The 57,671-nt window shown below is 53.2% G+C and carries 49 protein-coding genes (1 of these 49 running past the window's edge); 12 read left to right on the forward strand and 37 right to left on the reverse strand.

What is annotated here, in order from left to right; translation table 11 throughout:
- Positions 1-486 precede the first annotated feature (486 nt).
- From OKC31_RS02185 to OKC31_RS02300, 24 genes are all read right to left on the reverse strand, one after another.
- The gene (locus OKC31_RS02185) at positions 487-897 is read right to left on the reverse strand and encodes an H-NS family histone-like protein (protein ID WP_005344269.1); all 411 of its coding nucleotides are present in this window, start codon (positions 895-897) and stop codon (positions 487-489) included.
- Positions 898-1,505: 608 nt separating this feature from the next.
- A complete protein-coding gene (locus OKC31_RS02190) occupies positions 1,506-3,245 on the reverse strand; it encodes a PglL family O-oligosaccharyltransferase (protein WP_270656319.1) in 1,740 nt (579 codons plus the stop codon).
- A gap of 123 nt (positions 3,246-3,368) precedes the next feature.
- Positions 3,369-5,447 carry a YjbH domain-containing protein gene (locus OKC31_RS02195; protein WP_270656124.1) on the reverse strand — a complete coding sequence of 693 codons (2,079 nt, stop codon included), beginning with the start codon at positions 5,445-5,447 and terminating at the stop codon, positions 3,369-3,371.
- Complete coding sequence (locus OKC31_RS02200; protein WP_255912521.1) at positions 5,444-6,190, reverse strand: capsule biosynthesis GfcC family protein; 747 nt, start codon at positions 6,188-6,190, stop codon at positions 5,444-5,446. Before OKC31_RS02200 ends, OKC31_RS02195 begins: the two co-directional genes overlap by 4 nt.
- Positions 6,187-6,858, reverse strand: coding sequence for a YjbF family lipoprotein (locus OKC31_RS02205; protein ID WP_255912523.1), 672 nt, complete (start codon positions 6,856-6,858; stop codon positions 6,187-6,189). Before OKC31_RS02205 ends, OKC31_RS02200 begins: the two co-directional genes overlap by 4 nt.
- Positions 6,859-6,948: 90 nt before the next feature.
- Positions 6,949-7,182, reverse strand: coding sequence for an exopolysaccharide production protein YjbE (yjbE, locus tag OKC31_RS02210; protein WP_236563270.1), 234 nt, complete (start codon positions 7,180-7,182; stop codon positions 6,949-6,951).
- Between the two features lie 99 nt (positions 7,183-7,281).
- On the reverse strand, positions 7,282-8,241 hold the full coding sequence (locus OKC31_RS02215) for a Wzz/FepE/Etk N-terminal domain-containing protein (protein WP_270656126.1): 960 nt from the start codon (positions 8,239-8,241) through the stop codon (positions 7,282-7,284).
- Between the two features lie 72 nt (positions 8,242-8,313).
- Positions 8,314-10,938, reverse strand: coding sequence for an SLBB domain-containing protein (locus tag OKC31_RS02220; protein ID WP_270656129.1), 2,625 nt, complete (start codon positions 10,936-10,938; stop codon positions 8,314-8,316).
- A 185-nt stretch (positions 10,939-11,123) separates the two neighbouring features.
- A complete protein-coding gene (locus tag OKC31_RS02225; protein ID WP_270656131.1) occupies positions 11,124-13,085 on the reverse strand; it encodes a polysaccharide biosynthesis protein in 1,962 nt (653 codons plus the stop codon).
- A 59-nt stretch (positions 13,086-13,144) separates the two neighbouring features.
- Positions 13,145-13,702: a sugar transferase gene (locus OKC31_RS02230; protein ID WP_270656133.1), complete on the reverse strand. Its 558-nt coding sequence runs from the start codon at positions 13,700-13,702 to the stop codon at positions 13,145-13,147.
- Positions 13,696-14,673 (reverse strand): UDP-glucose 4-epimerase family protein, encoded by a 978-nt coding sequence (locus OKC31_RS02235; RefSeq protein ID WP_270656134.1) that lies wholly within the window; start codon positions 14,671-14,673, stop codon positions 13,696-13,698. Before OKC31_RS02235 ends, OKC31_RS02230 begins: the two co-directional genes overlap by 7 nt.
- A gap of 16 nt (positions 14,674-14,689) precedes the next feature.
- Positions 14,690-15,586 carry a glycosyltransferase gene (locus OKC31_RS02240; RefSeq protein ID WP_270656136.1) on the reverse strand — a complete coding sequence of 299 codons (897 nt, stop codon included), beginning with the start codon at positions 15,584-15,586 and terminating at the stop codon, positions 14,690-14,692.
- Between the two features lie 22 nt (positions 15,587-15,608).
- The gene (locus tag OKC31_RS02245; RefSeq protein ID WP_270656137.1) at positions 15,609-16,664 is read right to left on the reverse strand and encodes an EpsG family protein; all 1,056 of its coding nucleotides are present in this window, start codon (positions 16,662-16,664) and stop codon (positions 15,609-15,611) included.
- Between the two features lie 92 nt (positions 16,665-16,756).
- Positions 16,757-17,662 carry a glycosyltransferase family 2 protein gene (locus OKC31_RS02250; protein ID WP_270656139.1) on the reverse strand — a complete coding sequence of 302 codons (906 nt, stop codon included), beginning with the start codon at positions 17,660-17,662 and terminating at the stop codon, positions 16,757-16,759.
- Between the two features lie 157 nt (positions 17,663-17,819).
- Positions 17,820-18,722, reverse strand: coding sequence for a glycosyltransferase family 2 protein (locus OKC31_RS02255; protein WP_270656140.1), 903 nt, complete (start codon positions 18,720-18,722; stop codon positions 17,820-17,822).
- A 44-nt stretch (positions 18,723-18,766) separates the two neighbouring features.
- Positions 18,767-19,933 (reverse strand): nucleotide sugar dehydrogenase, encoded by a 1,167-nt coding sequence (locus tag OKC31_RS02260; protein ID WP_270656141.1) that lies wholly within the window; start codon positions 19,931-19,933, stop codon positions 18,767-18,769.
- A 27-nt stretch (positions 19,934-19,960) separates the two neighbouring features.
- Complete coding sequence (locus tag OKC31_RS02265; protein WP_270656144.1) at positions 19,961-20,794, reverse strand: glycosyltransferase family 2 protein; 834 nt, start codon at positions 20,792-20,794, stop codon at positions 19,961-19,963.
- Positions 20,795-20,837: 43 nt separating this feature from the next.
- Positions 20,838-22,277 (reverse strand): MOP flippase family protein, encoded by a 1,440-nt coding sequence (locus OKC31_RS02270; protein ID WP_270656146.1) that lies wholly within the window; start codon positions 22,275-22,277, stop codon positions 20,838-20,840.
- A gap of 61 nt (positions 22,278-22,338) precedes the next feature.
- On the reverse strand, positions 22,339-22,884 hold the full coding sequence (gene rfbC / locus OKC31_RS02275) for a dTDP-4-dehydrorhamnose 3,5-epimerase (RefSeq protein ID WP_270656148.1): 546 nt from the start codon (positions 22,882-22,884) through the stop codon (positions 22,339-22,341).
- A gap of 127 nt (positions 22,885-23,011) precedes the next feature.
- A complete protein-coding gene (rfbD, locus tag OKC31_RS02280; protein WP_270656150.1) occupies positions 23,012-23,944 on the reverse strand; it encodes a dTDP-4-dehydrorhamnose reductase in 933 nt (310 codons plus the stop codon).
- Positions 23,941-24,840, reverse strand: a complete 900-nt coding sequence (gene rfbA, locus OKC31_RS02285) for a glucose-1-phosphate thymidylyltransferase RfbA (protein WP_270656153.1) — start codon at positions 24,838-24,840, stop codon at positions 23,941-23,943. The genes rfbD and rfbA overlap by 4 nt, the downstream gene beginning before the upstream one ends.
- Positions 24,840-25,925 (reverse strand): dTDP-glucose 4,6-dehydratase, encoded by a 1,086-nt coding sequence (gene rfbB / locus OKC31_RS02290; protein WP_270656156.1) that lies wholly within the window; start codon positions 25,923-25,925, stop codon positions 24,840-24,842. Before rfbB ends, rfbA begins: the two co-directional genes overlap by 1 nt.
- Before the next feature lie 590 nt (positions 25,926-26,515).
- Positions 26,516-29,665 (reverse strand): efflux RND transporter permease subunit, encoded by a 3,150-nt coding sequence (locus OKC31_RS02295; RefSeq protein WP_270656159.1) that lies wholly within the window; start codon positions 29,663-29,665, stop codon positions 26,516-26,518.
- 17 nt (positions 29,666-29,682) lie between these two features.
- A complete protein-coding gene (locus OKC31_RS02300; protein ID WP_270656162.1) occupies positions 29,683-30,876 on the reverse strand; it encodes an efflux RND transporter periplasmic adaptor subunit in 1,194 nt (397 codons plus the stop codon).
- A 140-nt stretch (positions 30,877-31,016) separates the two neighbouring features.
- Between OKC31_RS02300 and OKC31_RS02305 the strand changes: the two genes are divergently transcribed.
- From OKC31_RS02305 to OKC31_RS02330, 6 genes are all read left to right on the forward strand, one after another.
- The gene (locus OKC31_RS02305; RefSeq protein ID WP_005359187.1) at positions 31,017-31,655 is read left to right on the forward strand and encodes a TetR family transcriptional regulator; all 639 of its coding nucleotides are present in this window, start codon (positions 31,017-31,019) and stop codon (positions 31,653-31,655) included.
- Between the two features lie 177 nt (positions 31,656-31,832).
- Positions 31,833-32,312, forward strand: coding sequence for a hypothetical protein (locus OKC31_RS02310; protein WP_270656164.1), 480 nt, complete (start codon positions 31,833-31,835; stop codon positions 32,310-32,312).
- A gap of 192 nt (positions 32,313-32,504) precedes the next feature.
- Positions 32,505-33,686, forward strand: a complete 1,182-nt coding sequence (locus tag OKC31_RS02315; protein WP_270656165.1) for a dicarboxylate/amino acid:cation symporter — start codon at positions 32,505-32,507, stop codon at positions 33,684-33,686.
- Positions 33,687-33,911: 225 nt separating this feature from the next.
- A complete protein-coding gene (locus OKC31_RS02320; RefSeq protein ID WP_005338107.1) occupies positions 33,912-34,226 on the forward strand; it encodes a DUF134 domain-containing protein in 315 nt (104 codons plus the stop codon).
- On the forward strand, positions 34,223-34,804 hold the full coding sequence (locus OKC31_RS02325) for a NifB/NifX family molybdenum-iron cluster-binding protein (protein WP_270656166.1): 582 nt from the start codon (positions 34,223-34,225) through the stop codon (positions 34,802-34,804). Before OKC31_RS02320 ends, OKC31_RS02325 begins: the two co-directional genes overlap by 4 nt.
- A 42-nt stretch (positions 34,805-34,846) precedes the next feature.
- Complete coding sequence (locus OKC31_RS02330) at positions 34,847-35,032, forward strand: hypothetical protein (RefSeq protein ID WP_005338109.1); 186 nt, start codon at positions 34,847-34,849, stop codon at positions 35,030-35,032.
- Between the two features lie 164 nt (positions 35,033-35,196).
- On the opposite strand, the gene OKC31_RS02335 is transcribed toward OKC31_RS02330, so the two are convergent.
- Positions 35,197-36,321 (reverse strand): HD-GYP domain-containing protein, encoded by a 1,125-nt coding sequence (locus tag OKC31_RS02335; protein ID WP_270656167.1) that lies wholly within the window; start codon positions 36,319-36,321, stop codon positions 35,197-35,199.
- 292 nt (positions 36,322-36,613) lie between these two features.
- Here OKC31_RS02335 and rimO point away from each other — a divergent pair, with 292 nt between their 5' ends.
- A complete protein-coding gene (gene rimO, locus OKC31_RS02340) occupies positions 36,614-37,942 on the forward strand; it encodes a 30S ribosomal protein S12 methylthiotransferase RimO (protein WP_257690715.1) in 1,329 nt (442 codons plus the stop codon).
- Positions 37,943-38,022: 80 nt separating this feature from the next.
- On the opposite strand, the gene OKC31_RS02345 is transcribed toward rimO, so the two are convergent.
- Together OKC31_RS02345 and OKC31_RS02350 are read right to left on the reverse strand one after the other, a co-directional pair.
- Entirely contained in the window at positions 38,023-38,604 is a 582-nt protein-coding gene (locus tag OKC31_RS02345) for a DUF1349 domain-containing protein (protein WP_270656168.1), read from the reverse strand.
- A 225-nt stretch (positions 38,605-38,829) separates the two neighbouring features.
- Positions 38,830-39,207, reverse strand: a complete 378-nt coding sequence (locus tag OKC31_RS02350) for a hypothetical protein (protein WP_181363641.1) — start codon at positions 39,205-39,207, stop codon at positions 38,830-38,832.
- A gap of 982 nt (positions 39,208-40,189) precedes the next feature.
- On the opposite strand from OKC31_RS02350, the gene OKC31_RS02355 reads away from it, so the two are divergent.
- Entirely contained in the window at positions 40,190-40,957 is a 768-nt protein-coding gene (locus OKC31_RS02355) for an FRG domain-containing protein (protein ID WP_162895390.1), read from the forward strand.
- Positions 40,958-41,296: 339 nt separating this feature from the next.
- On the opposite strand, the gene thrC is transcribed toward OKC31_RS02355, so the two are convergent.
- The 4 genes from thrC to OKC31_RS02375 all read right to left on the reverse strand — a co-directional run bounded on the left by thrC (position 41,297) and on the right by OKC31_RS02375 (position 47,023).
- Positions 41,297-42,586 carry a threonine synthase gene (gene thrC / locus OKC31_RS02360; RefSeq protein WP_268012183.1) on the reverse strand — a complete coding sequence of 430 codons (1,290 nt, stop codon included), beginning with the start codon at positions 42,584-42,586 and terminating at the stop codon, positions 41,297-41,299.
- Positions 42,583-43,593: a homoserine kinase gene (gene thrB / locus OKC31_RS02365; RefSeq protein ID WP_270656169.1), complete on the reverse strand. Its 1,011-nt coding sequence runs from the start codon at positions 43,591-43,593 to the stop codon at positions 42,583-42,585. Before thrB ends, thrC begins: the two co-directional genes overlap by 4 nt.
- A gap of 2 nt (positions 43,594-43,595) precedes the next feature.
- Entirely contained in the window at positions 43,596-46,055 is a 2,460-nt protein-coding gene (gene thrA, locus OKC31_RS02370; protein WP_270656171.1) for a bifunctional aspartate kinase/homoserine dehydrogenase I, read from the reverse strand.
- A 263-nt stretch (positions 46,056-46,318) separates the two neighbouring features.
- Complete coding sequence (locus OKC31_RS02375) at positions 46,319-47,023, reverse strand: tRNA/rRNA methyltransferase (RefSeq protein ID WP_064341568.1); 705 nt, start codon at positions 47,021-47,023, stop codon at positions 46,319-46,321.
- Between the two features lie 206 nt (positions 47,024-47,229).
- Here OKC31_RS02375 and aceK point away from each other — a divergent pair, with 206 nt between their 5' ends.
- Positions 47,230-48,957: a bifunctional isocitrate dehydrogenase kinase/phosphatase gene (aceK, locus tag OKC31_RS02380; RefSeq protein WP_058059117.1), complete on the forward strand. Its 1,728-nt coding sequence runs from the start codon at positions 47,230-47,232 to the stop codon at positions 48,955-48,957.
- A gap of 78 nt (positions 48,958-49,035) precedes the next feature.
- On the opposite strand, the gene tesB is transcribed toward aceK, so the two are convergent.
- The 6 genes from tesB to rnm form a co-directional block, all read right to left on the reverse strand.
- Positions 49,036-49,902 carry an acyl-CoA thioesterase II gene (gene tesB / locus OKC31_RS02385; RefSeq protein WP_005338122.1) on the reverse strand — a complete coding sequence of 289 codons (867 nt, stop codon included), beginning with the start codon at positions 49,900-49,902 and terminating at the stop codon, positions 49,036-49,038.
- 233 nt (positions 49,903-50,135) lie between these two features.
- Positions 50,136-51,059 carry a 23S rRNA pseudouridine(2605) synthase RluB gene (gene rluB / locus OKC31_RS02390; RefSeq protein WP_005347347.1) on the reverse strand — a complete coding sequence of 308 codons (924 nt, stop codon included), beginning with the start codon at positions 51,057-51,059 and terminating at the stop codon, positions 50,136-50,138.
- Between the two features lie 134 nt (positions 51,060-51,193).
- Positions 51,194-51,766 carry an SMC-Scp complex subunit ScpB gene (gene scpB / locus OKC31_RS02395; protein WP_270656173.1) on the reverse strand — a complete coding sequence of 191 codons (573 nt, stop codon included), beginning with the start codon at positions 51,764-51,766 and terminating at the stop codon, positions 51,194-51,196.
- Complete coding sequence (locus tag OKC31_RS02400; RefSeq protein WP_270656176.1) at positions 51,750-52,619, reverse strand: segregation and condensation protein A; 870 nt, start codon at positions 52,617-52,619, stop codon at positions 51,750-51,752. The genes scpB and OKC31_RS02400 overlap by 17 nt, the downstream gene beginning before the upstream one ends.
- Positions 52,612-53,232 carry an L-threonylcarbamoyladenylate synthase gene (locus OKC31_RS02405; RefSeq protein WP_005338129.1) on the reverse strand — a complete coding sequence of 207 codons (621 nt, stop codon included), beginning with the start codon at positions 53,230-53,232 and terminating at the stop codon, positions 52,612-52,614. The genes OKC31_RS02400 and OKC31_RS02405 overlap by 8 nt, the downstream gene beginning before the upstream one ends.
- Before the next feature lie 225 nt (positions 53,233-53,457).
- Positions 53,458-54,339 carry an RNase RNM gene (gene rnm / locus OKC31_RS02410; protein WP_270656179.1) on the reverse strand — a complete coding sequence of 294 codons (882 nt, stop codon included), beginning with the start codon at positions 54,337-54,339 and terminating at the stop codon, positions 53,458-53,460.
- Between the two features lie 436 nt (positions 54,340-54,775).
- Between rnm and OKC31_RS02415 the strand changes: the two genes are divergently transcribed.
- The 3 genes in view from OKC31_RS02415 to trpD are tightly spaced (at most 10 nt apart) and all read left to right on the forward strand, a layout consistent with a single transcriptional unit that may run on beyond the window.
- The gene (locus OKC31_RS02415; protein ID WP_270656181.1) at positions 54,776-56,410 is read left to right on the forward strand and encodes an anthranilate synthase component 1; all 1,635 of its coding nucleotides are present in this window, start codon (positions 54,776-54,778) and stop codon (positions 56,408-56,410) included.
- Positions 56,403-57,002 carry an aminodeoxychorismate/anthranilate synthase component II gene (locus OKC31_RS02420; RefSeq protein ID WP_005359135.1) on the forward strand — a complete coding sequence of 200 codons (600 nt, stop codon included), beginning with the start codon at positions 56,403-56,405 and terminating at the stop codon, positions 57,000-57,002. Before OKC31_RS02415 ends, OKC31_RS02420 begins: the two co-directional genes overlap by 8 nt.
- A 10-nt stretch (positions 57,003-57,012) precedes the next feature.
- Positions 57,013-57,671, forward strand: the 5' portion of a protein-coding gene (gene trpD, locus OKC31_RS02425; protein ID WP_113738847.1) for an anthranilate phosphoribosyltransferase. Its footprint extends 370 nt past the window's final position; the window shows 659 of its 1,029 coding nt (coding positions 1-659); its start codon is at positions 57,013-57,015; its stop codon lies beyond the right edge, outside the window.

The raw sequence follows: 57,671 nt of genomic DNA on the forward strand, positions 1-57,671 counted from the left end.
GAAGCGTACCCTAACTGGTAGTTGACCGCCTCTCTCCTATGCACCATGGGCATTGCACTTATTATCTGAATTCACGGCGCAGCCAATTACATGCATCGGCGACCCAGAATATCCCGGCCATACCTTGCGGCTATCTCTATCCCTCACGCCCCCTGATCGGAGATAACGGTTACCGGATATTCCATCAGCAGAGAGCTCGGATCTTACCAAGCGGCGCCCTGTGAATCGTGAGAGACATATCCGAAGCGCATATCTGCGCGACGCATACAAATAGCGATATCACGCAGTTAATCCTGCACGACAAAATTAATCGAAAACAACGAGTGATATTGAGCAAAGTAACAGTGAAGTGAAACGATGGTAAAAAGGATACAAGCGAGGATGTAGATAACAATGGGGCGAAGGGGCAGATTGGATAACCACGAGTAAAACGGCAAAAATAATGCCGCTCAAAGGCGGCATTATTCAATCTCTGAACCTGACGAATTAGATCAGGAAATCGTTCAGGTCTTTACCCAGTGCTACTTGAGCAGCAATGGCTTTCGGCATACGGCCTTGACCGGTCCAGGTTTTTTCCTGGCCATCTTCTTCGTACTTGTATTTAGCCGGACGCGGAGCACGCTTGCTCTTGGCAGCGCCAGTCGCAGCAGCCGGAGCAGCGGCAGTCGCCAACAGCTCGCGAGGATCAATACCAGCCTGCTGCAGCATTTCGGTGAATTCATTCAGCTTGCGCTGACGCTCTTCTTGTTCAGCACGCTCCTGTTCAACAGAATCGGCGCGCTCTTGGTAAACCAGGTCAAACTTCTCTTTAGCTTCCAGCAGTTGCTCAAACGGCAGCTCACGAATAGCCGCACGCAGACTGCGAATGTTCAGCAGAACTTTCAGAAACTCGTTCATTATTTCCTCACAAAAAAGTCGGTTACAGGGATAACTGTTTCAGAATAGCATGGACAATTCGCGAGAACATACAGTTTTTCTATATTAACGTTCTTTTTTTCTTAAATTTCACCATCAAGATCGAATGCTTGCCACTATCAATAACAAACTGGCTGGAATGCAGATCTTCTGGGTAGAGAGGTGATTACCATCTTGTGTTCAAGAAACATAGGTATTTCAAGACTCATTAATTTCCAGTTCAACATCCAACAAAACTAACTCGGTAACCTGCTTTATAAGCCTGAGCGCACATTTCTACCATACGTTCAACATCATGTGACAAAACTACGCCTATCTGTTTAGCAATGAACACATCTAGACCCTGTCCCTTTACCCGATGATGAGGGTGATATCCCAATTGACTATCAACCCATTCAACACCCTCAATAAAATCATATATCAATCAATTAGTTGTAATCATCACATGACATTTCAAATATGTCGTTCATAGCCCGTTTGACAGACGCATGCGTCCGAAAACAGACTGTTCAGATACTGGTAGTCCAGAAGGTAAAAAATAAAAAAGCCAGGTGTTTTTAACGGCTGGCTTTCTATGTATCCAAATAGCACTATTTATTTTTGGTTATATTCTTGCCTGATTGGTCAACACCGGTAATCACAGCCTGTGAAGCAGATCCAGTTAAAAGGGGCTCGGTTGGATAGAGCTTAAGTGCTTCAGCTCGCATCGCATTGGCCTCCTCTGTACGACCCAATGCCTTAAGCGCGATCACCATATTAGCGTATATGTTGGCACGCGGTGTATGGCGTACGAATGCCTGCCCCCACTCCAGATAAGCTTCCAGTTCGGTCTTGTTATTTGTCTGCAAACCCACCATCAGACGAACTGAGTTCACATCAAATTCCACTCGGGTCAACCAAGCAATGGGATTGACGATATCAAGTAGCAAAGTCGGCTCTTTATACCCACCTCTTTCGTACTTGGTGACTACCCATGCGGTGTGAATTGCTGTGAGCATAAAGGGAACAACCAGCAGCGGGATAGCGATCGCCATAAATCGCAGTAACAGCCATGGGCGGCATTCCATATCCCACCATGATGAGAAACCCTGACTCGCCAGGTTGGTCTCCTCAATTTCGGTATCGATGATATAAATCAGCGTCAGCAACAGCCACCACAACACGATCGCATGGTAGAGCGGGTATTCCGTCTGGGTATGAAGCAATATCGGTGTAACCAAAGCAAGTAGTCCCATGGCATTTACCCAACGCACACTCGCCAGACGCCATAATAATGCGCCCCCCATGATCACCATGCCGACCATGGGTGCAATACCGCCCTCAACAGCCCAATAGAGAAACTCGTTGTGGGGGTGGTCGAGATTGTACTCAATCTGCACCATGGACGGATTCAGTGCTTTATCAGCCATGTAGTGATGAAGAAAAACAGATTCAAAACTGCCGTATCCCCAACCACTCCAGGGAGCCTGTGCAATCAGTTTTGCCGCGTAAGGCCAGTAAATAGAGCGCATACCACCGGACTGATAGATCTCTAATCCGCGTTTTGCTCCAGCCAGCCAATATTGTGATAACAGGCCAATCGCTACAGCCAAAATAACCAGACCCAATATCCGCCATAGCAGCCGCTGTCGATAAAGCTGAGGCATCAGTAAAAACAGTGCTAGCAGACCGCCTAACTGCCCCACTCGGGATTGCAAAACAACGAGCAGCAGTGCTGCAGATAGAATGACGCCATAGCGCAACGCCATCAGCAATCGCCCCCCCTCTCGGCGTAATTCCAGCCAGATAGCAAGGGCAAGGCCAGTTGCCATAAATGTCGCCATCACATTTGGCTGTTGAAAGATCCCGTAAGGGCGATTGGCTTTGGTGTCATAGCCAATCCAGTTTCCTGGCGTTAAGAGGTAGAATTGCACCAGCCCCAGCAATGCCTCTATCGCGATCGCAATCAGGATGAGATAGAGCAAGCGATCACGCTGCGCCTTATCAAAGCGCCATTGATAGAGTCCAAACAAAAACAGCAGTCCAGCAAAAAGTCCCAGCAATCGGGGAATGGCATAATCCTTGAGTGCAAAACCTGGATAGAGCATCGGGAGCAGTAGCAAGAGTGCCCCTATCCATAAGCCCGTTTGCAATGGAGAAAAGAGCAGACGCTGGCGTAACGTTACTTGCCACAATCCCAATCCAATAGCCAACGAGGCAAACACCCATCCCCATGCGTTAAAGGGCAAATACAGCCCCGCACCACCAGGATTGTGCATAAAAAAGTGCATGCCCAACAACCAATAAGCGATAAAAAGTACGCCAAACAAACCACCTAGGTATTTAATCATCATGCATTCCTAGCATAATTCCCTCAGATTGCCATATATCTTAGGCAGGTAATAAAAGGGCGAGCAGTGTACAACTGCTCGCCCTGTTTGATGAAGAAAGATCAGTCCTATGGCAACTTTCGATTACTGCAGCTCAGTCAAGCCGTAAAGACCATTCTTGCGACTCAACATTTGGCCTCCATCCCGTGTCAAAGGAACCCATCCAATGCTTCCTTTCGCGGTTGTTGGCTTGAGCAGCATCAAATCAAACGGTATCGTGACATAAATTCCTTTGGTAAAGCTACCTTCACCATACTCGTCTGCAGAGACATTGGTAAATGTTGCATACCCTCCCAAGACAACGCCCGAATCAAACCGTTTGGAGAAGTCGAATGTAGCGCCTTTGTCACCAGCCAGATACTGACCTACGGAGACTTTAGCAGTGACATTACTCACGAATGGTAACTGCCAATACGCAGTAACATGTCCAGTCATTACATCATAATCAGCCATTTTCAGGGTATTGTTCCAGTCTCGCTGTTTCACCCAGTTTGCATCAACACCAATGGCCCAAGTCTTACCGTATGGGCGATAGAGCACCTCACTCCCAACGCCGGCATACATCATCTCCAAATATCCACCATAAGCTTGCCCGTACCAATCTTGAGCAAGTGGTTGCATATGGGTTAACTGCAAGTTGTTGAGTAATACATTTGAAGAATCTACATACTCACGAACCCACGTACGAACTCGTGGTAAAGCTGCGCCATCTGGAGGAGGAGCCTTATAATTGAACTCATCGTAGTTATTCACCAGATTAACAAACAGCGTACCTTGCAAACAGTTGTTTACATTTATACGCCAATCGGCATTTGCGTTAATGCCTAACTGATACATATAGAAAGACTCAGCACCACCAAATGATTGCGTCAGATCTGGATCAAAAGAGTATGAAAAGGCTTTGCGCTCAGCGGCATAGGTGGGTTTCCCCTGAATTTTTCCTGGTGCCTGTATTGTTGATTTTTCATGCTGTTCCTCTCCCAACACCTGTACCACATTTGCACGACGAACAGATGGAAGATCGATGCTGGTCTCTTGTAACTGGAAGTTCGCCTTACGTTCAACAACATTCAGCTCATGAACTGTACTAGGCAGATAATTTGCTGCTAACAAAGAGGTTCTCTTTATCGCCTCACTCTTATTACGATACTTGCTCTGCTTACCGATGACAGTCACAGAATTAGTGGTTGTGTAAAACTCTGTATCCTGCCAACCAGCATTCTCTTTCAAATCGGCAGTTAGCGCCTTCCACTTCACATCTGTCATGGTGACAGGAACTTGGTCAGGCTGATAAATGGGTCTCGGCTGATCAATATGAGCGGGTTTCATATCATTAAAGTTAGTCCGAAAAGTCACCCCCCACATCAAGGTGTTTCCTCTCTGCCAGCTTAGATGGCTATCCAGATTATCGAACACACGGTACACCGCACCTACATTCCAAGGTGAATCTTGATGAATATGGCCAGCGAACTCCTTGCTATAATCATTACCATCATATTCCAGCTTCAACCTGAGTGGTTGCCATGGCGTCTGATACTCAATACCACCGAAGAGTGCCGCTGATCCATGAAACAAGCTATCAACTTCAAACTTACCACCGCTACCAGAATAGCCAGAATTTCTTTGACACCAGCTATCTTTATACTCACAAAATGGGTTGTTAATATTACCACTTTCGGCCATATTTCCCCAGCCGATACCGATCGTAAAATCAAATGGACCATAGCGTTTGCTAGCCGTCATAAACTCACTATCAAAGAGACCGGTCCCCATTAAATCTCTAAAGCCCACGGAAACCTGTGGCAGATAGTTAGATTCTTTCCAGAGACGGAACTTGAAATCCATCGCTTTGTCTTTATAGGTTTGATCACCACTAAAATCTTCGTTCGGACTATATTTTCTTGTTCTTACATCAGTGTATCTTAGTGTCGCCTCAAACCAATCAAATGGCTGTGCAGAAATGGACCATCGACGATACTGGTCATTATCAACATAGTTGGCACTGAATTCACCTGTTTTGGCCATTCGTGCAGTAGGCATTTGAAGCAGCCCCACCCCACCGAAGTCACCTTGTGAGGGACCATAAGGATCAATAACAGACTCTGCAGCACAAACCGCCCCTGAAACAAAGATTGCAATATATTTCAATTTAGGCAGCATCATTCTGGCACTCGATTAGCAATCAGATTGGCAATACGAATATTGATATCCTTATATTGCTCTGGAAGGATTTGGGAATCAAAACCGACAAACAGCGTAGCTCCCGCCATAGGTTCACGATGCAGTTTGTTCCAATTAGCGACAGGAACGCGGCTGATAAAACCGTCAGGCTGGATCAGGAATGCTTCATGCTGCGCAGCGCCAGCCAACAAGCGGTAATCCTGCCAATAGGTTGCCAAACTGGCACCAGGCTGAAGCAGCTGCTTACTGCGACCGTTAATCAGTCCGACGAAGTAGATAAAATCGGGCCTTGAAGCAAGAAAAAGTGTGTACTGCCCTTTCAACAGTGGATTACCATGCGGGTCAACTCTGGATTTAGCAGGGTCTAATGCGATTGACAAACGACCACTGACAGGAACTTTGTCCAGCTCTTGTAGTAACTGCTGAGTTGACTGGATCAATGCACCTTTGTCACCCTCTTGCATCCAAAATACCTGAAGAGATTTAAGATCTTTGAGCAATTGTTCTTTAGTCGCCTGAAATTCCGCTATGGTTTTTTCATTCGCTATTTGTGCAGTACGCCAATATATATCATCTGGCAATTGAACATTAAATAACAGGTCTGCAAGTCTGGCTCCATCATGCAACTCAATCTTCGCTGTAGCATGACGTTCAAAAATCACGTTTACATCAGCTTGAGCCAAAGCAAAAAATGGTATGAGACCGATCGTCAGGTATCTTTTCATAATGCGTACGGCTTTAATATTGTCATTTCAATCACCGGCAAGTCCGGCCCCAATTGCTGCTGGCTTTTTAATACTCTGCCTGTACTAGGTTCAAACCAATAGTAATTATGCCAGGAGTTCTGGTCATGTCCGAGACTGACCAACTCGTCAATCAACATAACATCATGTGATTTATCAAGGATTAACAACATTTCTGGAACAGCAGATATAAACTTAGCCCGCATGTTATATCCACTCACATAATCCTTTTCCCATTCAGCAGTATACTGCCAAGACATGGAATCTAGGTTCAAAGATATATCGGGTACATTTACCATTTTTTGTAATGGATCAGGCCAAGTCGATGCCACTAAATAGAGATCATTTTCCAAACCCACCGTCTTGTATAGTCGACCTGATTTGGTAACAAAAAGCTTATTATCAGAACTCACCCAGCTCAATGAACCATCAGGATCTGCAAACGCAAGTACTACCAATGCTTGCGGGTTATCACCAACTCGCAGATAAGCACTGGCATAAGGTAATTCTCGCACCTTTTCAGCAGTTACCTGCACATCATCCACCCCCAAAAGGGCATAACGGAGCGTTGCATAGGTATCAGAACTGGTGGCAGAACAACCACTCAAGAGTAACAATCCCAAAGGTACAAACAAACGAAGATAAAACATAGACGGGTCACTCAGTGGAATTGGAAAATGATTGCAAAGTGACAAAAATAAGGCTGCCAATATGGCAGCCTTATTACAATACCAAACAACTTACTTGGTAGCAGTAGTTGTGTTAGTGCTGGTACTGGTCGAGTCGTCGTTTGCCTCTGAAATAACAACCGCTGCCAGTACGGCAGCACCAACACCGACAGCAACCAAAGAGGTGGTACCAACAGCCGCAGTGCCCGCTGTGGAACCCGCTGCAGTCCCTGTGGTTTCTTCAGCAGCAAAAGCATTTGAAGAAAGAACCAACAGAGCAGCCAGAGTCAACGCTGATTTTTTCATTACTAGTTTCCTTGTGTAAACATTATTTAAAGTACTAACAGGATATCGTGAAACAAACCAATAAGCCAGAGTAAGTCGCTCAGATGAGCCCTTAATCAATTACGATAGTGTACGTCCCATTGCATGCCGTACCAGCACGATCATAACGCCTAACATGCCACCAAGCAAAGTCCCCAATACGGCTATCAACGCTCGCTTAGGTTTCGCTTTCTCTTCAGCTACCACAGCAGGATCAAGGGTTTTGAACACGTACTCTTGATTCACTTCTGTCAACATCAAGGTTTTCGTCTGATCCTCGATCAGTTGATAGAATACCTTCTGCATATCTGCGACCGGTGTTTTCTCGAGCTGTGCTTTGAGATAGGTAATGTTACGTGTCGCATCGCTTTGATCACGCAGCTTCATGGCCTCATTGAGATCGGCTACCAACCAGTCAACCCACTGCTTAGCGCACTCCGGCGAGTAGTAATCCACCGTAACCGTGACCAGCCCCGATTTGGCATCCTGACTGATACTGGCAACATCGCGAAATGCCTTGACCAACTCCCAGTCCGTTGGTTCAACCGACTTGCCAGGGGGCACTTCGCGCACCCACTTTTTGCTGGCCACATCATAGATCTCTTCATCAATCACCAATTCGCCAGTCGTCTTGTCCGCTTTGACTACGGCCATCAACGGCACTTCCAACTGATGTTGGCGAATAAAATGGCTAAGAAACTGGCGAGATTTCCCAATCTCGACCGCGATAGCCGTCTTGTCCGGTCCTCCGCTACTGAGGTTGACCCCCGCCAAGCTGGCAAGCCCGCCAAACTGGGCTGCCATAGCAGCAAGGCCGCCACCTTGTTGTTCAGCAGAAGGCGCAAGCAGAGCCTCGGAGCGATAAATATTTGGCAGTGAAAGGGCAACCAGCACGGCAATGACCGCCCCAATCAGGGTACTGCCGGCAACCCACCACTTACCGCGCCAAAGCGCCGCAAACAATTCACGCAAATCGATCTCATCTTCCCCACCACCGCTCATCGCAACAGGCAAGGGAGGGTGTTCTTTTATCTGTGTCATAACTAGCCAAATCTCAAAAGAGCCAGGTGGCCTTTCCACCTGACTAAATGGACTATCAAATGAGGTGTGGAATTACTTGATGGCACTCCACGCGACACCCAGTTGATAAAGGATCTGGGTAGCAGAAGTCATGATGCTCAGGTTATCCAGATAATCGGAATCAACAGGCACCACGATTGTATCGCCAGGCTCCAGGTGCTTACGGCCACCAAACCAGCTATCACCTGGCAACATCACACTGCCATTCGCCTTGATCACATAAATGCGGTCGGTATCTGCCTGCTTCTTGGTGCCACCAGCCCGACTCAGGTAATCGTTGACGCTCAGGCTACCATCGTAGACGTGGGAAGATGGGAACTGCACCATCCCCTGAATTGAGACCACATTTTGCAATGCGGGCACATAGAGCTTGTCGCCATCTTGCAGCATTACATCAGCCTGCTTGTCACCAGACAATATCGCCGGCATGTCGATAGTCATGCGACCGACCGCCTTGCTGTTTTCCAGCTGGTTGACGACCGTCATCGCCTCTGCAGGCGAGCTGGTGTAGTTGGCAATGCTGGATTGACGGCGCAACGTCATCGTGGCGATCTCTTGCTTAAGCTCATCACGCAACAACGCAATACGTTCAGCTTCCTGCTTGCGCAGCGCCTCGCGAGCAAACACTGCGCCATTCGGATTCGCATAAGGGGTTATACCGCCGACTCGCTGGATCAAGTCCTGTAGGCTTTCGCCACGACGAACTGTATAGGTCCCAGGATACTTCACCTCGCCAAACACCTGTACGGTTGCTTCTTCACGCCACTGAGGATGAGGCAATACGTTTAAGCTGTCTTTTGATTGCACCAAAGGTGACCCAGTGACACGATTCGCTGTTGCCAAATCAAGGCGCTGATTATCAATCACAATATCGTTGCCCCTTTCGCTGACCCGTGATAGCTCGATCACATTCGCCTGTTCGTTGAAACCACCGGCAGCCATGATCAAATCATGGGTACGGCTAAAGGGCGTCAAAGGATAGATCCCTGGGTATTTAACCTCGCCGCGCACTTCAGCAATCTGTACCGGCTTGCCTTGTGCCGCTTGCGCTTTCAAACGTTCAAGAACGGGAGCAAGAAGATCCTGACGGGAAGCCCCAACAATAGCCTCAGTTGTTGTTGTGCCAGACACCTCCGCCAACGTCATCTTCTCTTCTTTGGCAAGCTGCGCACGGCTGACATCAGCACCAGTGCCGATATCTACCGCATCCGCTTGTTGAGCAATACGTTGTTGGGCCTGTTTGTTGATAGTTGCTGAAGAGGTTCGTGTATTCGCCAGCTGCTTCAATCGGTCGGTCGCATCATTGCTAAAAATCAGCACCTGATCACGTGGCTGCAAACGAATGTCATCTTCGCCACCAGGCATTTGCAGTGCACGCCCCAGATTAAATTGCAGCACCTCGATGTTGCGCTGCGCATCCACTTCACGGACAACCAGGGCGTAATTCAAATCTGTGACAGAGGTCAGATCACGATCGGCACTTTGTAGAACCCGACTGATCCGCATTCCAGGTTGGAAGCTGAATACACCTTCACGAACCACGGCACCTTTTACCACAATCGCCTGGCTATATTCGGTACTGCTCGGCTTGACCGTGATCTTGTCACCATCGCGCACAACAAACTGGCGATCATGCTGACTGGCCAGATTCAAGTTGAATACCCGCATCCCGGTTTCACCATATCGGGTCACCGACACCTCTTTCAATGCAGCGGCTTTCATCCCCCCCGCAAGTCCCAGTACATTGACCAAGGCCGCAGGGCTACTCAATTCATAAATAGCTGGGCGTTTCACCAGACCATCGATACTGATCTCACTCCCTTTAGCAGGGATAAACACCGTATCACCAGAGCGCAGACGGATATCCTGGCTGGTATCACCCCATACCAACATCTTGTAGAGATCAACATCGATAACTTTCTGACCTGCACGCTTGACCTGGATCTTTCGCAGTGACCCAACGGTATCGATACCACCCGCGGCCTGCAAAGCCTGGGTTACGGTAGCCATACCATTGACGTTATAGGCACCGGGGCGATAGGCATCGCCCATCACAAAGACCTGCATGGTGCGCAAAGCGCCAAAACTGATAAACGCCTCTACACCAATCTTTTGCTCTTTGATCCGGTTTTCCAGTTCAGTGCGCAGTTGCTGAAAGGTTTGACCGCTGGCAGCAATAGGGCCAAGGGAAGGGAAATCGATAAAACCTTCACGGCCAATGGCCAGCGTATAATTTGCATTCTCTTTGCCATAGAGTTGCACCCGGATCTCGTCACCCGGCCCCATCACATAGTCATCAGCAACAGGCATATCAACAACTGGAGCATCAGTTAAAGGTTCACCGGCAAACACGTTATAGCCAAAGGGTTGTAACTCCCCCTCTTGTGCTACACCCGCCAAGAGAGGACGCTGGGATGCCTGGCTATAATCGACTTCACGCGGCGCAGCAACAGGTGCTGTATTGACAGGGGTAACATTAGCTTTTGCCGATGAGGCCCCCAACTGAGATGGGTCAATACCATATTGTGCTGCCAGCGCCTGCTGCTGGGCAGGGGACAACTGTTTAAATTTTGCCATCATCTCAGGCGTCACTTGCGGTGCGGCCAACACTGAGCCGCCGACCAACGCCAGTGAGAGCATCAATCCCTTTTCTATCATTTTTATCAAATCCACCAAATGTAACTAAAGAAAGTAATGCAACTGACATTCAAAATGTCCTTCATCATAACATAGTGAACGCACAATAATATTTGATGTGGTGAGCTAGGCACCTACAAGTCCAACTACATCTTTTGTCACCTAAAAATCGAGCAAATCATACTGAATACCGTCAAGCCTGCTGCTTAATGAATGGGTTGAGGGCTCTCTGAATTAAGAAAATCAATGTCCTCGACCACACTCAGACAGGGTTCATGCGTCAAAGTTTTTTTGGCCTGCCACACCAGATCGCAGATACCATCTGTGGGGTTAAAACCGGTCGGCATACTCAACAACAAGTGGCGAATCTGTTCATGATCAAAGCGGAAACAAGCGCTATCAAGCTCGGCCAAAAACTCCCGCAGTTGTGGCCATGGCAGCATTAACTCAGATGCTTTCATGATCCGGGGATGGGCAGTGCCCTCAACCTGCTCACCAATTAGTAGCTCCTCAAACAGCTTCTCACCGGGGCGCAAGCCGGTGATCTTAACCTCGATATCACCAGTGGGGTATTTGTCGCTCTTGAGCTTCAGGCCACTCAAACGGATCATCCGGTGGGCCAAATCAATGATTTTGACTGGCTCGCCCATGTCCAACACAAATACATCCCCACCTTGCCCCATTGCCCCTGCTTGGATCACCAATTGTGATGCCTCAGGAATAGTCATGAAATAACGAATGATGTCTGGGTGGGTCAAGGTCAAAGGGCCACCATCGCGGATCTGCTTGCGAAAGAGCGGCACAACAGAACCCGAAGAGCCTAGAACATTACCAAAACGCACCATGCAAAAACGGGTTTTCCGCTGTTCAGCAGCCAACGATTGCAACACCAGTTCGGCCAATCGCTTGGTGGTCCCCATGGTGTTAGTAGGGCGTACCGCCTTATCAGTCGAAATCAATACAAAAGTTTCCACCTTTGCTCTGATGGCTGCCTGGGCGCAGTAAAGGGTACCAAAGACGTTATTACGCACCCCTTCAACTACGTTGTATTCAACCAGAGGGACATGCTTGTAAGCCGCAGCATGGTAAACCGTTTGGACCTGGAAAGTGCTCATCACTGCTTGCAAACGATGTTGTCGCTGTACCGACCCCAGCAGTGGCACTATCTCAACTTGCAATCCTTCTTGCCGGCTGATTTCTTGCAATTCTTTATCAATGGCATACAAGCCATATTCAGACAGCTCAAACAACACTAATTGCGCGGGTTTACAACGGATGATCTGGCGACACAATTCAGAGCCGATAGAACCGCCCGCCCCCGTCACCATCACCCGCTTTCCAGAGATATTGGCATTGATCAACTCTGGGATCGGGACAACCGAATCACGCCCCAACAGGTCCTCAATACTGACCTCTTTAAGCTCATCGATATGGGCCTTCCCCTCAACCAGATCTGCCATACCAGGGATGGAGAGCACCTCACATGGGCACTGTTCTAGTCGATTGATCACCGCTTGCCTGACACTACGCGAGGCACTAGGCATAGCCAGCAAGATTTTTTTAATATCAAAGCGCTCAATCAATGCCTCGATAGAGTCAGTACTGTAAACGTTCACCCCCTGAATCACGGTCTTAACCAATGCGGAGTCATCGTCAACAAACGCCACAGGCAGGTACTCCTGCCCTTGATTCAACGCAAGTTGCAACTGTCGCCCGGAAGATCCAGCACCATAAATCAGCACCGCGACCCGTTGCTGACCAGTGCGCTGAACCAGCGCCCGAAAAAACAGCCGCACACCACCGACCAGCAACACTGAAAACGCAAAATAGATAACAGATACCGTTCTAGGAAGTGGAACTTCCATAAAGAATGCCAGCATGACTAGAGACATGGTAGACAGAAGAACGCCGAGTGATACCGTCCACAACACCTTGAAACCAACATATCGTAATACCGCGCGATAAAGCCCTAACCGCATAAATACGAGGATGGTAATTGGCAGCAAGAATGTAAGCATTTGCCAATGTGATAAGCTTTGCAATGGAATATTGGCATCCAGCCTTACCCAATAACCTCCCCAAAACGCCAAGCAGAGCAACAATAAATCTACAAAAATACTAACAGCTTGCTTATAAACTCGGGGAATAGCCAAGAAGTAATCCAACATAATGGGACCATTTAGTTAACAACGGTGAAGAAGATCAAACAGAATAATTCATGGTAACACTACTTAGACCCAACAGCATCACCAGCACCGCTACCGGTTGCCGTCATAATGATGTAACGGAAGTAGCGTGCTAATGTCAGGGTATCTATCATCTGCCGATCTGTTTTGGCAAGCAATCCCGGAGTTGACATATCGATGTTTTGAACCTGTGCCAAACCGGTAATACCAGGTAGAACCTCATACACCCCCAATGCATCGCGCTCTTTGATCAGTTCCTCCTGATTAAAGAGATTAGGACGTGGCCCAACCAAGCTCATCTCCCCTTTAAGCACATTGATAAGCTGCGGTAGTTCATCAATTTTCGTTTTGCGTAAAAACGCACCAAGCTTGGTGATGGAACTAGTGCTAGCCAAGTGACTCGCCACCGACTGGGTATCGATCGACATGGTGCGAAATTTAATCAGCTTAAATGGCTTCTTGTAACGCCCCACCCGCTCTTGCACAAAAATGGGCGAACCAGTATCAAGCAGCCCTATCAGAGTAACGACCAGTAAAATAGGCCAAAGAAATAACAACCCAAAAAATGCTGCACAAAAATCAAGCATTCGAATTAACATTTTTCTTCATCCTCAATAAAACAGCGTTTAATCCCTTCCTCCACAGATATCGGTGGTTGCCAACCCAATATCTCTTTGGTATAGCTGATATCAACCAATAGATTACCACACAATCGCTCAATCACAGCCGGTTTGCCGGTCACCCGTCCCAACAACCTTAACCAACTCATTGGCACTGACAATAACCTTGGTGACTTACCAGCTGCTAGAGTCATCATCACAAGCAATTGCGTGGTTGAAATATCATCTCCATCACTGACTAAAAATGTTCGATTCACCGCTTGTGGATGACGGATACAGATAATAATAAGATCGACCAGATTATCCAGGGCAACCATACTGCGTTGATTATGAATAGCCCCCAATGGCAACGGTAGATTTTTTTTAGCTAGAGCCAGTAAGGAAGAGAAATTGCCTTTCACCCCAGGGCCATAAACGAGAGGTGGACGAATAATTACTAGCTCCATGCCAGAATTGGCAGCCAGGTGTCGCAACCCATCCTCTGCTGCTTGCTTTGAACATCCATAGGCATCCTCAGGGGCAGTATCACAATTATGCGTAAATGGGCGACCATGACTGGTTGATTCACCATTCACTTTAATAGAACTGATAAAGATAAAGCGCTTCACACCCGCCGTAATCGACTGCCGAGCTAAATGCAACGTCCCATCAACATTAACATCCCGATAAATATCTATTCCATTATTATCTGAATAATTCATCACATGCGCTTGCGCAGCACAATGAATGACCACATCAACATCAACCAAGGCCGGGGCATAATCCGCAGCTGCACTAATCTCACCCGTCACATGACTCATCATTTGAGGACTGGCATCGGCAGCACGGTCATACCTCACCCCAGCCGGTGCACGGCGACCATAAGTTCGGACTGCCACTTCCGGTTGTTGCATTAGCTGCTTTAACACTGCATTACCCACAAACCCGGTGGCACCTGTTAGTAGAATCATTAATGTTCTCTAGCACTCAAAACAGATTAAACAATAAGGCAATAGACAGTGCAACTCGATCACGCCGCCTACGTCTTAGTTGATTGACATGAAAAAGCAAATATAAGTTACCAACATACCCTTTATTTAAACCATACTTAACAATAGGAAAATGATGCAACGCCAAATGCTCAGAAATCTTGGCACATTGTTTACGGTACCACTTACTTTTTATCATGTGCAGTCGTTTTTTAGCCGCCCTAAAGCTGTTATTTGTTCCGACCTGATTATTAGCGTGTTGCCGATACAACATCATTGGCTCGGGGTCAATAAACCAGTTATAACCCCGGCTACGAGCAAACGCGTAAAGCAACCAGTCATGTAATGCAATATCTTCGCCGACTTGTTCATAGCGCTCTAATAACCACGCCTTAAATTGAATCGCTACGTCACGTTTGAACACATAGGTGCAGCCAGGCCCTGCCGCCTCAAACAGATAATCCCAATCACGTTGTGGCTGAGCTTTGTCGATCAACACTTCACGACCATCTTCCCAAAAGGCCGTGACATTGGCAGAATAGCAATCATACTGCTGCAACTTTTCAATTGCTTTTGCTATTTTATTTTCTGGCCAGATATCATCTTGGTCGCTAAAGGCAATATAGTCATAGCCACTTAAATCTGTATCTTTTAACAAACGATAAAAGTTCTTACCTGCACCACCGAAACGTTCACCATAAGATAATACGGAAATATTATTATTTTCCTTAGCTGAATTTAAACAAATATAAAGTGTATTGTCTGTACTTACATCGACACTAACATCAATATCAACAACGCTGTCTTTTTGTTGCAAAATAGTCTTCAATTGTTCTAAAATTGAATTTTCACCATTATATGCAGCAAGTAAAATCAAAACTTTTCTACTTACCATAAAACGCGAACCTAAGCTTTAATCACGCTAAAAAAACCATTGAAAACGTCACTAATGAATAATATGTCAACACCGAGACTGATAAGTGCAACACGCAAAAAATAAAACTAATATATTTTAAATCTTTTGTATTTAGTTTGTATACACTCAAAACGTGGCAAATTAAGAAAGGCAGTAATAGCAGTAACCAATAATAATTCCTATAACTATAAGCGATTTCTATGAAAACAACACAATATACATTCACAAGCACAATAAATCTCGTTAATTGCCGTGGGATCCTTTCGTAAAAAATTTGTGTAAAAATTAAAAATAAAAACGGCATAATTAAATTATTTACTCTACCAAAAACATTTAAATCGTATAGCGAGCTATTGTCACTGTCTAAATAAAATCGTAGCTTAGCAACTAAAAACTCGCTCAACGACAACATTGAAATAAGATCAATCAATAAAGTTAATATCTTAGGCTCAACCATAAAGACAAAAACGACTACACATGTCAAAACAGTAATACTATGTTTTAGTCCATAATTGTAGTTAATATTTGAAATGATGAATAAACCAATAATCAAGCCAGCAGACCAATGAAAGCCTACCGACACAAATGCAAAGATAAAAAAATATAATATTTTCTTTTCAAGGAAGCTAAAGATAGCTAAAAGCAGCACCCACAAGGCAAGGCCTTGTCGATAAATATTAAACATAAGGTCCAATGATACATAGTTGAATACTAAAAAAACCATGCATAAGGATCGATACGGTGATTTTATGTGCCTGACTATAATCAAAGATATTAAAAATAAATGCAGCATACCTATCGCGTTATTGAAATATTCACTTTTTACACCAAAAAACTTAAATATTTCAAACAAAAATCGAAATGAATATTCAAAATCAAAATTACTTGATGAATTTAAATAATCATTGTATGCCGCTCTATATACCAATTCATCAGTACCGTAACCTGCTCTTGTTAAGATTAAAAGCACATAGAACAAGATCACAAAACAAAAAGTAACATAGTCAACCCTTCTGTCATTGAGATAAATAGCACAATATGAAAAAAACAAGAACATTATGTGTATACTAAAAATCAGAAATGTTTCTATGCTTGCGAATATAAACACAAACTGCCCTTATTATAGCTATGTCATTACGGTATGAACCATCAATTAAAATAACCTTTATCCATCTTACCAATAGCACCATCACCAATAGCTCTTAAAAGAAGGAAAAATGAATAACACTTTCTCTTTGAAAAAAGTGAGTAAAAAAATACATATTGTGGAATTTTAATGAATAGTGATAATTTCAAATTTGATTTGATTTTTTTTAATTTCAGTAAATAGACTGCATTTCTTACTATAAAATAATTTCTAAAATCTGAGTGTAAATTAATTTTACGCCCTAAATAGTTAACATATTCATCTCCAATGCTATGATTCATCACTATAGATGGTATCATATAGGAGTTAAAACCATCATGTGCACAGCGTTCACCCCACTCAATATCTACCCAGTCAATAAACAATTCGTCTAACATCAACCCAACTTCGTTGAAAACTGATGTTCTTATTAAAGATCCGGATGCAATTATGTAATCACAATGAATCGGATTTTTGGTGTTTATATCAATTTGTGTGGGTTTTGTTTGCTGAATAGCCGCAGCGATTTCATTCGTTTTTTCATCTTTAAATGCAGGGCCAACAGCAGCAACTTTATGCCCATTATTGAGCAAAATTGCTTCATGCTTTTTCATATTAGAGATGAATTCACAAGGCAACTGGCTATCTTGATCTAATAATAAAACATGTGAATAGTTTTTTTCTATTGCATATCGAATCCCAACATTCTGGGCATAGGCAATCCCTTTATTTTCGTTTAAATCAAAATAAACTGCCTCAAGTGACATTTTATTACAAATTGCCAATACCTTTTCCTTAACAGTAACTGGCGTGTTATCTATAATACAGATAGTATTGACTTGACCCACAAGACTAAACAACAATCTATATAATAATTCCTCATTAGGATGAAATAACACTATTATTGGCAACACTGTACTATTTTTCATAGAAATCCAACTTAAATATATATGAATCTACAATATCAATTTGTACATACACAAACAACATCTACAAATTAATCACAAAATTAATTCTCACAACGTTTAAATGTATTATCACCCTGCAATATATTAAAAAGCCACCTCAACCGTCAAAAAAAATTATTCACTTAATGCTACACCTCAAGAGCCTTATTCTTCTATTTAAATAAATCAAAGAACCAGCCATGTTCATAAAGTCAATGAATATATATATAATAATTTTTATTGATTTATTTTTTTCATATGCAGAGTATAAGAGTTTTTTTCCATTTTTTTTTGCTAGTACTGCAGCTTTATATGCCGTGATACTTATAGCTTCATACTTTAATGCTTCATACTTGTATAAGTCATGATGCTTTTCTAATAACATTTTATAAGCTTCAAAAAGTTTTTCTGGATTTGAGGATATGCTATCCGCCTGTAAATAAACATCTACCAACGGTTTATTTAAATAACCACACTTATACCGAGAGGTCAATCTAATCGCCAATTCCCAATCTTGTAATCTTGGAAAGCTAATATCAAAAGGCTCGTTTAAAAAGCACTGTCTTTTGCCTAAAATTGTCTGGGTACTCATCACATTTTGTGTCAACTCAATCGTTGCTAAATCCTTTGAGTCAACCATCATCGGCGGAATAATCGCATTGAAGTTATCATGAATATACTGATTATACCTAGATGCTACGATATCAAGATCGTGATTTATCAAAAAATCAATTTGAGTCTCAAGCTTATTACGATGCCAAATATCATCACTATCTTGAAATGCAACTAAATTATACTTCGCATGTTGCACACCGATATTTCTAGCTACATTAGCACCAGAGTTATTCTGAAGCTGTATGTATATTATGCGATCGTCACTGATGCTATTAACTACATCAGCAGTGTTATCGATTGAACAATCATCAACAACGATAACTTCTAATGAAGTAACAGTTTGTGCTAATACACTTTTAATAGCACGCTCTATTAGGTGAGCTCTATTATAAGTAGGAATAACAACAGATACAGATTGCTCAAACACACATACTCCTTGGCTAGAATAATTCTCAAAAAATTTAATTGAAATCAATCACACCCAAACAAATCACGGGTATACACTTTATCGGCAACATCTCGAATATCATCAACCATACGGTTCGCAATGATGACGTCACAGTCAGCTTTAAATTGCTCAAGGTCGGTGATGACGCGCGAGTGGTAGAATGTGGTCTCTTTTAAGGTGGGTTCATACACCACCACCTCAATGCCCTTGGCTTTGAGGCGCTTCATAATGCCTTGAATAGCGCTGGCGCGGAAGTTGTCAGAGCCGGCTTTCATCACCAGGCGGTAAACCCCTACCCGCTTGGGGTTACGGCGCAAAATAGATTCGGCAATAAAATCTTTGCGGGTGGTGTTGGCATCAACGATGGCGCGGATCAGGTTATTCGGCACTTCAGAATAGTTGGCCAATAACTGTTTGGTGTCTTTCGGCAGGCAGTAACCGCCATAACCGAAAGAGGGGTTATTGTAATGGTTGCCAATGCGTGGGTCTAGGCCGACCCCTTCAATGATTTGCCGTGAATCGAGGCCGTGTGATTGGGCATAGGTATCCAGCTCATTGAAATAGGCCACCCGCATCGCCAGATAGGTATTGGCAAACAGCTTAATGGCTTCAGCTTCCGTGCTGTCGGTGAGCAGCACCGGCACTTCATCTTTAATCGCCCCTTCGAGCAGCAAATTGGCAAAGGCTTGTGCGCGCTCGGAACGCTCACCGACCACAATACGGGAGGGGTGCAGGTTGTCATACAGGGCGCGCCCTTCACGCAAAAATTCTGGCGAGAACAGCAGATTGTCACAGCCCAGTTCTTCACGCAGTTTGGCAGTAAAACCGACCGGCACCGTTGATTTAATCACCATGACCGCTGCCGGGTTGATGGCCATCACGTCACGCACCACGGCTTCTACCGTGCGGGTGTTGAAATAGTTGGTGCTGGGGTCGTAATCGGTTGGAGTGGCGATGATCACAAAGTCAGCACCCTGATAAGCCTGCTGCTTATCAACCGTTGCGGTTAAATTAAGCACTTTGGTTTGCAGGTAGTGCTCAATTTCAATATCAACAATCGGCGACTGGCGCGCGTTAATCAGTGCCACCTTCTCTGGCAGCACATCAAGGGCAACCACTTCATGGTGCTGGGCAAGCAGCACCGCATTGGATAAACCGACATACCCGGTTCCGGCAACGGCAATTTTCATAATAAGTCCAGAATGGTAGTTGTATATTTAGTAGTTAACACACTTGGGGTGACGGCCAGTTTTAAATGCCTTACATAAAGCAACAAACTGCAACCACGTTAATTTACCTAATGCTAACTTAACGGCTTGTTTAACAATAACGAATATTGCTTGTCTCCAAGGGGTGTAATGGCGCATTGTCAAACCAAGATCATAAGCTCGCTCAACCTGACGAAATCGGCTCATGGCTTGTGACTCGCTTTCAAGCCGAGAGAGGCTGTGTTCAAAACCATCAATCATCTCAACTTGATCAGATAAACCCAACTGATGTAACCGCAAAAAAAAGGTTGTATCAACGCCATATAAAGCAAAGCGACTATCAAAAACATCACCGTAATGATTTTTTATTTTTTGTGCGATATCGTGGCGCACACCAATACCACTGCCTATCGCGATAACCTTATCAGTTACTTGATATGGCCCAGGATTAAACTTACCACTGACCGTCGGACTGCGATGCTCGCTATGAGAATATATCGCAGGTACGGCAACACCCGCTTGGCTACTTGACACAGCAGCCAGGTATTCTGCTGTTAATTGTGAGTCATCATCGAGAAACACATATCTATCACCAGGGTAGCGTTCTATCACTTGGTTATAGATATAACTTAATGGTTTGTTATCCAGCGTTTGGATTAGCTCAATATGCTGCCATTTATATTTTGTCGCATCATCAATATCTAACGTAATTTCCGAAGGGCCGTTGTTCCAAACGATTAGACTAGCCGATTTAGTATCAATTTCTGGATGCAAAAGAGAGTGTGCTGTTTGAGAATTCAGAATATCTTTATTGTAGATTATGATTAAATAAATACATTTCATGATGACAAACCTACTTCCATTATTTATTTTTCCTGATTTTATATTAAGATAGCAAAAGCCACCTGTTTATTTTTTCAGGTAAAATCACCCTCAATTGTCTTGAAAAAAACAAACGATAGCAGAATATATATATAGAACAACCAAACCCTATACAGATAAAAAAATTAACTTCACGATTAAAACTAAGCAATTCAATGTGAGTTAGCAAAAACATGCCAACAGCCATAATTGAAGCGCATATTATAGGTGCAGCCAAGCGAATAAATAGTTCTCTTAAACTGCAATTAATCGTTTTCATGCAGTAATACATAACAGGTAGAGCATTAAGTATATTTGCGACTAGATAAAACATAGCTAGTGCTTGTACATTGTACTGAGAACCAATAACAAACGCACTTACTTGCAAAATTGCACCAAGTAATCCTAATTTCATTAATAACTTTGTTTTACCATGTGCCATGAACACGCTGCCGGTAGTGCTAAGCAAGGACTGAATAAAACCTGTGGGTGCTAACCACAACAAAATGGAGGGCACTAAGGACCATTGTGCACCAAATGTTATGACCACGAAGGGATCACGCAACATCGCCAAACCCGCCATCATAGGTGCGGTAATGCTGGCAATAAAAGTCAGCACCTTTAGATACATAGCTTTTATTTGCGCAGGGTCATCCTGCTTGCGGCTCATTAATGGGTAGAGCGAACGCGATACTACCGAGGTTAAACTTTGTAACGGGAATAGCATCACCCGATAGGCAAGCGAATAGGCACCCAACACAGCCGCCGTAAAATAATGGCCAATTATCATTGCATCGCTGTTGCGTGAAAAATAGTTGATCAAATTAAAGGCGGTTAAGTTGCCACTAAAACCCAATAACTGACGCAATTGCGATTTGGCAAATATCAAGCTAGGTCGCCAATGAGCGCTGCGCCATAGCAAGAAGGTGGATATGCTGCAAGTGACCAGCGTTTGTCCCACCAAGCTATAGACACCAAAACCTTGATAGGCCATGCCCAAGGCAACAATTAAGGCAACTGCTGAAGCGCAAATCTCAATACCTGCCACCGTTCTAAAATGAGATTCACGCTCTAACAATGCTTGTTGGGCAGTGCCCAAACTAGCTATCGGGAAGCTTAACGCTAGCCATAACAATACCTGCATCAAAGCAGGTTCATTAAACAAATGAGCAATTAACGGCGAGGCAAAAAAGATCATCAAGGCAATACTGGAGCCCATGATCACATTGAGCCAAAACACCGTGGATTTAATGGTTTGATCAAGCTCTTTGCGCTGAATAATGGCGGCTGCAGTCCCTAAGTCACGCAGAATGAGGGTGAAGTTAGTCACTACTGTTGCCATTGCCATCAGACCATATTCGCTCGGGTCTAATAAACGAGTTAACACCGTTAAGCTGATTAATTGCAAGCCAATTTGAATTACCTTGGCTAGAGCAACCCATTTTAGATTTGATTTTAAAGTCATCAATTACTCAGTGTTTAATCAACTTGCGGCGCATAAGGATTCAATATGAATGTATTTTTAATTAAAATACTATTGCGAATTGCAAGCTAACCGCCTCTTGATCTTTCTTCGATAGACTGACTTCACCTTCAATTGGCCACTCAATTCCTACTTGCGGATCATCCCAACGAATAGTGCCTTCAGATTGTGGTGCATAGTAATTGGTTGTTTTATATAAGAACTCAGCAGTCTCGCTCAGCGTTACAAACCCATGGGCAAACCCTTCCGGGATCCACAGTTGGCGTTTGTTGTCGGCAGAGAGGTGTACCCCCACCCATTGCCCGAAGGTCGGTGAGCTTTTGCGAATATCTACTGCTACATCAAATACTTCACCCACTACACAGCGCACCAGTTTGCCCTGGGCATGGGGGGGCAACTGGTAGTGCAAGCCGCGCAATACTCCTTTGCTTGATTTTGAGTGGTTATCCTGCACGAAATTGACCGGATAACCGACTGCGGCTTCAAATTGCTGCTGGTTAAAACTTTCAAAGAAAAAGCCGCGTTCATCGCCAAATACTTTCGGCTCAATGATTTTTACGTCGGGGATCTTGGTGTCGATGATTTGCATAATGTTGAATGCTTAATGTTGAGTGCTGAATGGTGGATGCTGAATGCTGAATGCTGAGTAGTGAGTGGTGGATGCTGAGTGTTGAATGTTGTTGAGTGGGGCAACACATCAGCAACCACGTTCATATTCACATGGGCATATAACGATTCAAATGGTGTAACGCGGCTTGCCAATCGCTGGGCTTGATACCAAAGGCCTGCTCAATTTTTTGGCAATTCAGTTTGGAGTTTGCCGGGCGTTTGGCCGGGGTCGGGTATTGATCGCTGGTGATGGCGTTGACTCGCATCACTTTGCTGATAATGCCCTGCGCGTTGGCCTGGTTGAAAATCTCGCTGGCAAACTGGTGCCAGTTCACATGGGGCTGCCCGGCAAAGTGATAAATGCCGTAATACGGCTCGCCTTGTTGTTGATCTCGCTGTTGATCATGTGGCTGATCAGATTGTTGATCACGGGTGTGCAGTGTGGTGGCGATGGTGATCAGCGCCTTGGCAATGTCACCGGCATAGGTGGGGCCACCGAATTGATCGGCTACCACGCCGAGTTCGTCGCGGTTTTGTGCCAGCCGCAGCATGGTTTTAACAAAGTTGTTGCCCGTTTCGCAAAACACCCAGGCGGTGCGCAAAATAATGTGGCGCGGGCAGGCGGCGGCCACCGCTTGCTCGCCAGCCAGCTTGCTCATGCCATATACCCCTTGCGGGTCGGTGGCATCGCTTTCTGCATATTCACCCTGCTTGTCACCGGCAAACACATAATCGGTGGATATATGCAGCATGGCCGCCCCCACGGCATTGGCGGCCTTGGCTAAATAGTGCGGGCCATCGCGGTTAATGGCATAAGAGAGCTCCACTTCTTGCTCGGCTTTATCCACGGCGGTGTGTGCGGCAGCATTGATGATGGCATCGGGGCAAAATGCATGCACCATCTGCTCCACGGCGGTCGCATCGGTAATATCGAGCTGGTCGCGGTCAACCGCCAAATATTCAATGTCAGCTCGCCCGTTTAATTGCTGAACCAGGCAACTGCCCACTTGGCCATCACAGCCGGTGATCATGATTTTCATGCGTTCACCTCTGCATTCGTTTTGCGGGTTGCCTCTGCCACCAGCCGTTGCAAATATTGGCCGTAGTCGTTTTTGAGCATGGGTTTGGCCAGCTCCGCCAGTCGGGCGGTGGTTAACCAGCCATTGCGCCAGGCAATCTCTTCGAGGCAGGCGACCTTCAAGCCCTGCACATGTTCGATGGTTTGCACAAAGGATGATGCCTCATGCAGGCTTTGGTGGGTGCCGGTATCGAGCCAGGCAAACCCGCGACCGAGCAATTCCACACTCAGTTCACCGGCATTCAGGTACATCTCATTGAGGGTGGTGATTTCCAGCTCGCCACGGTGTGAGGGTTGCACCTGTTTGGCCAGCTCCACCACCTTGTTGTCATAGAAATAGAGACCAGTGACGGCGTAGTTGGATTTGGGGTTAGCCGGTTTTTCTTCAATCGAGATGGCCTTCATGGTGTGATCAAATTCGACCACCCCGAAGCGCTCAGGGTCTTTGACCTGATAACCAAATACCGTTGCACCACTTTGGCGACTGGCAGCCTGTTTCAGGGTTTTGCTAAACGATTGGCCGTAGAAAATGTTATCGCCCAGCACCAGGCAGACCGCATCATCGCCAATAAATTGTTCACCAATGATAAAGGCTTGCGCCAAGCCATCGGGGCTTGGTTGCACTGCATATTGCAGGCGAATGCCCAGATCGCTGCCATCCCCCAGCAGGCGTTTGAAGCTGTCACTGTCTTCCGGGGTGGTGATGATCAAAATATCCTGGATGCCGGCCAGCATCAGGGTGCTGAGCGGGTAATAGATCATCGGTTTGTCATACACCGGCAGCAGTTGCTTGGAGACCCCCCGGGTGATGGGGTAAAGCCGGGTGCCGGAGCCACCTGCCAGAATAATACCTTTCATTATTTCTTCTCCCCATACTGCTGGGCGATCCAGCTCTGGTAGGCACCGCTTTTGACGTTGTTGACCCACTGCTGGTTATCCAGATACCACTGCACGGTTTTGCGAATGCCCGACTCGAAAGTTTCTTGCGGCTGCCAATCCAGTTCTGCGCTCATCTTGCTGGCATCGATGGCATAGCGGCGATCGTGGCCGGGGCGGTCGGCAACATAGGTGATTTGATCGCGGTAAGAGCCCGCCTTGGGCACCAGTTCGTCGAGCAGATCGCAGATGGTGTGCACCACGTCGAGGTTCTGCTTCTCGTTGTGACCGCCGATGTTGTAGGTCTCCCCCACTACGCCCGTGGTTACTACCTTGTAGAGGGCGCGGGCGTGATCTTCCACATAGAGCCAGTCACGGATCTGGTCGCCCTTGCCATAGACCGGCAGCGGCTTGCCATCCAGCGCATTGAGGATCACCAGCGGGATCAGCTTCTCGGGGAAGTGGTAAGGGCCGTAGTTGTTGGAGCAGTTGGTGACGATGGTCGGCAGGCCATAAGTGCGGCGCCAGGCACGCACCAGATGATCGCTGGAAGCCTTGGAGGCAGAATAGGGGCTGCTGGGGGCGTAAGGAGTGGTTTCGGTAAAGAGTGGCAATGGTTCGTCACCACTCACTTCATCGGGATGAGGCAGGTCACCATACACCTCGTCGGTGGAGATATGGTGGAAGCGGAAGGCTGCTTTGCGCGGATCAGGAAGACCATTCCAGTAAGCGCGAGCCGCTTCCAGCAACATATAGGTGCCGACGATATTGGTTTCGATAAAATCCGCCGGGCCAGTGATGGAGCGATCAACGTGGCTCTCGGCGGCCAGGTGCATCACGGCATCCGGCTGGTGCAGGGCAAACACTCGATCCAGTTCGGCACGGTTGCAGATATCCACTTGCTCAAACGCATAACGTTCGCTTGTCGATACATCGGCCAACGATTCCAGATTGCCCGCATAGGTGAGTTTATCGAGATTGATAACGGAATCCTGAGTATCACGGATGATATGGCGCACCACGGCAGAGCCGATAAAGCCTGCGCCACCGGTCACTAAAATTTTCATAGAAAGGATGCTCTTATAACAGGGGTAAGGTTCATTTGAGATCAAGATTGTTGCTCGGGGGAGATACGACGCAGGAACTCAAAGAAGTGCATGGATATTTGCAATCTAATACATATCACCGGATGGGCAGGTGCTCATTACTTGAGCTTAAATCGACAAGAGACATGGCTACCGCACTGAGTTGCAGCCCCCAGTTCGCTGATTTTAACCACATTGCTCAAGCTGTTGGTCATCATGTCCTCCAGCATTTAATTGTATTTTTGGCGGTATGCATCGCTAGACGCTATCACAGCTCTCTCGTGAGATTGCACACCACACAGACCCGATTTAATGCCGGATTCTATCTCGTATTGCCCCCATATGAACAGCAAAAAATACCTCGTTGGGGGTCAATTTGAAGCTGAACACGAGGCTGATCACAACCAGCTTGAACGCCCTGCTACTTATTTCAACAATCGGTAACACGAACCTCTCGGCAAGCCCAGAAAAAACAGGGCAACCCATGGGGTTGCCCTGTTTGATTGTCAGCCGGACCACACCAGGCTGGCGATTTATTGAACTGTGTTCAAATTAACTCAACCTGCATGCCATCAGTCATGTTTTGACTCATGGGCATGGGTCAGGCGCTCTTCTTTGCTGCTGTGTTTGGTGAAGTAGCGCATCACCAGCACGAAGAAGAGCGGCACGAAGAAGATGGCCAGCACTGTGGCGCTGATCATCCCCCCCATCACGCCGGTACCGATGGCGTTACGGCTGCTGGCGCCGGCACCGGAGCTGATCACCAGCGGCAGCACCCCGAGGATAAAGGCGAGCGAGGTCATCAGGATCGGGCGCAGACGCAGGCGCGCCGCCTCCACCACGGCTTCACCCAGCCCCATCCCCTTATCATAGAGCTCTTTGGCAAATTCCACGATCAAAATCGCGTTCTTAGCCGACAGGCCTATGGTGGTCAGCAGGCCAACCTGGAAGTAGACATCGTTCTCCAGCCCGCGCAAGGTGGCTGCCACAATGGCTCCCAACACCCCGAGCGGCACCACCAGCATCACCGAGAACGGAATGCTCCAGCTCTCGTAGAGGGCCGCCAGACAGAGGAACACCACCAGCAAGGAGATGGCGTAGAGCGCTGGCGCCTGTGAACCGGCCTGCCGCTCCTGGAAGGAGAGTCCGGTCCACTCGATACCCACCCCTTCCGGTAGCTGTTTCACCATCTGCTCGATGGCGGCCATCGCATCACCGGTACTCTTGCCGGGCGCTGCTTCACCGACGATCTCCATCGCCGGCACGCCGTTGTAGCGCTCCAGACGGGGCGAACCGAAGCTCCACTCGGTGCTGGCAAAGGCGGAGAAGGGCACCATCTGACCGGCACTGTTGCGCACATACCAGAGTTTCAGATCTTCCGGGTTCATCCGGAAGGGGGCATCCGCCTGCATGTAGACCTTCTTGATCCGGCCACGGTCAACGAAGTCATTAACGTAGGACGAACCCCAGGCTGTGGCCAGGGTGTTGTTGATATCCGCGATGGAGAGCCCCTGCGCCAGCGCCTTCTCGTAGTCGATCTTGATATCGAGCTGGGGGGTGTCTTCCATCCCGTTCGGGCGTACCCGCACCAGAGTGGGATCCTGCGCCGCCATGCCGAGCAGCTGGTTACGCGCCGCCATCAGCTTGTCGTGACCGATACCACCGCGATCCTGCAGGAAGAAGTCAAAACCGGTCGCCGTACCCAGCTCCGGGATCGGAGGCAGGTTAAAGGCGAACACTTGCGCCTCCTTGATGCTGAAGAGATAGCCCATGGCACGACCGATAATGGCATTGGCGCTGCGATCCGGGCTCTTGCGCTCGCTCCAGTCCTTGAGCTTGATAAAGGCCATACCCACGTTCTGGCCACTACCGGCGAAGCTGAAGCCGGATACGGTCAGTACAGAATCGACATTATCCTTCTCGTTTTTCAGGAAGTAGTCGCGCATGTCCGCCAGCACCACCTCGGTGCGCTGCTTGGTGGCCCCCACCGGCAGTTGCACCATGGACATGATGACCCCCTGATCCTCTTCCGGCAGGAAGGAGGTGGGCATCCGCATAAAGAGCACTGCCAGTACCGCCAGCATGGCACCGTAGATCAGGCTGTAGCGCACGCCCTGCTTGATCACCTTGCGCACACCGCTCTGATAGCGGTTGGTACCGGCATCAAAGGCGCGGTTGAACCAGCCAAAGAAGCCGCGCTTGGCACCAAACTCGCCATGTTTCATCGGCTTGAGCAGGGTGGCACAAAGGGCCGGTGTCAGGATCAACGCCACCAGCACCGACAGCACCATGGCCGAGACGATGGTCAGCGAGAACTGGCGATAGATGGCGCCGGTCGAGCCGCCGAAGAAGGCCATCGGCACGAACACGGCTGAGAGCACCAACGCGATCCCCACCAGCGCGCCGGTGATCTGGGTCATCGACTTGCGGGTCGCTTCCAGCGGGGAGAGATCCTCCTCGCTCATCAGACGCTCCACGTTCTCCACCACCACGATGGCGTCATCCACCAGCAGGCCGATGGCCAGCACCATACCGAACATGGTGAGGGTGTTGATGGAGAAGCCGAACGCCGCCATCACCCCGAAGGTACCGAGCAGCACCACAGGCACCGCGATGGTCGGGATCAGGGTGGCGCGGAAGTTCTGCAAGAACAGATACATGACGCAGAACACCAGGAAGATCGCCTCGATCAGGGTCTGCACCACCTCCTCGATGGAGATCTTCACAAACGGCGTAGTGTCGTAGGGGTAGACGATCTCCATGTTGGCCGGGAAGTAATCCGACAGCTCATTGAGCTTGGCACGCACCTTCTCGGCGGTATCCAACGCGTTGGCACCGGTCGCCAGCTTGATGGCAACCGCGGCGGTAGACTGGCCGTTGTAGAGCGCATCAGCGTCATAGCTTTCGCCCGCCAGCTCGACCCGGGCCACATCTTTCAGCCGTACCTTGGAGCCATCCTGATTCACCCGCAGCAGGATGTCGTTGAACTGCTCGACGGTAGAGAGACGGGTCTGTCCCATGATGGTGGCGGTGAACTGCTGATCTTCCACCGACGGAGTACCACCCAGCTTGCCGAACGCCACCTGGGCGTTCTGCGCCTTGATGGCTGCCTGCACATCCCCCGGGGTCATCTGCACCCGGTTGAGCTTGTTGGGATCGAGCCAGACCCGCATGGAGTACTGGCTGCCGAACAAGGTGATATCCCCTACCCCGTCCAGACGACTCAGGGGCTCCTTGATGTTGGAGACCACATAATCCGCCAGGTCGTCGTTGTTCATGCTGCCATCGCTGGAGATAAACGCCGCGACCATCAGGAAGCTGCTGGAAGTCTTCTGGACCCGGATCCCCTGCTGCTGAACTTCTTGCGGCAGCAGCGACATCGCCTGCTGCAGCTTGTTCTGCACCTGCACCTGGGCGATATCGGGATCGGTCCCCGGCTGGAAGGTCAGGGTCACCGACACCCGCCCCGCGGAGTCAGACTGGGAGGACATGTAGAGCAGGTGATCCAGCCCGGTCATGTTCTGTTCGATGATCTGGGTCACCGAGTCCTCCACCGTTTTGGCGGATGCGCCCGGATAGCTGGCGGAAATACCGACAGCAGGCGGCGCAATGCTCGGATACTGGGCGACCGGCAATTTGATGATGGCCAGGCTGCCCGCCAGCATGATCACCAGCGCGATCACCCAGGCAAAAATGGGTCTGTCTATAAAAAATCGAGCCATGAAGCGACTACTCCATCCTACTTGTTGGCCGGGGTGTTGGGCGCAGCTTGAGCAGACGGAGCATCAGCACCCTGCTCGGCGGGATTGACCACGGCGCCCGGTCGTACTTTCTGCAAGCCAGCCACGATCACACGCTCGCCGGAGGTGAGCCCTGACTCCACCACCCAGTTGCTGCCGACGACCCGGCTCAGCTGCACGTTGCGCAGCTCCACCTTGTTGTCAGCGGTTACCACCATCACGGTGGCGCCGCCGTTGGGGGTGCGAGTCACGGCAGTTTGCGGCACCAGCAGCCCTTGCGCCCGCTCACCCTCTTGCAGGGTCGCGCGCATAAACATGCCGGGCAGCAGCAGTTGGTGAGGGTTGGGCACAATCACCCGCAGGGTCACCATGCCGGAGGTCTCATCCACGGTCACATCGGAGAACTGCAACGAGCCCTCTTCGCCGTAAGTGGAGCCATCTTCCAGCTGGAAGGTCACCCTGGCCCCCTTCTGCTCGTCCTGAGTCAGCTTGCCCTCGGCGACCAGTCGCTTGAGGCGCAGCAGATCGGCGGTGGACTGACGCACATCCACATACATGGGATCGAGCTGCTGAATGGCGGTCAGGCTGTCAGCCTGCTGGGCGGTTACCAGTGCCCCCTCGGTCACCGCGGATTTACCGATGCGGCCGCTAATGGGGGCGGTGATGCGGGTGTAACCGAGATTGATCTCGGCAGTGCGCAAAGCTGCCTTGCTCGCCATGATCTCGGCCTTGGCCTGCTTCCAGCTCGCATCGGCGTCGTCATAGTCCTGACGGCTGATGGATTTGACCTTGAGCAGCTCCTGATAGCGCTGCGCCTTGAGGCGGGCACTCTGCTCGTTGGCCTCGGCCTTGGCCAGATTGGCCTTGGCGCTGGCAACCGCCGCCTGATAGACAGCCGGATCGATCTGATAGAGCAGATCGCCCGCCTTCACATCGCTTCCCTCGGTAAAGAGGCGCTTGAGGATGATGCCGCTCACTTGCGGACGCACTTCGGCCACCCGCAACGGGGCGCTGCGACCAGTCAACTCGGTGGTCAACATCAGCGGACCGCTCTGCAGGGTCACCACGTTGACCGCCGCGGGGGGCATGTCGTCCTGTCCCTGAGGTGCGCCCCCCTTGTCACCACAACCTGCCAGCAAGCCTGTAGCCAGCAAGGCAAGACCAACTGAACGAGCAAGAATATGTTTATGCATGAAACACCTGAGCCTTTGCCAGTCAATGAACAATCAGGGCCGCATGGGCCCTGTTGGTAAATAGTCGAAAGATGAGGCAATATACATACATTCATAAATGTATGTAAGTGACTTTTTGCTTGCATGAGGCACAAATTTCGATGGCCAGACGAACCAAAGAAGAGGCGCAGCAAACCCGCTGCCACATCATGAGCACGGCGCTGGATCTGTTCTGCTCTCAGGGCCTGGCCAAGACCAGCCTGACCGACATCGCCAGGGCGGCAGACCTGACCCGCGGGGCCATCTATTGGCACTTCAAGAACAAGGATGAACTCTTCATTTCGCTCTGGCAGGAGCTCTGCAGCCCCCTCGCCCACCAGCTCGATGCCTGCCTCAATCCAGATGAGCCGGATCCGCTGGGGCAACTGCGCCTCTTCTTCGAAGGGGTGCTCCACAGCTTCATTCACAATCCGGCCCAGCGGCAGATGTTCACCATCCTGTTCAATCTCGAATCGCTTGAGGGGGAAGCCATCTCATTGCGCGAGCATATCCGCAGCCAGTCCGCCAACTTCTTTCGGGACCTGGAGACCACCCTGGCCAATGCGGTACGGCGGGGCCAACTGCCCGCCAACCTCAACCTGCAGCGCGCCGCCACCCTGCTCCACTGCACTCTGGATGGCTACATCATCAACTGGCTCCACTTTCCGGGGCGGATAGACCTGCAGGGCGAATCCGCCTTTATGATAGAGAGCATGTTCACCATGCTGGCCCAACCCCACGGGCCTGCCTGTGGCCGCTAGCCGGCTCCGGCAACGTCCTCACATCCAAATCGGGGCCTGACCGCGCGCTTTGGCAGTCAGGCCCCGATTTGTTACCCTGTGCGCCCCCTGCTTGAGGTAACCCCTGTGCCACACTCTGACGCTATCCCCGCTTCCCGGCCCTTGAACGACCAGCACGCCCACGCTCGAGCTGCCTTTGTGGCACGTCTCAAACCCGGTGCTCACCTGCTCAATGGTCAATGCGGTACGGGGGAGGATCTGTGCTGGCTACGTGCAGAAGGGTATGTGGTCACTGCCTGTGAAGCGGTATTGGCCGACGCCAAAGTCGCCTCGCAGCAATCCGGGCAAGCGGTGCGGGTCTGCCCGCTGGCGAAGATGCACTCGGTGCTCCCTTACGATGGCATCTGGCTGAGCCGCCCGCTTGATGGCGACGTGGCCACCCTTGTCCTCCTGTTGCAACAGCTGGCGACCCTGCTCAAAGCGGGCGCTCCGCTCTGCTTCCCCCTGCCCCCAAGCGGCAAGATAAGTCACGATGAGCTACAGCAACTGGTCACCACATCCGGGATAGCGCTGCAACTGGCGCCGATGGAAACCGCCTCGACCAACACGCCATCATGCACAGGTCAACACGCCAGCCAGTACGTCATGTTGCTGCGTGGCGATCATCAGGCCACCTAACGGGCTAATTCATCACGGATTTTCCAGTTCAACGCCAAGCCGACAGCTAGTCGGCGATCTTGGCTTTCGACAATATTTAACTCGGCTTTAACGCAGAAAAGGCAGACATAACACGGCTTACGTGTTAAAAAGTGTGATTAATATCAAATTTTAATAACAAAACAGACAATACAACCAACTCCGGATTTCCTTATGAAACTTGTCCTGAAACTCATTGCTGGCATCCTTGCCGGTCTCTTGCTCGGTCTCTACGCCCCTGAGTGGGTGGCGCGCGTGCTGTTTACGGCCAAGACAGTGATAGGTCAGCTGATCACCTTCACCATTCCGCTCATCATTCTGTTCTTCATCATGAGCGGCATCGCCAGCCTGCCGAAAAACTCCGGCAAGCTGCTGGGCAAAACCGTGGCCCTCTCCTACTGCTCCACCATTCTGGCGGGGCTGTTCGCCTTTACCGTGGCGAGCCACCTGATCCCGCAGTTCACCACCGCCGCCGAGCCCACCACGGCCACGGCTATCAAGCTTGCCTCCTACGTCAATCTGGAGATCCCGCCGCTGTTTGGCGTGATGTCGGCACTGGCCGCCGCCTTCGTGTTCGGCATCGGCATCAGCGCCACCCAGGCCACCGATCTGCGCCGGGTCGCCGATCAGGGTCGTGACATCATCGACCGCCTGCTGGCCAAGGTGATCATCCCGCTGCTGCCGTTCTATATCGCGGGCGTCTTTGTCGAGATGACGGTAGAAGGCACCGTATTCGCTACCCTGAAAACTTTCGGCGTGGTGCTGGTGATGGCGATCCTGATGCACTGGATCTGGCTCTCCGTATTGTTCGTGGGTACCGGTCTGGCCCTTGGCCGCTCACCGGCGCAGCTCATCAAGAACATGCTGCCCGCCTACTTCACCGCGCTGGGGACCATGTCGAGCGCCGCCACCATTCCGGTAGCTCTGCAATCGAGCAAGAACAACGGCGTGAGCGACGGTATCGCCAACTTCACCGTGCCGCTGTGTGCCACCATTCACCTCTGTGGCTCCACCATTACCCTGGTCACCTGTGCCACCGCGGTGATGTTCCTCTCCGAACATCTTGCCATTCCGGGCATCGAGACCATGCTCCCCTTCATCATGATGCTGGGGGTGATCATGATCGCAGCCCCGGGCGCCCCGGGTGGTGGCGTGATGTCGGCGCTGGGTCTGCTCACCTCCATGCTCGGCTTTGGTGAAGCCTCCATCGCCCTGATGATCGCCCTCTATCTGGCGCAGGACAGCTTCGGCACCGCCTGCAACGTCACCGGTGACGGCGTAATTGCCCTGTGGGCGGATCGCTTCGCCAACGGCAGCGAGAGCGAAGCTCCTGTGGCCGAGGCCGAACAGGCGTAAGCTCGCCGGGAAGGCCCGACCATCCTCTGCAAAAACCGCAGGCCCGAACCATGTTCGGGCCTGCGTCGTTTCTGCCACCTTCCCTGCTTTTGTACGTATTCCCCCTCCCCCCTCTTTACCCCCCTCTGCCGTAAACAGCACTGGCACAGCTCTCTACACCCGACAAAATTATTGGCATATGCTACATATGAGCGTATAAATGGCTTATGCCAATTAGGAGCCACCATGCCAAGACCCAAGATTGCCCGCCAGATCTGTGGCCGCCCCGCCAACAGCTGCTTCAAACCCAACGGCCGCCCCATGCATCAGCTGGAACAGGTCACGCTGGCCCCTGACGAGTTCGAGGCACTGCGCCTCGTCGACCTTCAAGGAATGCAGCAGCAGGAGGCCGCCCTGGTGATGGGAGTCTCCCGTCAGACCCTGGCCAATATCCTGAAAAAAGGGCGCTACAAGGTGGTGGAATGTCTGAGTCTGGGCAAGGCATTGATGATGCAACCCGCCGAGCCCGACCACCCAACCAGTGGAGAAGAGCCGACATGAATGCTGTCACAACCATGACCACCACCCTCTGCAACAGCGCCCTGATGCTGAGTCAGGGGTTGCTGGCTGGCCACTTTACCCGTGCCGAGCAGCTGCAAATTCTTAACCCCGAAGGGAACGTCATCGCCACCCTGCCCAATCCGGCCGCCGCCGAAGGCTGCCACGGCAAGCAAGCGCTGCTCGACGCCCTCACCCATCATCAGGTGGGTCAGGTGGTGGTGCGCAATATCGGCGAGCGGATGCTGGGTCGCCTGCTGGCGGTCAATATCCGGGTGCTGCAGTGCCGCTCTGCCCGCCTGCCGCTGCCCGCGCTGCTGGCCCCCGCCAATCTGCAACCTCTCACCGAGGCCAGTCAGGGGCGTCCATCTCGCCGTCATCAGAGCAAATCTGCGATCCGTGCCATCCAGCCCGTCGGCGCAGGCCACAGCCATGCGAATTGTCACGGTGGTTGCAACAGTGGCTCCGATCACTGTTGCGCCAGTAGTGGCAATCAGGCAGAGAGCTCACGACAAGGCCATACTTGTTGCCACGGCAGTGAAGGCGCCAACCAGCAGGGCGGTTGCTGCCATCATCACTGATGCCATCGCTGTGCATGTCATCACCATCAAGGAGAAGAGATCATGTCCATCTGGTTGTTGAGCCTGCTCGCCTCGTTCGTGCTGATCCTGGCCATGGGCACCATCATCTGGTGGCGCCAATACCAGCTTGCCCAGAAGCGGGAAGATAAAGAGGTGCGTCCCTGTGGCTGCTCCAGCGCCTGCGCGGATCACCTCTATCAAATCAGCGAGCCGACGCCCAAAAAGTAACCTGACCGCAGCCGCCATAGCCGCAGAGATAAGGTCGGCAAAATAAGGGCGCGTGGAATCGAGAGGCGCATAAAAGAGAGGGGGCACCTGCTGGTGCCCCCTCTCTATTTATTCCTCGTCATGCTTGAACCGCCTCTTTCCCCCCTTACGCTCATCACGGGCGCTCAACCCGGCTCGGCGCCGCTGGCCGCCACACTCGGAGTGCAGGCCGGATCCTGATACTGCTGATAGATGGCATAAAACTCGGCCTTGTTGTGCAGGGCTGCGGCGACACAGGCGGGATCAAACTGGCTGCCGGCATGCTCCTCCAGATAGGCAAACGCCGTCTCGAACGGCCAGGCCTTCTTGTAGGGGCGCTCGCTGGTCAAAGCATCAAACACATCGGCCACCGTCACGATGCGGGCCGCCAGCGGGATCGCCTCCCCCGCCAGCCCCAGCGGATAGCCGGTCCCGTCAAAGCGCTCGTGATGGCTGGCGATGATATTGGTCAGCATATCGGTGTGGTGAATGCCATCGAGACCAAACTCGTTGATCATCAGGCTGATCATCTCCCGCCCCTTGCCGGGGTGGATCTTCATGATCTCGAACTCTTCCGGAGTCAGCTTGCCCGGCTTGAGCAAAATGGCATCCGGCACCGCGATCTTGCCGATGTCGTGCAGCTCGGAGAAGAGGTAGATAAACTCCACCTCCTCATCGCTCAGCCCGCAAGTCGGGGCCAGCGTCTTGGCAATCAGCCGGGAGTAGGCCGACATCCGGTGCAGATGGTTGGCGGTCTCCTCATCCCGATAGCGGCTAAACTCCCGCGCCGTGGTCAGCGCGCAGCCAAGGGTCTGGATGGAGAAAAACTCCACCGCAATGATGGCCGAAAGCGCCTGGGCATAGGCCGACAGCTCGCTTCGGATCGGCTCCTCGAAGTATCCCGGCTCCATGGCATCGCAAAACAGAAAACCAAACAGCTTGCTGTTAAACAACAGCGGCTCGGTATAGCTGGAGGCATAACCCGCCTCCAGCACCTTGCGGCTGTGCTCCGACGCAGAGCCACGCAGGGTATCGAGATTGCCGAGCACCCGGGGCTGCTTGTGCTCCGCCAGATAACTCAGGGAGGGAACATCGCTCAGCTTCACCTCATACTGCACCAGTGGCGAGGGCCCCTCGGTGCTGTGGGCAAAGGTCTTGAGCTGATCGGTATGGGGATCGTAAATCGCGATGGCCACCCGACTCAGCTTGTCAAAGCGCTGCCTGAGCGTGGCATGTACGCTCTGCATTTTTTCGCCAAATGAACTTTCCATCGCCTTCTCCAACGGGACCCCGTGATGGAAGTATAGTGACTCCCTTTGACGCTCTCCCCGCCACAGCGTCAAAATTGACAGAAAAACCAACAAAGCAGCATCCCCACAACAAGCCCCCACGGCAGAGGCAATAGCCCTACCAAGGGCGCGCTATCAGCGACTGTTGGTGCAGCCCAATCTTGCCTGGTCGGAGATATTGTTCGGTTCTGCCATGCTGGCTGTATAGTTTTTGGTTAACCATTCCGGTAAAATCCGCGCCCTTAAAGAAGAGCCACCTAAGAGTGATTGAGCGATGTCCAACACAAAACAGGCCCCCAAAGTAGGATTCGTCTCCTTGGGTTGCCCCAAAAACCTGGTCGATTCAGAACGCATCCTGACCCAGCTGCGTACCGAAGGGTACGATGTGGTGCCCAGCTATGACGATGCCGAGCTGGTCGTCGTCAACACCTGCGGCTTTATCGACAGCGCGGTGCAAGAGTCGCTGGAAGCGATCGGCGAAGCGCTGGCCGAGAATGGCAAGGTGATCGTCACCGGTTGCCTCGGCGCCAAAGAGAATCAGATCCGCGAGATCCACCCCAAGGTGCTCGAGATCACCGGCCCCCACGCCTATGAAGAGGTGCTGGGTCACGTCCACAAATATGTGGAGAAACCGCAGCACAACCCCTTCACCAGTCTGGTTCCGGCCCATGGCGTCAAGCTGACCCCGCGCCACTACGCCTATCTGAAGATTTCCGAGGGCTGCAACCACCGCTGCACCTTCTGCATCATCCCCTCCATGCGCGGGGATCTGGTGAGCCGCCCCATCGGCGACGTGCTGGCGGAAGCCAAGCGCCTGAAAGAGGCGGGCGTGAAGGAGCTGCTGGTGATCTCCCAGGACACCTCCGCCTACGGCGTCGATGTGAAGCACCGCACCGGTTTCTACGACGGCATGCCGGTCAAGACCAGCATGGTCGCCCTGTGCGAAGAGCTGGCCAAGCTCGATATCTGGGTGCGCCTGCACTACGTCTACCCCTATCCGCACGTGGATGACGTCATCCCGCTGATGCGCGATGGCAAGGTACTGCCCTACCTCGATATTCCGCTGCAACACGCCAGCCCGCGCATCCTCAAACTGATGAAGCGCCCGGGTACGGTCGAGCGCACCCTGGAGCGGATCCAGAAGTGGCGCGAGATCTGCCCGCAGATCACCCTGCGCTCCACCTTTATCGTCGGCTTCCCGGGCGAGACCGAGGAAGATTTCCAGATGCTGCTGGACTTTATCGACAAGGCGGAGCTGGATCGCGTCGGCTGCTTCAAATACAGCCCGGTCGAAGGGGCGCTGGCCAACGAGCTGCCGGATCCGGTACCGGAAGAGATTCAGGAAGAGCGCTTCCAGCGCTTTATGGAGCTGCAACAGCAGGTCTCCATCCGCAAGCTGGCCCGCAAAGTGGGTCAGGAGATGACTGTCATCATCGACGAAGTGGATGAAGAGGGCGCCACTGGCCGCTCCTTTGCCGATGCACCGGAGATCGACGGTCTGGTCTACCTCAACGGCGAAACCGGCCTCAAGCCGGGCGACATGGTCAAGGTACGGATCGACGAATCCGACGAATATGACCTGTGGGCCAGCCTGCTCAGCTAATTGAGGCTCTACCGGCCAAATGAAAAAAGCGCCTGCGGGCGCTTTTTTATTGGCTCAATGTCGCAGGCAAAACCGCTGGCCTAGCTCAAATCATGGAGCGCCTTGCCAAGGGGCGGCGTGAGGTGCAGGTCAGAGAAGCGCACCGCCAGCCCCTGCCGCTCCGGCGTGCAGCACATCACCCCGATAAAGCAGCGCTCGCTTGGCGGGAACGGGGCGAGGCGCAGCAGCGGCCACACCTTGCCATCGGTGGAGTATTGCAAACGCAGGCAGTCCGCCAGCCGGGTCAACCGAAGCCAGAAGCGGCGCGGATTGCCAGTAAAAATACCGGTGGCCCAGTCAGAGCGCGGATTGGTCAGCACGCTGCCGATCATCGGCTGGGCATCGTTGTACTCGATCCCCGCTTTCAGCCAGTGCTCGTCGTCTTGCAGCAGCATCAGCCCCGCCTGATCGTAGAGGGTGGTGAACTCCCCCTCGACGCAGACCTGAAAGGTAAACTCCCCCGCCACCTCGCAACCATAGAGATGGCCGCTGTGGCGCTCGAAGCCATACCAGGTACTGCGCCAAAAATCGGTCTGCTGGTCCGTGACTACCTGCAAACCGTCGTCTGTCTGGTGCCACTCGGCCGGTTCATTGAGCCAGCGCCATTGCGTCCCTTCCATCATCCTGCTTTGCTCCCTTATCCCGCGTAATCCCGCAAAAATGGGGCTCGCCAACGCCTAGTCCGGTCACGACGGGTCATGGCTGCGCCGCTGCGGAACCCATAAAAGGAGTCAATAGTGTCGCTATTGCCGCCCCGATACAAGGTTTGTGCGTTGCGCCATCAGTGCGCCCCAAAAAGCGCAGGGGGCCTGATGGCCCCCCGCAAACACACCGGATGAGAAAATGCCTTACTTGGCGGCGCTATCCTTCACGCACTTCTGGACAAAGCTGTTCTTGGCCGCGCCAGCCAGCTTCTTGTCGGCCGCCGCCTTCTCGCACTTGGCCGCCGGATCCATCGCCGCGCCCGTCTTCACGCACTTCTGGATAAAGCTGTTCTTGGCCGCACCGGCCAGCTTCTTGTCAGCCGCCGCCTTCTCGCACTCGCCGGTCGCGGCGCCAGCGGCATCTTTCACGCACTTGCCGACAAAGCTGGTCTTGGCGGCGCCATTAAGCTTTTTGGCCGCGGCCTGCGCCTCGCACTGCAACTGGGCTGCGTCATTGGCAAAGACCGGGTTGGCCAGCAGCACGCTGCCGCAGAGCAGGCCGAACAGGATGGTACGCTTCATGGGAGATCTCCTCTCTATCTGGTGATGTGTTTGCATGGTCATATTCGCATGACGATGTGTTGCAAATGGCTGTTATTGCAACAGCTGATTGTTGCCCCAGATCCCCCGCCTCGCCAGCTTGGGCCACAGAGTAGAGGGCAACCATCGCCCGCACTATAGCGCCGATTGGTTGAGCGGGATTGTCCCCAGCCAGCCCTTCCTCAACGGCAAGCCCGCCCCTACTTTCCCGCCACACCCACCAACCCCAATAAAATCAAGGGCCATGGGAATCCAGTGCCCGACCTCTGCCATTTTTTGAGTCAGCGCAAAAAAGACGATTTTTCTGATAGTTACGTCAATTTATGACTAGTGCGACCAGATTCGATTGGCTTATCATAGCCATCCGGTGCCTATTCATCCGCGATGGGCCTAAGCCCTCGCTGGTTAATAGAGCATTTTGGAAGCTGTAATCCACGGGCGGTAGCGTGGGCCAGGGGTTAAACACTCCTTGCTCCGCGCCAACCGACTGGATAAAGCGTAATGGCCAAAGACTACTAATAATAATTAGCGTAGATATCACTCTGAAGTACATAAATATATAGGTAGAAATATGCCTACACATGAAGTAAGTCTAAATATTCATACAAAGGTTGTGTCACACAAAGATGTTGAGATTGAGGTGAAATCAGATAATCAAAAACTGGGAACATTACTAATTAGCAAAGGAAATATTGAGTGGCTACCATCCAACAATCACGTTAACAAATATAGGTTATCCTGGGAGAAATTTGCTAAATTAATGGAGCTAGAAGGAAATAACGTTAGGATGTAATAAAGAATATTCAAACTCTATTTCCATAGGAAACATAGACTAATTTATCGCTCTACTATGATGTAGAAGTGTCACACCTATGCTGTTTTTACTCAACTATATGCTTGATAACACAATAGTTATGAAATTCATTTAAACCTGCCACTTCATTCTCAACAATTTGAGGTTTTTGTGAAAGAAGAACAATTAAGAGACTGGGAACATTTTAAAGAGTACATAGCATCAAATTATGCTAGCGAGGTCGGATACGTTTTTCGTGGACAAAGAGATAGCAGTTGGAAAATAGAAAGCACGTTAACTAGACTTAGTAAACGTATATCGCAAGACATCACAGCTGCTCATTTGGAAATCAAGCAACTAGAATTATTTAAATTCAAGATAAGAGGACTTAGAGGAAAAAACCCACCAAGTCTGCAACCAAATGAAATGTGGTCACTTGGTCAACATTATGGTCTTTGCACTCCTTTAATTGATTGGTCTGAATCTGCTTTCATTGCTGCATACTTTGCTTTTGAACAGTCAGAGGAAAGCTCAACCGGATTTAGAAGTATTTATGCTTTGAATAGGTATGGATTAGAATGTGATGAAAAATTTAAATCTTTAACTGAAATGGAGTTTTTTGAACCAATTCAAGATGATAATGAGCGTGTCGTATCTCAGGCTGGCTTGTTCACAAAACTACCTACAGGTGAGGATTTAATTGGCTGGCTTAAGAGGAACAACTTAAGTAGCTACATTACAAAGATAAATGTCGAAGATGAATATCGATTAGAGGCAATAAATGATTTGCGAACTATGAATATATTAGGTTCAACAGTATATCCAGACCTCCATGGCGCAGCAGTAACATGTAATATGTGGTTCGAAACTTTTTCAGAAAACCATGAATTAAAAAAATCAGTAAAAAAATTAATGGAAATGCTAGATAAACAACCATAGAAATAGCCTTACTTAAATTTACATACGAGACCTGTGCAGTTTTAGTTTGTACTGTGCTCATTGTGAATTATCCAGTTACTACTCGGCAGGCTTATGATCCCTCGCCCACCAACCAATGCTCCTTTTCACCCTCTACCCCGACCACAAACTCGGAATTGTGGGAGACCAGTAGTAAAGTGCCTAGGTAGTCGGCCAAAGCAGCTGAAGCGAGGAATAATATAAATTGTTATCTGACTTCATCACGCATATCATCGAACTTGAACGACCACCTCCTATGCAAATAAAAATCCCCCGTTATCGGGGGATTTTTATTTCTATCGATTATCTCAGCTAAGCGGCTTAGCCCACCAAAAACGCCCTTAACCGGGCAAACTCCGCTGGCAAATTAACGGAGAGCAGCGGCAGCTCGGCGTGCTTGGCGAGCGGGCCGGGCAGCGGCACATCCAGATGCAGGATCTCGTCCACCGACTCCTTGAACTTGGCGGGATGGGCGGTGCAAAGGAAAACCCCTACCTCATCCTCGGCCAGCTGTTCCCCCAGCAGATCCCAGGCAATGGCGCCGTGGGGCTCGCAGAGGTAATCCAGCTGGTGCAGCCGTTTCAGGGCAGCGCGAGTCTGGGCGTCGTCACGCATACCGGAGCCCAGAGTCTCCAGCGCCCAGCCTTTGCGACGGCAGAGCTCTTCTACCCGCGGCCAGTTGTTGGGGCGGCTCACATCCATGGCGTTTGACAGGGTTGCCACTGTCTGGTGCGGTTCCCACTGACCGGTTTTCAGGTAGCGCGGCACGGTATCGTTGGCGTTGGTGGCGGCGATAAAGCGCTTCACCGGCAGCCCCAGCGCCTTGGCGATCAGGCCCGCAGTGAGGTTGCCGAAGTTTCCGGACGGCACGCTGATGACCGCCTTGGCGCGATCGGCTTTCGGCAGCTGGGCCACCGCCTCGAAGTAGTAGCAAACCTGCGCCAGCAGGCGGCTGATATTGATGGAGTTGGCAGAGTTGAGGCCAATGGCCTTTTTCAGCGCTTCGTCGTCAAAGGCCTGTTTTACCAGCGCCTGACAGGCATCGAAGTCGCCATCGATGGCGATGGTGCGAATATTGCCGCCGAGGGTGCAGAAGAGCTTCTCCTGCAGCGGGCTTATCTTGCCCTTGGGATAGAGGATCACCACCTCGATCCCCTCCAGCCCGTAGAAGGCGTGGGCCACGGCGGCACCGGTGTCGCCGGAGGTGGCGGTGAGGATAGTAATCTTGTCATTCTTTTCGGCAGACACGGTTCTAAAGGCCGCAAGGCACTGGGCCATAAAGCGGCCGCCGAAATCCTTGAACGCCAGGGTCGGGCCGTGGAACAGCTCGAGGGCATAAGTGCCATCCTTGAGTTTCACCAGCGGCGCCGGGAAGGTGAAGGCGGCGTTGATCAGCTCGCTCACTTTCGCTGCAGGCACTTCGTCCCCCAGCAGGTGGCTCAGGATGCGGGCAGAGCGTTCGGCCAGCGGCAGATCCAGCAGGGCATCCACATCGGCCAGCGGTTCGAGTTGTTCGGGGAAGAAGAGCCCCTGTTCGCGACCCAAACCCTGACGCACCGCCTGCGCGAAGCTCACTTGTTCGCTGTTGTCCTTGATGTTGTAGAGATTCATAGCTCGCTTCCTGTTACCCGTGCCCCGGCCATGTCCAGTTTGCAGACCCGGGCAAATCCATCTTCGTTCTGCACGAAATGTGCTTCCATCCAATCCTTCATCCGCTCGGCCTGCGCCAGATCCTTCATCACCACAAACACGGTGGGGCCGGAGCCGGAGATGCCGGTAGCCAGCGCCCCGTTCTGGGCCGCCTGCGCCCGCACCTCGGCAAAGCCTTCGATCAGCGCCGCGCGGTAGGGTTCGGCAATCACGTCTTTCAATACGCTGGCGGCCAATCCCTCCTGCCCGGTGTAGCTGGCGTGGACAAAGGCAGCCAGGCGGCGACCGTAGGTGAGGCAATCCTGACGGCGATATTGGGCCGGCAGAATGGCGCGGGCGGCAGCGGTGGAGACCACGGTACCCGGGTAGCAGACCACCCAGTACCACTGATCAAACACCGGAATACCCTGGCTGATAACGCCGTGCTCTTCCAGCACCAGCTGCATGCCGCCGAGATAACAGGGGGCCACGTTGTCGTAGTGAACGGAGCCGGAGATCTTGCCTTCCATCTCCCCCATCAGCAGCAGCATGTCGTGTTCATTGAGCGGCTCGCCGTGGAAGGCGTTGAGCCCTTCAAGGGCCGCCACCACGCTGCAGGCGCTGGAACCCAGACCCGAGCCCACCGGCAGGTTCTTCTCCAGCACCATTTCGAGGGGCTGGAGTTTAAGGCCGCGCTTCTCCAGCGCCTCGCCATAAGCGACCCAGCAGTCATGGAGGATATTCTTTTTCGGATCGTCCGGCAGCTTGTGGGCGTAGCGGCCCACGGATGAGAGGGCGAACGGCACGTCAGCGGCTTTTACCTGCACCCGATCGCCGAGCAGAGAGCCATCAACGGGGGCAAGCGCCGCCCCCAGAACATCGAATCCCACGCTCAGGTTGGCGCTGGAGGCGGGCGCATAGGCGACCACACTTCTGTCATTACCCATGGCGCCTTCAGTCATATAAGAGGGGTACATGTCTGAACTCATGCTTATAGCTCCTGCTTCCAGTTCTGGGTGCGCAGCACGTCGGCAAAGACGCCCGCCGCGGTCACTTCGGTACCGGCGCCATAGCCGCGCAGCACCAGCGGGATCGGCTGGTAGTAGGTGGAGAAGAAGGCGAGCGCGTTCTCCCCGTCTTTGACCTTGAACAGCGGCTCGTCACCACCGACCGCCTTGATGGCGACCTTGCACTTGCCACCCTCGATGGAACCCACATAGCGCAACACCTTGCCTTCACGCTGGGCCGCGGCGAACTGGTCGCGGAACCAGCCGTCAGCCTCCGGCAGGCGGGCCATAAAGGCTTCCACGTCGCCGCTCACATCAAATCCGGGCGGCAGCGCCTGCTCTACCTCAACATCGGAGAGCTCCAGCGCCATACCAGCCTCGCGAGCCAGAATGAGCAGCTTGCGCGCTACATCCATGCCGTTGAGATCGTCGCGGGGATCCGGCTCGGTAAAGCCGTTGCTGCGAGCGATTTGAGTCGCCTCGGAGAACGCCATCCCCTCGTCCAGCTTGCCGAAGATAAAGGAGAGGGAACCGGAGAGGATGCCGTCGAAGGCACGCAGCTTGTCACCGGCCTTGATAAGGTTTTGCAGGTTCTCGATAACCGGCAGACCGGCGCCGACATTGGTCTCGTACAGGAACTTGCGGCGAGTCTGTCGGGCAGTGCGGCGCAGCGCCTTGTAGTAATCGAGCGAGCCGGTGTTGGCCTTCTTGTTCGGGGTAACCACATGGAAACCGGCGGCGAGGAAGTCGGCATACTGAACGGCTACTGCCTCGGATGAGGTGCAGTCGACGATCACCGGGTTGATGATATGGCTATCTTCCACCAGCTTTTTCACCCCTTCCAGCGAGAAGCTGTCGCGGGCTTCCGCCAGCTGTTCACGCCAGTTGGCGAGGTTCAGGCCATCCTTGTTGACCGCCATCTGGCGGCTGTTGGCAATGCCGACCACCCGCAGGCCAGTACCCTGCTCGGCCAGTACCGGTTGCTGGCGGGCGATCTGATCAACCAGTGCCGCACCAACGCCGCCAACCCCGACCACAAACAGATCGATAAACTGCTGGCTACCAAAGAAGTTCTGGTGACACGCCTTGATGGCTTCCGCCACCTTGCGATCCCGCACCACCGCCGAAATGGAGCGCTCACTGGAGCCCTGCGCGATGGCGACGATATTGATGGAGGCTTGCGCCAGCGAGGTGAAGAAGCGGGCTGCCATCCCCTTGCTGGTGCGCATGCCGTCACCGATGAGGGAGATGATCGCCAGATCGTTCATGATCTCGAGCGGGTCGAGCAGCTGGTTTTTGAATTCCAGCTCGAACTCGCGCTCCAGCACCTTGCGAGTCTTATCCTGGTCGTAGCTGTGGATACAGAAGCTGACGCTGTACTCGGAGGATGACTGGGTGATCAGCACGATACTGACCCCGGCGCGGGAGACGGCGGAGAAGATGCGACCGGCCATGCCGACCATCCCCTTCATGCCGGGGCCGGAGACGTTGAACATGCACATGCCGGAGAGATCCGAGATGGCCTTCACTTTCAGGTCATCGTCGCCGCTCTCGGGGCCGATCAGGGTGCCCGGCCCCTGCGGGTTGAAGCTGTTCTTGATAAGGCAGGGAATATGGAACTGGGCCACCGGCGCGATGGTTTTCGGGTGCAGCACCTTGGCACCGAAGTAGGAGAGCTCCATCGCCTCCTTGTAGGAGAGAGTTTTCAGCAGGTAGGCATCCGGCACCAGACGGGGGTCGCAGCTGTAGCAACCCTCGACGTCAGTCCAGATCTCGCAGCACTCGGCATCGACGCAGGCGGCCAATACGGCTGCGGAGTAGTCGGAGCCGTTACGACCCAGCAGCACGGTCTCGCCCTTGTCGCTGCCGCCGGTAAAGCCCGGCATCAGGTAAAGACAGTCGCTACGCAGCCCCTTGGCGGCAAAGCGCAGGCGGGAGGCTTCGATATCGACGTGCGCTTCCAGATAGCCGCCGTCGGTGACCAGCAGCTCTTCCGGTACGATCAGCTCCAGATCCAGACCGCGCACCCGCAGCAGCTCGTACATAAAGGCGATGGAGAGGTTCTCGCCACGGCTCAGAATGCGCGCCTGCACGTTGTCCGGGCAGAGCCCCAGCAGACGGATGCCCTGCATCAGCCGCTCAACCTGATCCAGCTCGGCGGTGAGGCGGGCCAGCAGCGCCTTGTCATCGAGCGCCGGATAGGCCACCTTCAACCCGGCCAGCAGGCGGGAGAAGATGCCGTTGACTTCAAACAGGGTAGAACTGGCATCCATGCCGCGACTGGTCTGCTCCACCAGCGCCACCAGATGATTGGTCACCTTGGCAGGTGCAGAGAGCACCAGGGCTACCTGAGATTGGCCGTGGGTGTTGACCGCGATATCGGCCACCCGTAAAAAACGTTCTGCATCGGCCAGTGAAGACCCACCAAATTTCAACACTCTCATCGCTATCTCTCCCTGTAAATCTATGAAATTCAATCTAAAAACCAATCCAACAAAAAGGCCCGTACTGGGTGGGTACGGGCCTTTTTTGATTTCTGTGCTTGTTCGTCAGCGCATCAACCGGCCCCAGTGCCACCTGTGGTGGTACCGGTAATAATGGTGGTGGTGATGACGTTGGTGAATAACTGCATGACGAACACTCGTGAACGAAGCTGGCTTTTAGCAATACCGCGGCGGGCGATGGGCTGTCAACTTAAACCTCTTCGCTACTCACGCCCAAATCGGCGCGCAAGGTCTTTGCAGAGCAGGTGGAGCATGTTCAAATCCCGCTGCGGCAGCATGGGTACCCGGTCCATCACCCATTGATGCAGTTTTTCATCCTGCGAAACTCCGAGTTCCCCCAGCAATTCTGCTGTTTTGCTTTTAAGCACTCGAACCTGCCCGGCATTATCAAAATTTTCTGCTACCGCAGCGGCGCCGTCGGCGTTCAGCTCATCCATCAGCTGACTCATCTCGTAGGCGTAGAGCATGATCGCCTGCCCCAGATTGAGGGAGGGGTAGCTCACCTTGAGGGGCAGATAGCTGATGAGATCGACCTCGGCCAGCTGCTCGTTGGAGAGCCCCGACTCCTCACAGCCAAAGACGATGGCCACCTTGTTGAGTGAAGGCTTGCTGCGGATCTGCTCGCGGATCTCTCCCGGCGTGAGGTAGTGCTGGTAACGGCCGCGCTCACGGGCGGTGGTGGCGATCACCAGATCCATGTCGGCCAGCGCCTCGGGCAAGGTATCGAACGCCTCGGCCTGAGTCAGGATCTCCTGAGCGCCGTGGGCCACCCAGCTCGCCTCCTCCTCTTCGTGTACCCGGCTCGCCACCAGTCGCATGGCATCGAATCCCATGGTTTTCATGGCGCGGGCAGCTGCCCCCACGTTCGCAGGTCGGGCAGGTGCCACCAGGACAAAATAGAGCTTCATCGGGTTTCCTCACAGGCCAGAGGGCCTCTTAAACAGACGGCAAACAGTCGCTAAACCATCACCAAAACAGGGGCGCAATCTACCGTTTATCCCCGAAAATTGCCACTTGAACAGACGTTTGAATGTTGCGATAGTGGCCAGACGTGTGAACAAATTACACCCAATCCTTCGCGCTATCGGCCCGACAGATCACAAGGAAGAGAGAGATGCAGCAGCCATTGGAACAGGCCGTCGCCGAGACTATCTTGCAACGCTTCGAGTCGTTTTACAGCCGGTTTCTCGAGATAACCCAGGGCAGCAAGAGCCGCTTCGAGAACAGTGACTGGCTGGGGGTACAGCTCGCCGGGCGCGAGCGTATTCGCCTCTATGACCACCATGTGGGGGCCACCGCCAGCTCCATCCGCCAGATGATGGGGGAGCACCACGCCACCCAGGAGCTGCTCAAGCGGGTCAAAAGCGCCTTCAGCGATCTGCTGCCCCGTTGTGACAACTTCGAGGTGGCGGAGTCCTTCTTCAACTCCGTCTATCGCCGGATCTTTCGCCATCGCAATATCCGCGACGAGAACCTCTATATCCACCCCTTTGTCAGCCGTGGCGAAAAACCGGACCTGAGCGCCCTGCTGCGGATCTATCGCACCGATCTGGCCCACCTGCCGCAGACCTTGAGCCAGCTTTTGGGGGATTACAGCTTCACCCTCCCCTACGAGGACAAGCAGCGGGATATTGTCGACATCCACCGCCATCTTGCGGAGAACGGCCCACAAATACTCCATGATGAGCCCTTTGCCATCGAGCTGCTCAAAGAGGTGTTCTACCGCAACAAGGGGGCCTATCTGGTGGGGCTGATCCGGGCCCGGGATCAGGTCTTCCCCTTTATCCTGCCCCTGCTCAGCACCGGCCACAGCATCTATGTGGATACCGTCATCTTCGAGCCGGATCTCGCCTCCATCGTCTTTGGCTTCGCCCGTGCCTACTTTATGGTTTATGCCCGCGAACCTGCACTGTTTGTCGCCTTCCTGCGCCAGATCATGCCCCACAAGCCCGATTACGAGATCTACAACGCCATCGGCTGCCAAAAACATGGCAAGACCGAGCTCTATCGCCACTACCGCCACCATCTGGCCCAGAGTCGGGATCAGTTCATCATCGCCCCCGGCATCAAGGGGATGGTGATGAGCGTGTTCACCCTCCCCTCCTACGATGTGGTGTTCAAGGTGATAAAAGACGAGTTCACCCCGCCCAAGGATGTGAGCCACGAGCAGGTAAAGGCGAAATACCGGCTGGTTAAACAGCACGATCGGGTTGGCCGCATGGCCGATACCCAGGAGTTCACCAACTTCGAGTTTCCGCTGGACCGCATCTCGCCCGAACTCCTTGCCGAGCTCAAGACGGTGGCACCGTCGGCGCTCACCATCAGCGACGACAAGCTGGTGATCAAGCACCTCTACACCGAGCGCAAGATGATCCCCCTCAACCTCTATCTGGACAAGGCGGACGAGCAGCAGACCCGGCTCGCGCTAGAGGAGTACGGCAACGCCATCAAGCAGCTGGCGGCGGCCAACATCTTCCCGGGGGACATGCTGTTCAAGAACTTCGGCGTCACCCGCCACGGCCGTGTGGTCTTCTACGACTACGACGAGATCTGCTACATGACGGAGTGCAACTTCCGCCAGATCCCGCCGCCCCGCTACCCCGAGGATGAGTGGAGCGCCGAGCCCTGGTATTCGGTAGCCCCCAACGACATCTTCCCCGAGGAGTTCGCCACCTTCCTGCTGCAAAAGCCGCAGGTGCGGGAGATCATGTTGCAACTACACAAGGAGATGTTCGACGCCAACTACTGGAAGATGCTGCAGAGCAACATCAAGGTGGGGGTGTTCGAGGATGTTTATCCCTACCGGCGCAAGAAGCGCTTCAAGTACCAGCGCGGCGGCTGATCCCGCTGGCCCAGCGCGAATGGCAGCAACGAAAACGGGGTGGCCAGTGCCACCCCGTTTTGCTATCCGCTTTGCGCCTTAACTGCCGCGACGGCGGATCACCCCCTCCTGCATGGTGCTCGCCACCAGCACTCCATCGCGGGTGAAGAACTGACCGCGCACCAGACCACGACCGCTGCTGGCGCTCGGGCTGTCTACCACGTAGAGCAGCCAGTCGTCGAAGCGGAAATCCCGGTGGAACCACATGGAGTGGTCGATGGTGGCCACCTGCATATCCGGCTCCCAGTAGGACACCCCGTGCGGCTGCAGCGAGGTGAGCAGGAAGTTGAAGTCGGAGGCGTAGGCCAGCAGGTATTTGTGCACCCGCAGATCGTCCGGCATCTGGCCGTTGGCCTTGAACCAGACGTGGCGTACCGGATCCTGCACCGTCGGGCGAATAGGGTCGACCAGGGTCACCGGGCGCATCTCGATGGGCTGCTCGCAGAGGATCTTGTCGCGCAGAGAGGCCGGGATCAGATTCTCATAGGGGCGCACCAGCTCCAGCTCGCTCTTGAGCTCCTCCGGCGGGGTGATGCCGGTGGGCATCTGCGCCTGATGCTCGAAACCATCTGCCGGCACCTGAAACGAGGCGTTGAGATAGAAGATGGGCTTGCCGCCCTGAATCGCCTTGACCCGGCGGGTGGAGACGGTCTGGCCGTCACGGATATTCTCCACGTCATAGACGATGGGACGGGTCACATCCCCCGGACGCAGGAAGTAGGAGTGAAAACTGTGAACCTGACGGCCGGTCTCGACCGTCTGCTTGGCGGCTGACAAGGCCTGCCCCATTACCTGTCCGCCAAACACGGCCCGCAGACCGAGATCCTGGCTCTGGCCCCGAAACAGGCCCTCCTCGATTTTTTCCAGCGCCAACAACGCCAGCAGCTCATCAAGTACCTTGCTCATCGTTCACTCCTCTATCAGAGCCGCACAGGCTAACAAGCTCACCGGAGCAGAGCAACCTCGGCCACGTCTTAGCGGGCAAGCTGACGACAGAAATGCCCCCTCAATTTCTCACCAGCCACCCTTTTACCAGCCAAGGGGCGCTGATACAAAAAAGCCCGCACCAGTTGGTGCGGGCCTTTGCTTGGCCGACTGTGCGCTATTTGACGGCGCGCAGTTCGCAACAGGCTATCGGCTTACTTGCTGCCGGTCCCTGAGTTGCGGGTAGAGGCTTGCGGCTTGCGACGGGCGGTGGTGGCGCGAGCGCGCGGCTCTTTGCCCTGCATCTCTTTGTGACGCTGCACGGCGCGACGGATCTGGGCGGCCTGCTTGTGACGGCTGGTTTTGCCATCCTGCTGCAGATCGACTTTGGATTCGGTCTCCGGCGGCAGGTTGACCAGACCGCGCAGGTAGTTCACTTCCGGCAGTTTCAGCTCTTGCCAGCCGCCGCGCGGGATACCGCGGTCCAGCTTGACGTCGCCGTAGCGGATCCGCATCAGGCGGCTCACCTGCACTTCCTGGGATTCCCACAGGCGGCGCACTTCACGGTTGCGACCTTCAGTCAGGGTGACGTTGAACCACTGGTTCAGACCCTCACCGCCAGCCGGTTTGATCTTGTTGAACTTGGCGGTGCCATCTTCCAGCTGCACGCCCTTGCGCAGACGCTGCAGCATGGCTTCGGTGATCTCGCCAAAGACACGGACCGCGTATTCCCGCTCCACTTCGTGGCTCGGGTGCATCAGACGGTTGGCCAGCTCACCGTCGGTGGTGAACAGCAACAGACCGGAGGTGTTGACGTCGAGGCGCCCGACCGCAATCCAGCGGGCACCTTCCATCTTGGGCAGGCGATCAAACACGGTGGGACGACCTTCCGGATCGTGACGGGTACACATCTCCCCTTCCGGCTTGTGATAAGCCAGTACGCGGCAGATCACTTCCTCTGCGGCACGGGTCTTGACCTGGTGACCATCCACCCGGATCACGGCGTTCACTTCGACGCGATCCCCCAGTGTGGCGACCTTGCCATCCACACTGACCCGACCTGCGGTGATCAGGGCCTCCATCTCACGACGGGAGCCGTGACCCGCGCGGGCCAACACTTTTTGCAGTTTTTCACTCATCGGGGTTACCTGATTGTTGATCGCTGCCCACTGGTGAAAGGGGCAACGGGGTTAACTGTAACAAACGCCGTTTGGAGCACTCGCCACAGTTGAAAAATGTATATCTCGGTGACATCGGCACGCTTGGGCGCCATTCACCGGGCATCGCTATCCCCGTCCACCGCAGAGGGCAACAGGGGTTGCAGCTCCGGATCCAGCTCAGGGAGCTGCTCCAGACTCTGCAGATTAAAGTAATCCAGAAACTCTCTGGTGGTGGCGAGCAGCTCGGGGCGACCTGCCACCTCTTTGTGGCCAATGCTGCGCACCCAGCCACGCTCTTTCAGGGTATTCACTATCTGGCTCGACACCGCCACCCCGCGGATCGCTTCGATCTCGGCCCGGGTGATGGGTTGGCGATAGGCGATCAGGGTCAGCGTCTCCATCACGGCGCGCGAATAGCGCGGCGCACGCTCGCTCCAGAGCCGCGAGAGCTCCTCGGCATACTCCTGACGCGCCTGAAAGCGCCAGCCGGAGGCGACCTCTTTGAGCTCGACGCCTCGCGAGCTGTAATCTTGCCTGATCTCGGCCAACAGCAGCTGAACATAGCGACTGGTCACCGGATAATCGGCCAGCACGCTGCTTTTCAGCTCGCTGACATTGAGCGGACGACCGGCCACAAACAGCGCCGCTTCGATCAGAGTCTTGAGTCGTTCAGTGGGCAGCGCCACGGTTGCCCTCCTCGCTCTGCTCGGCCAATGCAAAATGGATAGGACCGAGTGGTTCTGCCTGCAGGATCCAGATCAGTTGCTCCTTGCACAGCTCCAGCAGGGCCAGAAACGTCACCAATACCCCCATGCGCCCCTCTTCGGCGCGCAGCACCTGCTCAAGGCGCAGGGTCTGCCCCAGCGTGAGCATGGCGAGGATCTCCGCCATGCGCACCCGGGTCGGGATCTGTTCGCGGCGGATCTGGTGATGTTCGAAATGAGTCGCGCGTTTTACCACACTTTGCATGTAAAGGGCGAGCTCAACCAGCGAAACATCGGGCGCCAGTGGCTTGAGGGCGCCAAAATCGGGGGGCAGGGCGGCCGCGATATAAATCTCCCGCTCCACCCGTGGCAGCTCATTGACCTTCTCTGCACCTACCTTGTAGCGCTCGTACTCCTGCAGGCGGCGGATCAGGGTCACCCGCGGGTCTTCCCCCTCCTCTTCATCCTCCAGCTCCGGTGCCTTGGGCAGCAGCAGACGGGATTTTATCTCCGCGAGCCAGGCCGCCATCAGCAGATATTCGGCCGCCAGCTCAAGGTTGAGCCCCTGCATCAGCTCCACGTACTCCATGTACTGGGCAGTGATCTGCAGGATTGGCAGGTTGAGGATATCGAGCTGCTGGCGCCGGATCAGATAGAGCAGCAGATCGAGCGGCCCCTCGAAGGTATCGAGGAACACCTCCAGCGCATCGGGCGGGATGAACAGGTCCTGGGGCAGCTCGTGATAGGGCTGCCCCAGGACTTTCGCGATGGGTAGTGCGGCGCCAATCCCCGTCTCGGCGGAAGGGACTGTCACCGGTTCAGTGACATCACTCAAACGGGGTCGGATCCCCGGCGCCGCGACGACGCAATACCGGCTCGTCGTCAGAGAAATCGACCACTGTGGTGGGCTGCTCGCCCAGATAACCACCGTTGACCACCAGATCGATCTGCTTGCCCAGCTTGTCGAAGATCTCTTCCGGGTCAAACTCGGCCATCTCGGAGTCCGGCAGGATCAATGTGGTGGAGAGCAGCGGCTCGCCGAGGGCTTCCAGCAGTGCCTGGGCAATCTTGTTGTCCGGCACCCGGATGCCGATGCTCTTTTTCTTCTCGTTCATCAGGCGGCGCGGCACCTCTTTGGTCGCCTTGAAGATGAAGGTGTAGGCGCCCGGGGTGTTGTTCTTGATCAGGCGAAATGCGCTGTTGTCGACCTTGGCGTAGGTGGAGATCTCGGAGAGATCGCGGCACACCAGGGTGAAGTCGTGGTTGGCGTCGAGGCGACGGATGCGGCAGATGCGCTCCAGCGCGCCCTTGTCACCCATCTGGCAACCCAGCGCATAACCGGAGTCGGTCGGATAGACGATGACGCCGCCGTTCTGGATGATCTGTACCGCTTGACCGATCAGACGGGCCTGGGGGTTTTCCGGATGTACGTAAAAATGCTGACTCATAGCTTGTTCTCGCAATGGGGGCAGCAATACCTGCCCGCTCGTATGGTCACGGGTCAAAGACCCATGACACTACCTTAACCTGTTTGTGGCCGCTTCGCTGGCGCCGTTACCGGCTCGCCAGCAGCTCGGCTTGTTGCTCGGTGGTGAGCCCAAAGTGACCGGGATAGGCCAGCCACACTATGGGAATCCCCTCTTGCCGGCTTGTTCCCTATTTCGCTGGCGCCGTTACCGGCTCGCCAGCAGCTCGGCATGTTGCTCGGTGGTGAGCCCAAAGTGACCGGGATAGGCCAACCAGACTGGCATGCCTTCCTTTGGCAACCAGAGGTGGCGGCCCAGCTCGGTCCAGTTGGAGGGGAAGTGAAAATCCGATCCCACCGAGATATAGAGGTCGTGATCCTTGGCCCACTGGCCCAGATTGGCCCGCTCCTGCGGGCTCTGCTGAGGCAATGAGACCTCCATGGCATCGCCACCGGCCGCCTTGAAGGCCACCAGCAGCCGCTTGATCCACTTGGCGGTGAGATCGTAACGGCTGGGGTGGGCCAGCACCGCCAGCCCACCGGCGGCGTGAATGGCGGTAATGGCTTCGCTCATCTCGGGCCACTCGGCCGGGGCATAGCCTTTATTGCCACGGCTCAGGTACTTTTTGAATACCTTCTGCATGTTGTCGGCCACCCCGCGTGCCACCAGCACCCGGGCAAAGTGGGCACGGGTCACGGCAGCATCACCGGCGAGCTGTTTGGCCTCTTCATAGGTGCCGGGGATGTGGCACTTCTCCAGACGACGCCCGATTTCCAGCGCACGCGCCTCACGACGTGCCAGCTGACCGGCCAGAAAATCCAACAGCTGCGGATTTTTTTCATCCACCCCCAGCGCCACGATATGAATTTCGTGATGCTCCCAGCCGGTGGAGATTTCGACCCCGCTCACCAGCCGCAGCGGCAGTTGCTCGGCGTCGATAGTGCGACGCACCTCATCAAGCCCGGCGAGGGTGTCGTGGTCAGTAACTGCTAACACTTCGACCTGTTTTTCGGCGGCGCGGCGCACCAGTTCGGCCGGGCTCAGCACCCCGTCGGAGGCAGTGGTATGGCAGTGAAGATCGAATCTCATCAGGTTATTCCGCTCTCGTGGTCAGGTCACCATTCATGGCAAATCGGTGAAAGAAGGCTAAAAAGCGACTTGACTTGGCCGCGGCTTTATCGTTTTCTGTAGGCACTTCATTGCAAACATCTTTTTACAGGACTTTATCATGCAAACGACTTCCATCCTGACCATCTGGTGGTGGCACACTCCCTGACATGCGGGCGTGTGGTCGTTGCTGTACCTGTAATCTGACAGCAAATTAAGAACCCAAAGAAAAAGCCCGCTGACCCCAGCGGGCTTTTTTATTATCCGGTAAATGGACCTGTGATGAAACCGAGAATTCAGACAAGCAAGCTGACCTGGCGATGGCGCCCCTGAACCAGCCACCCCGGACCAATTAAATTTCTAAGGAATTCAACGTCATGAACATCGGTAAACAGCATCACACGCAAGGGAACGCACTATGACAGCCACACATCGCCTTCCTCTGGGTGAATTCGATACCCTCAAACTCAACGCCCCCTATGTGGCCGACCCGCTGGCGCTCTATACCCGCCTCTGTCAGGGCCGCCCCAACAACCTGCTGCTGGAATCGGTCGAGATCGACTCCAAGGCGGGTAAACAGAGCCTGCTGCTGGTCGATGCCTGCCTGCGCATCGAGTGCCGTGGTCGCACCGTGCGGGTGCGCAGCCTGAACGACAACGGCGCCCAGTTGCAAAGCCTGCTGGCCGAGCGGCTGCCTGCGGTGGTGGCTCGTTCGCTGGTAGATGGCGAGCTGCAACTCGACTTCCCGGCCTCCGATCGGGAGCTGGACGAAGATTCCCGCCTCAAGGGGAGCAGCGTGCTGGACGTACTGCGCACCCTGCAGCGGGAGCTTGATTGCCAGTTGGGTAAAGAAGCCCTGTTTATGGCGGGCAGCTTCGCCTACGACCTCATCGCCTCTTTTGAAGATCTGCCCGAAGTGCCACAGGGGAGCAACGACTGCCCCGACTACTGCTTCTACGTGGCCGAGACCCTGATCACCATCGACCATATCGAACGCACCACTCAACTGCTGGCCTGCATCTTTGGCGGCGACAGCGACGAAAGCCAGGTGGAAGACAGATACACCCGCCTGACCGAACGGCTCACCGACTTCAAACAGATTTGCCAGCAACCTCTAAGCGCCGAGCTGACCACCCAGCCCCTGACCGGTGGCATGAGCGTGGACAAGAGCGACAAACAGTTCTGCGCCGAGGTAGAGAAGCTCAAGGGCTTTATCCGCCGTGGCGACATCTTCCAGGTGGTGCCGTCCCGCTGCTTCTCCCTGCCCTGCCCCAGCCCCCTGGCCGCCTATCGCCGCCTCAAGCAGACCAACCCCAGCCCCTACATGTTCTACGTGCAGGATGAGGGCTTCACCCTGTTTGGCGCCTCCCCCGAGAGCGCGGTGAAATTCTGCGCCGCCAGCCGCGATGTGGAGATGTACCCCATCGCCGGTACCCGCCGCCGCGGTTTCAACCCGGATGGCAGCATCAACCGGGATCTCGATGGCCGCATCGAGCTGGAACTGCGTCAGGACGAAAAAGAGGTGGCCGAGCACCTGATGCTGGTGGATCTGGGCCGCAACGACATCGCCCGCATCTCGGAGCCCGGCACCCGCTACGTCAAGGAGCTGCTGAAAGTGGATCGCTACAGCCACGTGATGCACCTGGTCTCCAAGGTGGTCGGCACCCTGCGCTCCGACCTTGACGCCCTGCACGCCTATCAGGCCTGCATGAACATGGGCACCCTCACCGGCGCGCCGAAGATCCGCGCCAGCGAGCTCATTCGCATGGTGGAAGGCAAGCGCCGCGGCAGCTACGGCGGTGCGGTTGGCTACATCAACGGCGCAGGCGAGATGGATACCTGCATCGTCATTCGCTCGGCGTTTGTCAAAGAGGGCGTGGCCCACGTGCAGGCCGGTGCCGGTGTGGTCTATGACTCCAAGCCGCAAGCCGAAGCGGACGAAACCCGCGCCAAGGCGGCCGCCGTGCTGGCCGCCATCGCTGCCAGCCATGGCACCTCCCTGCAAGCCCTGAGCGCCCAGCAGGAGCAACATAAGGACGTGAGCCATGACTAACATCTTTCTGCTCGATAACTTCGATTCATTTACTTACAACCTCGTCGACCAGTTCCGCTCCCTCGGTTATCCGGTGCGGATCTACCGCAACAGCCTGCCGGCCAGCCGCATCATGAGCGAGATCGCCGCCTGCGAAGGGGACGCCGTGCTGGTGCTCTCGCCGGGGCCGGGCGCCCCCCACGAGGCGGGCTGCCTGATTGATCTGATCAAGCTGGCCCGCGGTCAGGTGCCCATCCTCGGTATCTGCCTCGGTCATCAGGCCCTTTGCGAAGCCTACGGCGGCACCGTCGGGGCGGCAGGCGAAATTGTCCACGGCAAGCGCTCCCTGATTGAGCACAACGGCCACGGCGCCTTCGCCGGTCTGCCGAGCCCGCTGCCGGTGGCCCGCTACCACTCGCTGGTCGCCACCTATGTACCGGAAGAGCTGACGGTGATTGCCCACTATCAGGGGATGCCCATGGCCATCGAGCAGCAGGATGAGCGGGTACTGGGCTTCCAGTTCCACCCGGAATCCATCATGACCTCGGAAGGGGCCCGTCTGCTGACCCAGGCGCTCGCCCATATCACCCGTCCAGAAAGCAGTGTGCGGTAAGGAGACCAACATGCATCAACATCTCAACACCCTCTATCAGGGTCAGTCTCTGAGCCGTGAAAGTACCCGTGACGCCTTCGGCCAGGTGGTTCGTGGCGAAGTGGATCCCATCGTGCTCGCAAGCCTGCTGACTGCCCTCAAGATCAAGGGGGAGACCCCGGAGGAGATCGCCGGCGCCGCCGAGGCCCTCTTGGCAGAAGCGCGCGACTTCCCGCGTCCGGATTATGAGTTTTGCGACATCGTCGGTACCGGTGGCGATGGCCTCAACACCATCAACGTCTCCACCACCTCGGCGCTGGTCGCCGCCGCCTGCGGCCTGAAAGTGGCCAAGCACGGCAACCGTTCGGTCTCGAGCAAGTCGGGTTCGAGCGATCTGCTCGATAAAATGGGCATCAAGCTCGACATGAGCCCGGCGCAGGCGCGCCGCTGTCTGGATGAGCTCGGCATCTGCTTCCTGTTCGCCCCCCAGTACCATGCCGGGGTGCGCCACGCCATGCCGGTGCGTCAGGCCCTCAAAACCCGCACCCTGTTCAATGTGCTGGGGCCGCTCATCAACCCCGCTCGCCCCACCTATCAGCTGATGGGGGTCTATGCCCCCGAGCTGGTGCGCCCCATCGCAGAAACCCTGCTGGCACTGGGGCTGAAAACCGGTATGGTGGTGCACGGTGC

This window comes from Aeromonas sp. Y293-4 (assembly GCF_027705905.1).
GTDB lineage: Bacteria > Pseudomonadota > Gammaproteobacteria > Enterobacterales > Aeromonadaceae > Aeromonas > Aeromonas veronii.

What these genes read in the sequence shown, in the direction of transcription:
- OKC31_RS02185 (WP_005344269.1), bottom strand. Translation starts at nt 897, where the DNA reads ATGAACGAGTTTCTGAAAGTTCTGCTGAACATTCGCAGTCTGCGTGCG.
- OKC31_RS02190 (WP_270656319.1), bottom strand. Translation starts at nt 3,245, where the DNA reads ATGATTAAATACCTAGGTGGTTTGTTTGGCGTACTTTTTATCGCTTAT.
- OKC31_RS02195 (WP_270656124.1), bottom strand. Translation starts at nt 5,447, where the DNA reads ATGATGCTGCCTAAATTGAAATATATTGCAATCTTTGTTTCAGGGGCG.
- OKC31_RS02200 (WP_255912521.1), bottom strand. Translation starts at nt 6,190, where the DNA reads ATGAAAAGATACCTGACGATCGGTCTCATACCATTTTTTGCTTTGGCT.
- OKC31_RS02205 (WP_255912523.1), bottom strand. Translation starts at nt 6,858, where the DNA reads ATGTTTTATCTTCGTTTGTTTGTACCTTTGGGATTGTTACTCTTGAGT.
- yjbE (WP_236563270.1), bottom strand. Translation starts at nt 7,182, where the DNA reads ATGAAAAAATCAGCGTTGACTCTGGCTGCTCTGTTGGTTCTTTCTTCA.
- OKC31_RS02215 (WP_270656126.1), bottom strand. Translation starts at nt 8,241, where the DNA reads ATGACACAGATAAAAGAACACCCTCCCTTGCCTGTTGCGATGAGCGGT.
- OKC31_RS02220 (WP_270656129.1), bottom strand. Translation starts at nt 10,938, where the DNA reads ATGATAGAAAAGGGATTGATGCTCTCACTGGCGTTGGTCGGCGGCTCA.
- OKC31_RS02225 (WP_270656131.1), bottom strand. Translation starts at nt 13,085, where the DNA reads ATGTTGGATTACTTCTTGGCTATTCCCCGAGTTTATAAGCAAGCTGTT.
- OKC31_RS02230 (WP_270656133.1), bottom strand. Translation starts at nt 13,702, where the DNA reads ATGTTAATTCGAATGCTTGATTTTTGTGCAGCATTTTTTGGGTTGTTA.
- OKC31_RS02235 (WP_270656134.1), bottom strand. Translation starts at nt 14,673, where the DNA reads ATGATTCTACTAACAGGTGCCACCGGGTTTGTGGGTAATGCAGTGTTA.
- OKC31_RS02240 (WP_270656136.1), bottom strand. Translation starts at nt 15,586, where the DNA reads ATGGTAAGTAGAAAAGTTTTGATTTTACTTGCTGCATATAATGGTGAA.
- OKC31_RS02245 (WP_270656137.1), bottom strand. Translation starts at nt 16,664, where the DNA reads ATGTTCTTGTTTTTTTCATATTGTGCTATTTATCTCAATGACAGAAGG.
- OKC31_RS02250 (WP_270656139.1), bottom strand. Translation starts at nt 17,662, where the DNA reads ATGAAAAATAGTACAGTGTTGCCAATAATAGTGTTATTTCATCCTAAT.
- OKC31_RS02260 (WP_270656141.1), bottom strand. Translation starts at nt 19,933, where the DNA reads ATGAAAATTGCCGTTGCCGGAACCGGGTATGTCGGTTTATCCAATGCG.
- OKC31_RS02265 (WP_270656144.1), bottom strand. Translation starts at nt 20,794, where the DNA reads ATGAAATGTATTTATTTAATCATAATCTACAATAAAGATATTCTGAAT.
- OKC31_RS02270 (WP_270656146.1), bottom strand. Translation starts at nt 22,277, where the DNA reads ATGACTTTAAAATCAAATCTAAAATGGGTTGCTCTAGCCAAGGTAATT.
- rfbC (WP_270656148.1), bottom strand. Translation starts at nt 22,884, where the DNA reads ATGCAAATCATCGACACCAAGATCCCCGACGTAAAAATCATTGAGCCG.
- rfbD (WP_270656150.1), bottom strand. Translation starts at nt 23,944, where the DNA reads ATGAAAATCATGATCACCGGCTGTGATGGCCAAGTGGGCAGTTGCCTG.
- rfbA (WP_270656153.1), bottom strand. Translation starts at nt 24,840, where the DNA reads ATGAAAGGTATTATTCTGGCAGGTGGCTCCGGCACCCGGCTTTACCCC.
- rfbB (WP_270656156.1), bottom strand. Translation starts at nt 25,925, where the DNA reads ATGAAAATTTTAGTGACCGGTGGCGCAGGCTTTATCGGCTCTGCCGTG.
- OKC31_RS02295 (WP_270656159.1), bottom strand. Translation starts at nt 29,665, where the DNA reads ATGGCTCGATTTTTTATAGACAGACCCATTTTTGCCTGGGTGATCGCG.
- OKC31_RS02300 (WP_270656162.1), bottom strand. Translation starts at nt 30,876, where the DNA reads ATGCATAAACATATTCTTGCTCGTTCAGTTGGTCTTGCCTTGCTGGCT.
- OKC31_RS02305 (WP_005359187.1), top strand. Translation starts at nt 31,017, where the DNA reads ATGGCCAGACGAACCAAAGAAGAGGCGCAGCAAACCCGCTGCCACATC.
- OKC31_RS02315 (WP_270656165.1), top strand. Translation starts at nt 32,505, where the DNA reads ATGAAACTTGTCCTGAAACTCATTGCTGGCATCCTTGCCGGTCTCTTG.
- OKC31_RS02320 (WP_005338107.1), top strand. Translation starts at nt 33,912, where the DNA reads ATGCCAAGACCCAAGATTGCCCGCCAGATCTGTGGCCGCCCCGCCAAC.
- OKC31_RS02325 (WP_270656166.1), top strand. Translation starts at nt 34,223, where the DNA reads ATGAATGCTGTCACAACCATGACCACCACCCTCTGCAACAGCGCCCTG.
- OKC31_RS02330 (WP_005338109.1), top strand. Translation starts at nt 34,847, where the DNA reads ATGTCCATCTGGTTGTTGAGCCTGCTCGCCTCGTTCGTGCTGATCCTG.
- OKC31_RS02335 (WP_270656167.1), bottom strand. Translation starts at nt 36,321, where the DNA reads ATGGAAAGTTCATTTGGCGAAAAAATGCAGAGCGTACATGCCACGCTC.
- rimO (WP_257690715.1), top strand. Translation starts at nt 36,614, where the DNA reads ATGTCCAACACAAAACAGGCCCCCAAAGTAGGATTCGTCTCCTTGGGT.
- OKC31_RS02345 (WP_270656168.1), bottom strand. Translation starts at nt 38,604, where the DNA reads ATGATGGAAGGGACGCAATGGCGCTGGCTCAATGAACCGGCCGAGTGG.
- OKC31_RS02350 (WP_181363641.1), bottom strand. Translation starts at nt 39,207, where the DNA reads ATGAAGCGTACCATCCTGTTCGGCCTGCTCTGCGGCAGCGTGCTGCTG.
- thrC (WP_268012183.1), bottom strand. Translation starts at nt 42,586, where the DNA reads ATGAATCTCTACAACATCAAGGACAACAGCGAACAAGTGAGCTTCGCG.
- thrB (WP_270656169.1), bottom strand. Translation starts at nt 43,593, where the DNA reads ATGAGTTCAGACATGTACCCCTCTTATATGACTGAAGGCGCCATGGGT.
- thrA (WP_270656171.1), bottom strand. Translation starts at nt 46,055, where the DNA reads ATGAGAGTGTTGAAATTTGGTGGGTCTTCACTGGCCGATGCAGAACGT.
- OKC31_RS02375 (WP_064341568.1), bottom strand. Translation starts at nt 47,023, where the DNA reads ATGAAGCTCTATTTTGTCCTGGTGGCACCTGCCCGACCTGCGAACGTG.
- aceK (WP_058059117.1), top strand. Translation starts at nt 47,230, where the DNA reads ATGCAGCAGCCATTGGAACAGGCCGTCGCCGAGACTATCTTGCAACGC.
- tesB (WP_005338122.1), bottom strand. Translation starts at nt 49,902, where the DNA reads ATGAGCAAGGTACTTGATGAGCTGCTGGCGTTGTTGGCGCTGGAAAAA.
- rluB (WP_005347347.1), bottom strand. Translation starts at nt 51,059, where the DNA reads ATGAGTGAAAAACTGCAAAAAGTGTTGGCCCGCGCGGGTCACGGCTCC.
- OKC31_RS02405 (WP_005338129.1), bottom strand. Translation starts at nt 53,232, where the DNA reads ATGAGTCAGCATTTTTACGTACATCCGGAAAACCCCCAGGCCCGTCTG.
- rnm (WP_270656179.1), bottom strand. Translation starts at nt 54,339, where the DNA reads ATGAGATTCGATCTTCACTGCCATACCACTGCCTCCGACGGGGTGCTG.
- OKC31_RS02415 (WP_270656181.1), top strand. Translation starts at nt 54,776, where the DNA reads ATGACAGCCACACATCGCCTTCCTCTGGGTGAATTCGATACCCTCAAA.
- OKC31_RS02420 (WP_005359135.1), top strand. Translation starts at nt 56,403, where the DNA reads ATGACTAACATCTTTCTGCTCGATAACTTCGATTCATTTACTTACAAC.